The organism is Kitasatospora sp. NPDC058478, assembly GCF_042720345.1.
Taxonomy (GTDB): Bacteria; Actinomycetota; Actinomycetes; order Streptomycetales; family Streptomycetaceae; genus Kitasatospora.
The window spans coordinates 57,672-113,314 of the sequence record NZ_JBHXML010000016.1; the positions used below are offsets into that span (position 1 = coordinate 57,672).

A 55,643-nucleotide genomic window follows, 5' to 3' on the forward strand; every position below is an offset into this window, starting at 1 on the left:
GACGTCACCCGCCGCCCCGGCACCACCCGTCTCACCGTCGACTGGGCCGAACTGTGGGACCGCATGGCCGACATCACCGGGTTCGGCGTGGCCGTCGCGGTGCTCGGCGCCCTACGGGCCTCCGGTGCGCGGACCCCGCAGCGCATCGCGATCCAGGGCTTCGGCACCGTCGGGCGCGCGGTGGCCGGCCACCTGGCCGCCCACGGCCACTCGGTGGTGGCCGTGGCCGACGTCCGGGGCACCATCGAGGACCAGCGCGGACTGCCCGTCGCCGAACTCGCCACGCTCACCAGCAGCGACGGCACGATCGACCGGAACCGGCTGCCCGCCCGGGTCACCGTCCACGGGCCCGGCCAGGCGTGGCTGCACGTCGACGCCGACGTGCTGGTGCTGGCGGCGTCCGCCTCCGCGGTCGACGAGGAGGCGGTGCCGGCGGTCCGGGCCGGCCTGGTGGTCGAGGGCGGAAACCTCAGCTGCACCCCACCCGCCCGCCGGTTGCTGCGCGAGGCCGGCCACACCGTCCTGCCGGACGTGGTCGTCAACGTCGGCGGGGCGGCGGCGACCGGGTGCGTGCTCGCCGGGCTGGCCCCGTCCGACCTGCCGCTCCCGCAGTTGTCCGCGTGGCTGCGCGAGTGGGTCTCCAGCAGGATCGCCCGGAACTGCGAGCTGGTGCAGGAGCTGAGCACCTCGGGCAGCGCCGATCCGGTCGCCCAGCTCCTCGGTTCGCGCGGAGCCCCGGTCGGCGCCTCCGAACCGGAGGTACCGGCCGAGCGGTGACCCGCCGGGAGGACGCCCCCTCGCGGCTTCACTCGAACGTGGCTCCACTCGAACGTGGCTTCACTCGAAGCGGACCGCGCCCCCTTCGTGGTTGCTAGCCTCCCGGGATGACCGCGACATTCGACGAAGCCGTCCGCGCCCGGCTGCGGGCACCCAACATCTGGTACGTCGGCACCGTGTTCGCCGACGGAGCACCGCAGGTCAGCCCGATGTGGGTGGATCTGGAGGGCGAGGGGGAACTGACGTTCAACACCTCGGTGGGGCGGGTGAAGGAGGAGAACCTCCGTCGCGACCCGCGCGTCTACCTCTCGCACGCGGACGCCACCGATCCCTTCGACCGCGTGCAGATCAGTGGCGTGGTGGCCCGCTTCGTCGAGGGCGAGGAGGCACGCGACCGGATGGACCGGCTGGCCCGCAAGTACCTGGGCGTCGAGCGCTACGAGTGGACCATGCCGGGTGAGCAGCGGGTCGCGGTGATCGTGCGCGCGCTCAAGGTGCGGCACATCGTCGGGGTGGAGCGCTTCCGTCCCGGCGGGCCCGTCCCCGTCCCTGCCCCTGAGTAGTGCTCCTGCCCTCGCCGCCTTCGCCTCATCAGCGACTCATCAGCGACCGAAGCGACCGAAGCGACTCAAGGTTGGCGGTCAGTGCGCGCATGCGCGGCCGGCCGCGCATGAACCCGGCTCCACTCATCAGGCCTCATCAGGCCCCTCGGGATCGATCATCTAGGCTGGCGCGGTGACTGATGAGCAGGAGCGGGTGCAGCCGTCGGGAGTGTGGGCCACGGCGGTGGGGGTGGCCAGGGTGCGGGCGCTGGAGACCGAGCGGGTGGACGCGTTGTTCCGCGACCCACTGGCCCAGGCCTTCGCCACCGCCGGCGGCCTGTGGCCCTCCTCGCCGCCCCCCGCTGACGAGGCCGCGCGCCGCCGTCGGCTGGCCGTGTCGTACTCCATCGTCATCAGGACGAAGTTCCTCGACGACCTGTTGCAGCGGGCCTCCGCGTCCGGGGTCCGGCAGGTCGTGCTGCTCGGCGCCGGCATGGACAGCCGCGCCTTCCGGATGGACTGGCCCGAGGGCACCCGGCTGTTCGAGGTCGACACCGCCGCGCCACTGGACTTCAAGGCCTCGGTGCTGCGCCAGGAGCAGGCCGTCGCACGCTGCGAGCGGATCACCGTCGCGGCGGATCTGCGGGAGGACTGGCCGGGCGCGCTGGCCGCGGCAGGGCACGACCCGGCCGCGCCGACCGTGTGGATCGCCGAAGGACTGCTGATCTATCTGCCCGAGGACGCGGTGGAGCTGCTGCTGGCCCGGATCAGCGCGCAGTCGGCGGCAGGCAGCCGGATGGGGCTGACCTTGGGCTCGCGCGGCGTGATCGAGCGCTTCGGCGCGGACTCCGTACCGGGCTCGGCGGCGTCCATGTGGGTCTCGGAGATGCCCGACGACCCGGTGGACTGGCTGGCCGGGCACGGCTGGGAGGCCGACACTCACACCCTGCGCGAGCGCGCTGCCGCCTACGGCCGCCCGGTCAACACCCCGCCGCAGCGCGAGGAGCAGCCCGGCGGACTGGTCTCGGCGGTCCGCCGGTAGAGCGCCTCCCGGTTCCCCGGATCATCGATTCCAAGGGGGCCCGATCCACCCAACAGCCGCCCGAACGCTGCCACTTCACGTATGTGCGGGCCCGTGGCCGCCACGTCCAGCGCGTTCCGGCAAAGGGTTCGTCAACGGTCATTCCTTCGCTGCCGAATCCCGCAGGTGGCATGCCCACCGGGTCCGGCCGGACCGGCATTCGCCGTGGTCGGGAGGTGGAGGGGAGTTGGCGAAATCGTGTCCATGGTCGGTCCGGCCCCGTTGACCGCCGGTACGGCCGGGCGGTTGGCTCGCCCCGAGCCGGCCGACGGGGGCGGGAGGCGGCACGGCCCGAGGCAAGGGGAGGACGGTTCAGGTGGAACGGACGAACGCGAGGACCCGCGGCCGGTGGGCGGTACGGGCCGGCAGCGTGCTGGCGGCCGCACTCCTGGCCGCCACCACGGCCCAGGTCCGGGCCCAGGCCGCGCCGCTCCCGGGGGGCACCGTCACGGTGAACGTCGCCCCCGACGGCACCCCGGCCGACGACTGGTCGGAGCCGCTCGGCCTGAGCGCCGACGGCCGCTACGCCCTCTTCACCTCGCTGGCCGCCAACCTGGTGCCCGGCGACACCAACCGCCTGTACGACGTGTTCGTCCGCGACCTGTGGACCGGGCGCACCGAGCGGGTGAGCCTGGCCGACGACGGCAGCCAGCTCGACGGCTCGACCAACCAGGCGGCGATCAGCGCCGACGGCCGGTACGTGGCCTTCAGCACGAACGCCACCGACGTCATCCCGGGGCGGCACGGCGACGGCCGGTTCGACGTCTACGTCCGCGACCGCTGGACCGGCCGCACCGAACCGCTCACCGCGGGCACCGGCGCCGGCAACTCGCTCGACCCGGCGATCAGCGCCGACGGCCGGTACGTCGCGTACACCTCGGACCGCGCCGACCTCGCCCCCGGCACCCGGCCCGGCGTCCAGAACATCCACCTGACCGACCGCCGCACCGGCACCACCCGCCTGGTCAGCACCGGCCGCGACGGCACCGCCGCCGACGGCGGCTCGGTCGAGCCCTCACTCAGCGCGGACGGCCTGACCGTCGCCTTCCGCTCCAAGGCGACCAACCTGCTGCCGACCGCGCCCACGACGGCCGCAACAGCCACGGCCACGGCCGCCACCAAGCCCCCACCCGCACGGCAGCTCTTCCCGCTCTACACCTACGACGCGCGCACCGGCCGGATCCAGGGCGCCAGCATCGACGCCACCGGCACCCTGCGCGACGCCGCCAAGGCCGGACGCCTCAGCCCCGACGGCCGCTTCGCCCTCTTCCGCGTCTTCGAGCGCGAGCAGGACACCGTCCAAGTCCGCCTCTACGCCCGCGACCTGCGGACGGGCACGGTGACCACGGTCTCCGCCGTCGACTCCCAGCCCGCCGTCATGACCGCCGACGACCGCTGGGTCTACTTCGCCTCCGACTCCGCCGCTCTCGTCCCCGGCGACACCAACGGCGTCGCGGACGTCTTCCGCCGCGACCTGTGGACCGGCCGGATCGAACGCGTCAGCACGGCGGCCGACGGCAGCCAACGGCCCGGCGCCTCCACCACCCCCAGCGTGGACGCCCTCGGCACGACGGTCCTGTTCAGCACCCTGAACGGAACCGGCGCGGAGCTCCTGGCCCGCCGCCTGCCGCCACTCTGACTTCGATCGAACTCCCCTCTCCGACACTTCCGATGACGGCGACGGTGCAACGCGCCGGAGAGGGTCCAATTCGGTTGAGCGGCCGACACGATCCTGGTAGCAATGTGACATGATACAAGGACTCAAGGTCGCCCTTCGCGCGCGCCACGAAAGCGACGTCGCCGTTCTGCAAACCGAGCTGTACGACGACGTCGCCACCCGCTCCCGGGCCGACACCCGCCCCTGGCGGCCCATCTCGCCGGGCACGGCAGACTCCCCCTACGCGCCGACCCCGCCCTCGGAGGACGCGGCCTGCTTCTCCGTACTGGAGCTGGCCTCAGGGGAGTTGGCCGGGGAGGCCGTGCTCTGGGGCATCGACACCCACAACCGCACAGCCCACCTCGGGATCGCCCTACGCCCCGGCCTGCGCGGCCGGGGCCTGGGCACGGATGTGGTCAGGGTGCTCTGCCAGTACGGCTTTGCGATACGCGGCCTGCACCGGCTTCAACTGGAGACCCTCGCCGACAACACCCCGATGATCGCGGCCGCCCGCAGGGCCGGCCTCACCCTGGAGGGAACCCTCCGCCGATCCGCCTGGGTGTGCGGCGAGTTCGCGGACGAGGCCGTCCTCGGGCTCCTCGCCGACGAGTGGAGGCCATGAGGCTCGCCGCAGCACCGCCCTACCAGTCGCGGACGGATTCGCAGCCCTCGATCAGGCCGTCGCCGGCCCAGGCCAGATCGGCTTCCGACTCGGCTGCAGCCTCGGTGATGATGGCGCCGAGCGCGTCGTAGAGCTCTTCGCGCTCAACGGTCTCGATGAATCCGGCGCGCGCGTCGAGCTCGTTGAAGGCTTCGCCGAACTGCTCCCCGAGCTCGACGAGCCTCGGCGTCAGGACGTCCGCCGAATCCCCCGAAGCCCCCGAAGCCAGCACAGCCAGCACCGCGCGCCGCGTCGCCCTGTACTGCGCCAGCGCCTTCTTGTAGACCGCGGCGCTGATCTGCTCGCGGCCGTCCCAGTTCCGGAGCGGATTGTTGAGGTTCTCGGCGAGCCACTGGGGCTTGCGGGGCTTGGCGACCGTGAGGTAGACGCCCTGGCGCTCCTCGGGCCGCCAGAGCCTCCTCATCGCCGTCGCATACTCCGCGGGGACACTGACCAGTTCCAACTCCTCCAGCGCCGGAACACGCCCCGGCAGGAGGCAGTCCGCCTCGACCATCCCGAAGACGTCGGAGAGCCTGAGGTGCTTCAGCGAAGTCAACTCGTTGAGGCTCGATGCCGATGACAAGGTCACCGGCCCGCTGAGCGTCAGGCCGGTCAGCGCGGGATACCGCTCGACGAGCCGCGCACAGTCCAGCGATTCCACAGCCCGAACGTTCAGCCGACGCGTCTCCTCGTCAGGATCTGCGGGCCCCGCGGGAGAGTCGTTCAACTCAGCGCCGGTGATGCTCTTCGCCCACGGGTCACGCCACTGCGACTCGTCGCCCTGCCGTCGGCGCCGCGCCAGGGCCAGATCGAGCCCCATGCCCCACCCGAACGCGTAACTGTTCGGCGGCTGGCCGTGCAGCAGCGGCAGCGTCCCGATGACCTTGCAGCTCCGAGGGAGCACCCACTCGTAGGAGCAATGCGCCGGACCGAAAGGACCCCAAAGCGGCACGACTTCGCCGAGCTCCGCCACGGACATCGGCTCCGGGCCGGACCAGTCGAGGTGCAGGACGCCCGCGCGCTGGTGGTCCGGGTCCAGATCGGTGATCTGTGCCGCTGTCCACTCGCCGAGGTACTCGGAGAACGCCGCGACGACATCGCCCGGGACGATGGGCCTGGGAGGTGCTGGTTCCTTGACAGTAGCCATGCCCCGCACACTATTCGGCACCACCCACAACGACGTCCGCATCGTTTCGCGGGGGCCTTGCCAGACACTACGGTCGCCGTACTATGGTGTGGGACGTGAAGAACAAACGCTCCATGCAGGAGCCGACCTTCCTGCTCCTCACCGCTCTGGCCGACCGGCCCCGGCACGGCTACGCGCTCGGGGACGAGGTCGCCGCGATCTCCGAAGGCCGGGTACGGCTCGGCGCCGGCAGCCTGTACGGCACCCTCGACCGGCTCCTGGCCGAGGGACTGATCCGCGTCGAGCGCGAGGAGACGGTGGACGGGCGCCCCCGGCGCGTGTTCGCCCTCACCCCGGACGGTGAACAGTCGCTCAGGAACGAGGCCGAACGCCTGCGCTCCGCACTGCGCGAGGCCGACCGGCGCCTGACCCAGACCTGGACCCGTCCCGCAGGAGGCACGGCATGACCTCGAAGCACCCCTTGAACACGCGCCTGCTGCAACGGGCCCTCCGGCTGTACCCGGCCTCCTACGGCGCCGGTGCACTCGCGGAGGTCGCCGACCTCGCCCAGCACCGGATCGCCGGCTCCGGCCCCGCGACGGGACTGCGCGAGGTGGCCGACGTCGCCGGGCACGGGGCCCGGCTCCGACTGGGCATGGTCTCCCACCGGCCGCCGGGCCGGGCGTTCGCCACCGCGGCGCCGCTCGCCGCGATGCTGGCCGGAACGTACGCGGCGACCTACCTGTGGCGGAACCTGCGGCTCGCCATCAGCCCCGAGTCCCCTGGCTTCCCCGCCGGAGCCCCGGCGGGAGGCGCGATCCTGGCGGCGACGTCGCTGCTCGTCCCCGCTGTGCTGACGGCGTGCGCGGTCGTGGCCGGCCGCTGGTCGGCCGCACGGGCCCTGGCCCTGGTGTCGCTGGTACTGGCACCGCTGTTCTACGCCATGTGCCGCCTCGGGCTGCTCGACCTGGACTTCCGCACCGCGGCCGAACTCGGCCTCGGCCCCCGGGGGTTCGGGCTGATCGCGCTCAACACCCTCGTCCTCCTGGTCGCCCCGCCGGACCGGACCCGCAGGACCGGTGCCGGGCTCTGGCTGGTCGCCGCCATGGTCACGGCCCTGGGCATCGGCGCCACGATCACCGGCGAGTCCGCCGAGCGGCTCCTCACCTCCGGCTTCGGCACCTGGGCCCCGCTCGCCACCGGCGCCGCCCTGGCCTTCACCGCCCGGACGGCCGGGAACGCGGCCCTGGCCGCGACCGTCCTGGCGGCACCGCCCGTACTCACCCCCGTACTCCTCGGCGGCCACGCGTCGGTCGCGGCGATGGTGCCTCAGCTCCTCATCCCGTCCGCCTTCGGCTACCTGACGGCCCGAAGCGCGATCCTCCTCATCGGCCGCCTCCCCCGACGGGGCCGCCTCTCCCGCCCCTGACCGGCTCCGCCCCCCCCGGGGTGAGCCCAGCCGGCCGGAACTCGGCGAAGGCCCGCGAGCCGAGGTGCTGCAACGATGCCGGTAGGTCCGGACATCGGCCTGTCGGAACAGCCGTTGTGATGTCGAGGCGCTCGCCCTGGAACTGACGGCCACCGAGGTACCACCACCCGACTCCATCCGCGACCGGGGCGACCGGACGTGACGGCGAGTTCCGCGGGCGGCGCCGGCCGCCACCGGGTGGACTCGGCGAGCATCGAGCCCGACCACCTCACGTGCTTTCGCGTCCACCGATTCGTCGAGCTGACCTGACCAGTCGCCGGCGCGGAGAAGGTCTGCGAGGTACGGCTCGGCGAGTCGGATGGACACGGCCGCAGCGCCTGGGCCCGGCCGGGTGTCAGGGGTGGTAGTCGGTGAGGGTGTGGGTGGGGGTCCAGCCCTGGGTGCGGGCGCGGGTGAGGTCGAGGACGACGCTGCGGGTGAGGAGGTCGACGGTGTAGGGGGTGAGGCCGGGGATGCGGGTGGTGCGGGCGGCGAGGCGGGCGAGGGGTGCGGGGAGGTGGGTGATGCGGGCGGGGAGGCGGTGGGCGGTGAGGACGTGGCGCAGCGCGTCGTCGCGGCGGTAGGGGGTCGCGTCGGCGATGTTGTAGGCGCCGGGCGGCCAGGGCGGGGCGCCGGTGAGGCCGAGGGCGGACAGGCAGGCGTCGGTGAGGTTGGCGACGGCGGTGAGGCTGAGCGGGATGTCGCGGCCGGGCAGCGGGAGCAGGCCGTGCCGGGCGCGGGCGAGCAGTTGGGGGACGAGGTGGGGGTCGCCGGGGCCGTAGACGGCGCGGGGGCGCAGGACGACGGCGCCGGCCGCGAGGGCGAGGCGTTCGGCGGCGGCCTTGGTGCGGCCGTAGGCGTTGAGGTGGCCGGCGGCGGTGGGGTGGTCCTCGGTGACGGCGGTGGCAGCGAGGGTGGCGGCGGTGCGCGGGTCGTAGACGCTGGCGCTGCTCACGTGGACGAGGGGCCGGCCGGCGGCCGCGCGCAGGACGCGTTCGGTGCCGGTGACGTTGACGGCGTGCTGGTGGGCTTCGGCGGGATCGCCCGGGGGCAGGTCGGCGACGGCGGCGGCGCAGTGGACGACGAGGTCGGCGCCGGTGAAGTCGGGCGCGCCCTCGGTGGCGTCCCAGGGGCGGTGGTGGCCGACCGGGCCGGGGCGGCGGCCGTGACAGGAGACTTCGAGGCCCAGGGCGGCGGCGGTGCGGGCGAGGTGGGCGCCGCAGAAGCCGGTGGCGCCGGTGATGGCGAGGTGCATCAGGATCTTCCCCGTCGGACGGTGAGTTCGGCGTAGCCGGGCAGGGCGCTGCGGCGGTCGACCCGGGCGCGGGTGACGACCGGGTGGTGGGGGGCGAGCGCCAGGAGGAGGTCGGCGAGCAGGGCGCGGGCCAGGCCGGCTCCGGGGCAGGCGTGCGGGCCGGCGCCGAAGACGGCCTGGGTGGCGGCGGGATCGTCGGCCGGGCCGCGGCGGTGGGCCCGGGCGGCGTGCCGGGCGACCAGGACCAGCCGGTCGCCGGCCCGTACGGGGTGCCCGGCGAGGGTGGTGTCGGCGGCGGCGACCCGGGGCAGCAGCGGGGACGGGGCGGTCAGGCGCAGGAGTTCGGCGGCGAGGCGGGGTGCGGTCGTCTCGCTCACGGTCGGCCAGAGCCCGGCGTCGGCGCACCAGGCGACGGCCCGGGGCAGGGCGGCGACGGTGGTGTTCACGGCGGCGACGGCCACCATGGCGTCGCGTGCGCCGCGTGCGCCGCGTGCGTCGGGCGCGTCGGGCAGCAGGGCGGCGAGCCGGGCGGCGGCGTCGACCGTGGCGGCGGCCGCGTCCGGGCCGCGGCGGCGGGGGCCGGGGAGGTGGTCGCGGGCGGCGTGGGCGGCGACTTCGGCCGCGGCGTGGGCGAGGTGGTGCGGGCAGGACTGCGCGCCGGTCAGGGCGGCGGCCGTGACACCGGCCAACTCACGTGCCAGTGCCACGAGTTCGATCTCGCCCGCGGCCAGGCCCGGGATCCGCTTCGCGAGCACGGCCTGCCAGTGCGGACGGATCCGTTGCTGTGCGGCGGTGTCGAGGCCGCCGGCCAGGGCGCGGCGGGCGTTGCGGTGTTCGGCGCCGCTCTGGTCGAACAGCAGTCCGCCGTCGGTGAGTTCGGCCGCCGCGCCGCCGGTGGTGCCGGGTGCGGTGCGGTCCAGCGGGACCTTGGTGAGCGCTTCGCGGTAGGCCTCGGTGCCGTGCACCAGCACGGTGCGGCCGAGCCGGACCACCGGGCGGCGGCGGGTGGCGGCGAGCAGGGCGAAGAGCAGGGGGTGGCTGCACAGGTAGACCCGGCGGTCCCGGCAGCGGGCCCGGCGGGCGGCGGCGGGTGCGGGCGGCGGCGGGGGTGTCCGTACGCTCACCGGTGCGGTCATGGGGTCGGTCACCGGGCCAACTCCCGTGCGCAGTGCGCGGCGGCCGCCGCCCGGTCGGGCTTGCGGGAGCGGCCCGCGAGCGGGACCTCGCCGAACAGGACGGCGTCCGGCCGGGCCGCTGCCATCCGGTCGAGCGGCCCGCGCAGGGCCTCGCGCAGGCGTCGCGGGTCGGTGCCCGGCGCCGGCTGGACGAGGGCGACCAGCCGCTCGTCGCCGTCCCCGGCCGGAACGCCGACCAGGACGGCGAGTTCGACACCCGGCAGGTGCAGCGTCGGTTCGTACAGGCCGGGGTAGATGTTCTCGGCGCGGCGCAGCACCATGTCCTTGAGGCGGCCGGCGAGGACGATCCGTCCGTCGGGGGTGAGGGCGGCGCGGTCGCCGGTGCGCACCCAGGGGTCGGGGTCCTCGCCGAGGTAGCGGTGGCGGGCGCCCGGGCCGGTGAGCAGCAGTTCACCGCCGGTGGCGATCCGGGCGCGGACGCCGGGCAGGGGAGCTCCGACCAGGTCGCCGTCCCCGTCGTGGGCGCTCTTGTCCGCCTCCTCGACGGCGGCGGCCGGGAACAGTTCGGTGAGCGCGTAGACGCTCCAGGCCTGGTGGGCGCCGGACTGTTTGACCCGGCGCAGCAGGGCGGCGTCGGCGGGGGCGGAGCCCGTCCAGACCCGGCCGGTGAAGCGGGCCCCGGCGGCGAGGGCGGCGCGCAGTTGCGGTGGGGTGAGGTAGGTGTGGGCGGGGTCGAGCCGGGCGAGTTGGCGGCCGAGCGCGGCGGGGCGGCGGGCGGGCAGCACGACGGCGGCGCCCGCGGCGAGGGCCGGGACGAGGACGAAGAACGTCCCGCCGAGGACGACCGTCCCGGGACGCGGGTCGACCAGGTCGGCGACGGTGCGCAGCCCGGCGGCCAGCCCGTCCCGGGTGTGGACGACGGCGCGCGGGCGGGCGGTGGTGCCCGAGGTGAAGACGATCACCGCGTCCGTTTCCGGGCCGCCGTCAGGCCGGGCGGGCGGGGTCGCGCCGGCAGGGCGCAGGTGCGGCGCGCAGCCGGGCAGGCGGCGGCCCAGGGTGGCGACCGGCCCGAGCGCGGTGAGGCGGGGCAGGGCGAGGTCGGCGCGGCGGGCGAGCGGCCCGGCCCAGCCGGCCACCGCCTGGGCGGCGGCGTCGGCGAGGACGAGATCGGGGCGGGCCAGGGTGAGCCGGGCGGCGAGCACGTCGGGCCCTGCGGTCGGGTCGAGGACGGCGATGCGCAGGCCCAGCCGGTGCGCGGCGAGCATGACGGCCAGTGCGCGCGGCCCGGGCCGGACGGCGACGCCGACGGTGGCGCCGGGGCCGAGGCCGTGGGCGTGCAGCGCGGCGGCGTAGCCGTCGGCCAGGTCGGCGAGTTCGCCGCGGCGGATCACCGGGCGGACGGTGCCCAGGCGGGTGTGGCGCAGGACGGCGGGCCGGTCGGGGTGGTCGGTGCGCAGGGCGTGGGTGAGCCGGTCGAGCATGGCGGGGTCCTTCGGCGGGCTGCGGAGCGGAACGGAGCGGGTCCGGTCGGGAAAGGGTCGGCAAGGAGCGAGGCGCGCGCGGCGCCGGGCGCACGGGGCGCGCGCGGGCTGTCAGCGCACGTCGACGGCGCGCGGCCCCGCGCCGCGCTCCAGGTACCAGCGCGCGGTGCCCACCACGCCGTACGCGCGGATGCGCCGGGTGGAGTTCTGCACCACCATGTCGCGGCGGCGCACCACCGCCGCGGTGTGCCGGCGGACCCTGTTGAGGAACGCCCGGTCGGTGGGTGAGGGCCGCCGGGGCATGCCGCCGACGGCGAGGTAGAGCTCGGCGGTGATCGCCATGTTGTTGCCCGCGTGCATCCGGTACGGGGTCAGGTAGCCGTGTCGGCGGCGGTGGGCGGGCCGGATCCGGCCGAAGAAGGCGCCGAGCGCGACCAGCGCCAGGAACACCGCGCGCCCGGCCGGGCCGTGCTCGTCGTGGCGGGCGGTGACCCGGCCGCAGACCAGCCCGCCGGAGGCGACCAGCCCGGCGCGGGCCGCGGCCGTCCACCCGGGTTCGGGCAGGCAGTCGGCGTCGGTGCGGGCGAGCAGGGTGGCGCCGTGGGCGATGGCGTGCCGGAAGGCGGTGTCCACCGCGGAGCCGACGCCCTTCTCCGACTCGACCACCACCTCGACCGGGAACGGCGCGTGGGCGGCGAAGGCGCGCGCCAGGGCGACGGTGCCGTCGGTGGAGCCGTTGTCGGCGACGAGCAGGGTGAAGTCGCGGTCGCGCTGGGCGGCGAGGGCGCGCAGCACGCCCTCGATCCGGGCCTCCTCGTGGTAGGCGGGGACCACCACCCACAGGTCGGTCCTCACGCTGCCTCCCAGACCATGGTCATGAGGCTGACGCCGCCGCCGAGCCCGATCAGCAGCACCTTGTCGCCGGGCGCCAACGTGTCGCGTATTCGGTCGAGTTGCACGCCCAGCGTGGCACTGGCGACGTTGCCGAGTTCCGGCACCGTCAGGACCAGCTTCCCGGCCGGCACCCCGGTCAGCTCGACGAAGCGTTCCAGGTAGGGGATCGTCACCTGGTGCACCAGCACCCGGGCGTAGTCGTCCCAGCCGAGGCCGGTGCGGGCGGCGAGCCGGGCCAGGGCGGCGGGGCCGATCTCCTCGAAGATGCCGCGCAGTTCCTTGCCGCCGCCCCGGAAGTAGCTGTACTCGTCGCCGCGCGGGTGGCGGGAGCCGCCGCCGGGGATGCCGCCGGCCGGCCAGTGCTCGGAGGCCGTCTCCGTCCCGACGTCGAGGATGCCGCCCCGATCCACGGCCTCGACGACGACGGCCGCCCCGGCATCGCCGAAGGTGTAGCCGGCGAAGCCGTCCCGGAACTCCGCCGGGGAGGACGGCGTGCGGAGCATGGCCCGGCTGGGCGTCTCGCCGGTGACGACCAGGGCACGCCGGGCCCGGCCGGCCAGGATCATCGCGCGGGCCAGGTCGATCCCGTTGAGGAAGCTGTTGCAGGCGTTGCTGACGTCCAACGCATGTGCACGGGTGCCGAGTTCGGCCTGCACGATGTGGGCGGTGGCGGGCTCGCACACGTCCCGGGTCGCGGAGGCGAACAGCAGCAGGTCCACGTCCTGCGGGCGCAGCCCGCGGGCGGCGAGGGCGCGCCTGGCGGCGCCGACCGCGAGGGTGGAGGCGTACTCGCCGTCGGCGGCGAAGTGCCGGGTGCGGATGCCGGTCGCCTTCTCGAACATCCGCTCCGGCAGGGCGAGTCGGCCACCGGCGGTGACCTCGTCCTGGAGCTGCTGGGAGGTGAGCCGACGGGCCGGCAGGTGGGAGCCGACGGCGGTGATGCCGATCCTCGGTGTTGCTGCTGGGTGCATGCCCCCATGCTCCGGCGGCACGGCCGGGCCGGCCTGAGTACGGGTACTCAGGCCGGCCCGCCGGGCTACCCGATCACGTCTGTGCAGATGGACGAGGGACGGCTGCCGGGACTCCGGCGCCTGCAGCACCTGCGGTGCCGTCACCGGTCCGGGTGGCTCCTCGCCGCAGGGACCGACCAACTTCGCGTTACAGCCCCGCCGAGACCCCGAGCCCTGCCATGATCGGCACGTTGCGTCTCGTAGATCCTCGATCCTCGGAAAACCAGGAGTGGCTGTGGCAGAGCGGCAGAACGGCACGGTGAAGTGGTTCAACGACGAGAAGGGCTACGGCTTCATCACCCCGGAGTCCGGAGCGGACCTGTTCGTTCACTTCCGGGCGATCCAGGGAAGCGGCTTCAAGTCCCTGGTTGAGGGCCAGAAGGTGACCTTCGTGGCGGTCCAGGGCCAGAAGGGGCTCCAGGCCGACGAGGTCCAGGTGGCGGAGTAGGAGCAGTTCCTCCCCTTCCTCCCCTTCCTCCCCCGGGCCCCGGTCCGAACGGGAGATGCGGGAGATGCGGGAGATCGAGTCCTGGGCGGCCTCCGTTCGATCGGGGCCGCCCAGGCCGTTCTGGACGTTCTGGACGGCTCGCCGGGCGGTCAGCCGCCCGACGTCTCGACGGTCACCGCGACTGAGCGGTCCTGGAGGGCGGCGGCGGTGAACTCCACTTCGACGAGCGTACCCGCCAGACCAGCCGTCTTCAGCTCAACGGCCATCGCCCGTGCCTGCGCCAGTGCCAGCCCGTGGGCCTCGCGCAGGGCTCGCAGCACCGGGACGAGGCTCAGCTCGGGCTGTACGAGGTGAAGGCGCGCCAGTCCGTGCTCCGCCAGTAGCGCCTGGCGGATCTCCTCGGGTGTCGGCCCGCCGTCGTCCTCCTCGCACCAGGCCGCAGGGCAGGTCCGGCAGGAGGCCTCGGTACCCCAGCACAGCCGTCCGCGGTCCAGGAACTGGCCGACATCGCGGACCAGCGCACCGCCGCAGTCCGCGCATCGTGTCGTGATCTTCGCACCCTGAGTGATCATCAGACTCCCCGCCGTCGCTCGTCGTTGCGCGGATCGTCCCGCATCTACGCGTGCCCGTCGACCATCGACTATCGCCCATCGACCGTCGTTCCTCGGCGAGGCCTCAGCCGCGCCGGGTGCCGGCCGGCCGGTTGCGGTGGCGGCCGACGGTGCCGACGCGTTTGAGGGTCCGGACGATCGGGGCGGTCTCGACCGTGTCGACGCCCGGGAGGGCGCCGAGACGGTCGGTCAGGTAGTCGTACAGGTACTCGTCGTCGGGGCAGAGGACGGCGGCGAGGAGGTTGGTCCGCCCCGTGGTGGCTGCGGCGTAGGCGACTTCGGGGTGTTCGGCCAGGGCTTCGCCGACGGCGGCGAGGTGCGAGGGCCGCACCGACATCCAGATGGCGGTGGTGGTCGGGCTGCCCAATAGCCGCTCGTCGACGTCCACGACGAAGAAGAGCGCTCCGGCCGCGCGCAGGTGGGCGATCCGGCGGCGCACCGTCGACTCGTGGCAGCGGCCCTCGGCGGCCAGCGCCGCGTACGTCGTACGGCCGTCGCGGGCCAGGGCGGCGAGCAGCGTGTGGTCGAGGTCGGTGAGCTCCAACGGCGACGGCGACGACGACAGCCGCCCATCGGGGGGCGGGAACGTTGGGGGTGGGACGGCAGGAGGCGGGAACGCGGGGGCGAGCGCGTCCCGCTGGTCCTGGTCCAGCTCGCAGGTCAGGGCGCCCCAGGTGGTCGGGCCGCCCTTGAACAGCCGCAGCACGCGCTGCGCGGTGATCGAGGTGACCCCCGGGAGCCGATCGAGCAGGTGCACCGGCGCGTCCTGGGCGCGGTCCCGGTGCGCCACCAGATGGCAGATGATCTCGGTGGCGCCGGAGGCGAGCTGGACCCACCGCGTGTCCTCCCGCGCGGCCAGGGCCCGGGCCAGGCCGAGCGACGCGCCGGGGGCGGACTGCAACCGCAGCGCCCACACGGTCTGCCCGACCGGCCGGGGGTTGAGCCTGCCGATGACGCGCAGCCCGGCGCTCTCGCACAGCGCGGCGTAGCGGCGGGCGACGACCTGCTCGGAGACGCCCAGCACCGAGGCGATCCGACGCAGGGGGGCGCGCCCGTCGATCTGGAGGGCGTGGATCAGCCGGAGATTGAGGGATTCCACGGATCCAGACCCTACCCGGGGCGGTATCCGGCACGTACGCTCGGACTCGTTGCGCCCGCTCGCGGCCGATCCGGATCATCGGTGCGCAGGCCGACGCGGCACCTGTCCGCGCGGAACTGCGATCCCCGTGGCGGCCGCGCCGCGGCTCGGCCGCCACCCGCGAGGAAGAGGAGGAGGGGAGACCCGGGCACACCACCCGGCTCCCCGACGGCAGATGAGCGCATTCCGTGATCTTCGGCATTACATCGACCACCTGACCGAGGTCCTCGGGAAGGACGAAGTCCTCCAGATCGACGGCGCCGACCGGGACCTGGACATCGGAGGCATCACCGAACTGCTGGCGGAGCGGGAAGGCCCCGCCCTGATGTTCGACAACATTCCGGGATTCCCCACGGGGTACCGGGTGTTCACCAACTTCATGGGGACGCCCGCCCGCACCGCGGTGGCGCTCGGGCTGCCGCACGACACCGCCGAGCTCGACATCGTGCGGGCCTGGAAGGACCTCAGCAAGCGGATCGAGCCCGTTCCCCCGGTGGAGGTCGCCACCGGCCCGGTCCTGGAGAACGTCCTGGTCGGCGAGGACGTGGACCTCGGGATCTTCCCCACCCCGCGCTGGCACGACAGGGACGGCGGCCGCTACATCGGCACCGCCTGCATGGTGATCACCCGTGACCCCGACAGCGGCTGGGTCAACGTCGGCACCTACCGGGCCTGCGTCCAGGGCCGCGACCGGTTGTCGCTGTGGATGCTCGGCAACCGGCACGCCAAGGCGATCGCCGAGAAGTACTGGGCGCGCGGCCGGACCTGCCCGATCGCCGTGGTGGTCGGCCAGGACCCGATCCTGTCGACCGCCGCCGCGATCGCCGCACCGTCCGGGATGTCGGAGTACGACCTGGCGGGCGGGCTGCGCGGGGAGGGCGTCGAGGTCCTGTACGCGCCGGGCAGCGAGCTTCCGATCCCGGCGCACGCCGAGATCGTGATCGAGGGCGAACTGCCGCCGGTCGAGGAGGAGTCCGTCCTGGAGGGCCCCTTCGGGGAGTGGACCGGCTACTACACGCACTCGGGCCAGGAGACCGTCGTCCGGGTCACCCGGATCCTGCACCGCGACGACCCGATCATCCTGGGCGCACCGCCGATGCTGCCGACCATCCCGGCCGGCGACCAGGCCGTTCCGCTCTACTCGGCGTCGCTGACCTGGGACCACCTGGAAGCGTCCGGCGTGCAGAACGTCAAGGGCGTGTGGGCCTACGCCCGGCAGCTCCTGATGGTCGTCTCCATCGAGCAGACCGGCGCGGGGGACGCCATGCACGCGCTGCTGGCGGCGGCCGGGCGCAAGCGCACGGGCGGCATGGAACGGTACTTCGTCGTGGTCGACGAGGACATCGACATCACCGACATCAACCACGTGCTGTGGGCGATGTTCACCCGCGTCCACCCGACCGAGTCCATCCAGGTCCTGCGCGCGCCGACCACCGCCATCGACCCGCGGCTCGCACCCGACAAGCTCGCCGCCGGCGACCTGTCGATGGGCATCGTGCTCATCGACGCGTGCAAGCCGTTCGCGTGGAAGGACCGGTACCCGCCGGCCAACCGCGTCGACCAGGCCACCCGCGAGCAACTGCGCGAACGGTGGGCGGGCGTCCTGGCGCTGTAGCCCGCCGGAGGGGAGGGGGCCCGGTGCGCCCCCTCCCTCACCCTCCCCTCCGGTCCTCCCCCCCCTTCACCCCTACGCCAGGAGCACATTGTGCCCGCCACACCCCCCACCACCCGCCTCGTCATCGGAGTCACCGGCGCCACCGGCGCCCCGATCGCCGCCCGCCTGCTACAGGTCCTGCGCGAGGCACCCCAGGTGGAGACCCACCTCGTCCTGAGCACCTGGGCCCGCTCCACCATCGAGGTGGAGACGCCCTACAGCGCCCGGCACTTCACCGAACTCGCCGACGTGACACACAAGTTCGGCGACCTCGGCGCCACCATCTCCTCCGGCTCCTACCCGGTCGCGGGCATGGCCATCGTCCCGTGCAGCATGAAGACGCTCGCGGCCGTCCGGCACGGCATGGCCGACAACCTCATCACCCGCGCCGCCGACGTCACCCTCAAGGAACGGCGCCCACTGGTCCTCGTGCCCCGGGAGACGCCCCTCAACGAGATCCACCTGGAGAACATGCTCGCGCTCTCCCGGATGGGCGTACGCATCGTCCCCCCGATGCCGGCCTTCTACGACACCCCGAACGGCATCAGCGACCTCGTCGACCACATCGTCATGCGCATCCTCGACCAGTTCGACCTCCCCGCAGGCACCGCCGACATCGCAGAACGCTGGCAGGGCCTGGCCGACACCCGCCACCACCACCCCGCCTCCTAGCGCCGCGCGGCACACCCGCCCGCTACGAAAAACCACAGCGCTGGTCGCAGCCACCCACAATGTGGCCGCGACCAGCGCTTTCCGGAATCAGTCGAGGATGGCGTCGATCTCCACTTCAACGAGCCATTCGGGATCGATGAAGCGTGAGACCTCAACGACGGTGCAGACCGGACGGACCGACGCGAACCGCTCCCCGTGCGCTCGCGCGGCCTCCTTCCAACGCGTCACATCGGTGAGCATGAGACGGGTCCGCACAACGTCCCCCAACGATGCCCCCGCCTCCTTCAGCGCGGCCTCCGCAATGTCCAGACACCTGACAGTCTGGGCGTACACATCGCCCTTCCCCACGGTCGTCCCACCGTCCCCGATGGGAGCAGTCCCCGCGACTGCAACGTGTGACCCCTTGCGGACTGCCCGGGAAAAGCCGATCTGAGGTTCGAGAGGCGAGCCGGAACTGACTATCTGCCGATGATCCATCGCACCATGCTCCCAGAGCACCGCACATCTGAAAACAGGCCCTCCACCGGGCACTTCGCCCCTGAAGCAGCCCATCCCCCGCGCCTGCGGGGATGGCTACTTCCCGCCGATCGGAATCGTGCTCCACCCGGAGCAATCCCCGCGCGTGCGGGGCCGATCCATTGATTTCGGCCGCCACGCCTCCTTCGGGGGAGCAATCCCCGCGCATGCGGGGCCTACGCTTCGTGACCTGCGAGTCTATCGGCGGGAGCGGGCTGAGAGGATCAGTCCGTCGAAGTCGACGGGCTTCCAGCGGTCCTTGCCGGCGGTGCGGACGGTCCAGCCCTGTTCGTTGGTGGCGGGTTCGACGAGGACGGCTTGGCCGTCGCCGATGCGGGTGGCGAGGAGGTCCCAGAGGCGGTCGCGGATGCGGCGGCTGGGGGTGCCGACGAAGACGCCGGCGTTGACTTCGACCATCCAGCGGGTGAGGTGGCCGCGCAGGCCTTCGGGGGCGGCGATGAGGATGATGACGGTCATGGGCTGTCCGTGTCCTGGGTGAACTCCGGGCCGATGATGGCCAGGTGTTCGTCTCCCATTCCTGGGTCGGAGACCGGGGGCGTCGGCGTGCCTTCCGTCCCGGACCAGTTGACGCCGCCCTGGACCGTGCCGACGCGTTCGTCCCAGAGTTCGTTGACCTCGACGTCCGGCATCTCGGTGCCGTCCGGGCTGAGGAGGGCCTTGACGTCGTTCACGATGCGGCCGAGCAGTTTGTCCTCGGCGATGCGGTCGCGCAGGCCGAGCCGGGCGTCGCGCTCCTCGGTGTGGCCCTGCTTGGCGAGGTCGAAGGCGAGGGGGATGGTGTATTCGGCCTTGTAGAGGTCCGCGATGTCGAGGACGAACGAGGTCGCCAGGCCGGTGTGGACGAAGCCGAGGCCGGGGCTGGCGCCCAGGCCGGTGATGACCGCGTGGCAGATCCCGTAGAGCGCGGCGTTGGCGGCCGACAGGAGGCGGTTGAGGTCGTCGCCGGCGGCGTGGGCGTCGCCGGCCTTGTAGACCCGGCCGTTCCAGGGAACACCCGTTCGGCGGGACTCGGCCTGGTAGAGCTTGCGGATGCGGGCGCCCTCGCGACCGCGCAGTTGCTGCATGGTGGCGGCGCTGACGTCCTCGCCGGGGAAGCGCATGCGGTACATGGTCCGGGCGACGGCGAGGCGTTCCTTGGTGCGGCTGACCAGCCAGGCGTGCCGGTTGAGGAGGGCCGCGCCACGGCTGGGGCCGAGTCCTGCGGCGTACATCCGCACGCCCTGCTCGCCGACCCAGCACACGGTGGTGCCGGAGTCGGCGAGCAGGTTGACGGCGCCGTGGGTGATGCGGGTGCCCGGGCCGAGGAGCATCACGGCGACCATGGCGGCCGGGACGCGGACGGTCTCGCGCTTGTTGATGACGACGACGGCGTTCTCGTCGCGGTCGATGTGGCTGCGCTCGACGTAGACGCTGGAGACGCGGTCGGCGAGGCGGTGCAGGTCGTGGGGGTGGGCTTTCCACCAGATGTCGGCCATCGGTCAGTGGTGTCCGGTCGGCAGCGGGGCGAGGGTGAGCAGGCCGCAGCCGTAGGCCTTGGAGGGGCCGATGCCACCGAGGAGGGCGGCCTGGAGGAGCCCTGGGTCGGTGATGCGCAGCCGGCCTTCGAAGGTGGCGGTGGTGAGGGTGACCGGGCTGCGGGTGCCGGGCTTGGTGAAGGTGTTGCGGCTGCGGTCGGTGATCCGGGCCTCCCGGGCGGGCTGCTGCGCCTCTGCGGGGGTGTCCGAGGCCGGCGGTTCGAGGCCCGGGGCCGCGCTGTCGGTGCGCGCTTCGGGGATGGTGAAGCCCCAGCGCTGGGTGCGTTCGAGGAACCAGGTGAGCTGCTGGGCGGCGGTGCGGTGGGCCATGCGGTAGGAGCGGTGGTGGAGTTCGGCGGCGGTCTTGGTGCGGTGCGGGCTCGCCTTGGCGGGCTTGGAGGTGTTCTGGACGGGGCTGGCCTTGAGCCGGAAGGCGAATTCGCGGCCGACGGCGAGCTGGGCGAGCAGCGGGCTGTAGTCGCGGACCGCGTAGTGCTCGCCTTCGGCGTCGGGCCAGCCCGCCTGTTCGACGATGTGGGTCCAGTCGGGTTTGGAGGGGGTGAGGACCAGCAGCGTGGGGCGGCGCGGGTGGTCGGCGTCGAGGCGCCAGAGGATCCGGTCGCCGGCGGCGGGGTCGGGGATGCCTGCGGTGACGGCGCCGTGCAGGGCGCGGGGGTTGGCGAGCAGGGTGCGGCTGGCGGCGCGCAGGGGGTTGATGCGGACGCGGGAAAGGTAGGTCATCTGGTCACCAGCCCAGCAGGGCGAACGGGTCGTGGCCGCCGGCCGCAGTGGCCGGTTGGGCGGTCGTGGTGGGCGCGGCAGACAGGGTAGACGGGGCGAACAGCGCGGACGGGGCGAGGCCGGTGGGGACGTTGAGCCAGGCGTGGCGGATCCGCCGGGTGGTGAAGCCGCGTTCGCGGGGCGCGAAGGAGCGCGGGACGTCCTGCAAGGTGTCGTCGCCGGCCGGGTCGTCGAAGGTCGCGGCCAGGTCGATCCGGTGGGGCGAGAACGGATCCGGACCGCGTTCGGCCCGTCGGCGGTAGGCGGCCTTGGCGGCGGTGCCCGCCTGCCAGGGCTCGTCCGCCAGCACGTCCTCCAGGGCTCCGGTGCGCACGGTGCCGAGGGCGATCGGCTGGGTGGGGACGCAGGAGCGGCGGCCGAGGGCGAGCGGGAAGGCGGGGCGGCGGATCGCCTCGGCGAGCGTCGCGACGAGGCCGGCCGGGCCCTGGACGGCGGCGACGAACACCGCGTCCTGAAGGTAGTAGCGGTGGGTGACGTGGGTGTCCTTGGCCGGGGAGGTCGGCTTCTGGACGCCCTTGGCGTTGACGCCGCTCTGCGGCAGCGGGCGGCCCCGGTAGTCGCTGACGGTGTGGTAGTCGCGCAGCAGCGTGCCGGGCTGGTCGATGCGCACGCCCAGGCGCAGGCCGACCAGGCCGGTGATGTCCGCTTCGCGGGGAAGTCCGGCGGCGGCGGCGAGCAGGCCGACGACCCCGGACTTGGTCGGCTGGGGCGGGGTGTCGCGGCGGTTGAAGGCGCTGCGGTCGCCCCAGGACTGGAGCGGCCCGGCCAGGCGCAGGACGAGGACCGCCTGCGCCTCGCCCTGCGGGGCCGGTACGGGGGTCAGGTCGGCGGGCATCAGTTGTCGTTCACCCCCTCGGTGAGGGCGGTGCGCAGGCCGTCGCGCAGCTCGGTGAAGGTGCGGTTCGCGCCGAAGGCCTCCGCCAGCTGCTGCGCGGACTCGGCGGCGCCGGTGTCCGCACCGAGGGTGTGGCAGATGCCGACGTACAGCGGGCTGTCTCCCCACTGCTCGGTGGCGGTGGCGAACTCCACGGCGAGGCGGCGCGCGGACTCGGCGACGATGCCCCGGCTCGCCGGGACGGGGTTCTCGTACGCGGACACGAGGTTCACGGGCTGGTCGGCGCGCACGACGACGGCCACCAGGCTGGGGCGGGTGCGGTGCGCGAAGGAGTTGCCGTAGCCGGTGGGCATGGACCGGGCGAAGGAGTCGACGAACAGGTCGACGGCGTCGACGGCGGCCTTGTCGTCGCCGAGGTTGCCGCGCAGCTGGTGCAGGCCCACGGTCGCGTAGCGGTAGAGGGTGGCGGAGTTGAAGCCGATGGTGCCGATCATGCCGGCGCCGGTCTCCTCGGCGGTGTTCTCGTCGTCGACGGCCGTGTAGTAGTCGAATTCGAGTTCGGCGGCGTGGGTGGAGATCGCGTGCGCCACCTGGGTGGCGGCGTCGACGTTCAGGCCGGGGATGTCGGCGACCATCCGGCCGAACAGCGCGACGTCGGCCGGGTGGCCGCTCTGCAACTGCTCCTTGACCGGCAGCGCCTTGACGGCCTCCTCCAATGCCTTGGCGTCGAGGGCGGCGAGGTCGGCGGCGGTGTCGGCGACCAGGTCGACGATGCCGTCCAGCTGGCGGCGCCCGTAGAAGAGGAGGTAGGCGGTGTCGCCCTCCTTCTTGCCGGCGGAGATCCCGGTCGACTTGATCAGGGCGTCGGCGATCCGCTGCGCGTCCTCGGCCTCGATGCCGGCGCGCTCGGCGATGCCCTTGGCGAGCTGGGCGGCGATCCGCTTGGTGCGGGTGGCGAGGTCCTGCCGGTCGCGGCTCTCGGCGAAGTGGATGCGGGTGGCGCGCTTCCAGGCCTGGGAGGAGACGCGCGAGCGGCGCTTGCCGCCGAAGTACGCCTCCTTGGGGTTGCCGTTGTCGTCCCGGTTGAGGTTGGCCGGCGGGACGGTCTGCAGGATGTGGACGTCGATGTAGAGGCGGGCGGTCATGCGCTTCTCCTCGGGGGTGGTGGTCCGGGTGTGTCGGGCGCTCAGTCGGCGGGCGTCTTGTCCTTCCACGCCTGGTAGCCGATCGCCCACTTGAGGCGGACCTGCGGGCGCCGGTCGGTGCTGTGCCAGGCCTGGATGTCGGCCATCAGGTGGCTGTAGTCCAACGGCTGCGTGATGGAACGCAGTTGGGTGATCAGCCCACGCAGGTGGACCAGCAGCGCGGACACGCTGGTGGCGCCCGCGAGTTGCGCGACCCGGGTGTCGAGCGCCTCCTCGCTGACCTTGCCGCTGCGGCGCAGCACTCGCAGCGCCTCCCCGAGCTTGACGCCACGGCGGTGCATCGGCTTGGACTGGCTCTGCTGGTGCAGGCCGTAGAGAGCCAGCGCGGCGTGCTCGGCCTTCTGCTCGTCGGACACCTCGTCGCGCAGCGCGAGGACGTCGTTGACCTCGCAGCTGTAGAGCGGCCACATCTTGGGGCTGTCCATGACCGGGCGCCCGAGGCCGGAGCGCAGGGCCGCCAGGTCCTCGCCGGGCGGCCGGCGTGGTTGCTTGGTGCGGGGGTCGTACCGCCAGTTGTGGTCGGGGCCGGTGAACTCGTCCCAGTACCGGCGCCTTCGGGCGGCGGCGATGCGCTCAGCGGCAGTGGCGTGCTCAGCGGCGGCGCCGGCGGTGTGCTCAGTCGTCAAAGTCCGCTCCGGGGTCGTGGTCGAGGGCGGGGCCGGTCTCGGCCGCCCGCGCGGCGGCCGCTTCCCGTACGGCGGCCGCTTCCCGGACGGCGTCGGCGTACCGGGGAAGGATCTCGTCGAGCCGGCGCCGGAAGTTGGCGCCCGCGGTACCGAGCCGGTAGGTCTGCGTCTTGCCCGCCTTGCCGCCCAGGCTGATCGTGCGGCCGCCGAAGGTGGTGGCGGGTGCGGCCAGCAGGAGCGTGTTCGCCACGTCCCACGCCTGGCGGTGGGCGAGTTGTTCCCAGGCGAGCCGGCCCCGCTCCAGGGCCTCGTCGTCCGCGCCGGCGGTGCAGACGCCGGCGAGCAGGCGGCGCACCAGGGGGTCGAGGGTGTGCAGGAGGAGCTCGCCCGGTCGCTGGCCCTTGTCCCAGGGGATGGGGTCCGTTCCGGCGGCCCGGCGCAGGTCGGCGGAGAGGTTGCTGACGGCCTGGGCGAGCCGTTCCGCCTGCTCGGCGACGTCCAGGAGGAGCAGCTGGGCTTCGCTGTCCTGCTGGAGGGCGAGCAGCGGCAGGGGGATGACGTCGTGGATGACGTCCTCGACGATCGCGGACTGGGTGCCGTAGACCATGCCGAAGGTCTCGACCTGCAGCGGGTAGTCGGCGGGGAGTCGGTCGTCCTCTTGCAGGGCGCTGATCTGGTCGAGCAGGATGCTGGTCTCGAAGCCGCCGTCGGGGCCCTGGCGAGTGGGCGTGAGAAGGGCCTCCAGACCGCGCCAGGCGGCCTTGCCCTGGGTGTGGCGGCGCGGCCTGCGCTCGGACAGGGCGGAGGCGGACTTCTTGGCGGGGGCGGTGAAGGTCCAGGCGGTGTGGGGCTCCTGCTCGGGCATGGGCGTCAGCCGGTCCCCCGCGCTGATGACGACCCGGGCCACCTTCAGCTGCCCGGCCTCGTCCTGGTGCGGGATGAGGCGGATCCGCCGGGCCTGCCAGGTCCACAGGTCGAGGAGGCCTTCGGCCGCGCGGGGCTGCCAGGCGGGGCCGTGCGGGCCGCGTTTCCACTGCGGGAGGCCGAGGTTGTCGGGCGGGGTGAGCGGAAGGTTCAGCAGGAGGGTCTCGTACAGGGTGCGCCCGGTGGGGATGATGACGCCGAGCTGGCCGAGCGGGCCGGTGGGGTTCCCGGTCGTCTTGCCCGCCTTGACCTGGTCGTCGCCGACGACGCCGGTCTTGATCGCCGCGGTGTCCCAGCAGTGGGCGTGCACGAGCCAGTGGGCGGCCTGGGCCGGCGTCAGGTCGAGCGGGTCCGCGTCGGTACGGGTGCCGAACAGCGGGACGTTGTTGCCGCTCGCCGCGGTCGCCACCAGGGCGGCGGAGCCCTTCGTCTCGTCCTTGGCGGTGCGCAGCCCGGCGACCTGCCCGAACGGGGCGGCGGGGTCGAAGAGGTCGAACTTCGCGTGGTGATCGGCGAGGTAGGTCTCCAGGCTGCCCAGCTCGTCCTTCGTGAATCCGCCGCGGGTGAGCCGCTCACCCTTCTCCCCGGGGTTCTGGGGCGCGCCGGTCGCATCGGCGACGACGGGCAGCAGGACCTGGCGCAGGACAGCCGGGAACTGCGTGGAGAACTCGACGACGAGGCCCTCGAACTCGTGGGCCCGGGCCAGGGCCCCAGCGATCCCCACCTGCACGGGGGGCCCGCCACCGACGGGTCGTACCGTCAGCCACGGTTCGTCGACAAGGTTGTACCCAGGCACGCGCTGATCTCCCAACTAGCCATGTTTAGCTTGTTGCTGGTTCATCGTGGCACCGGCGGATGCCTGTTGTGGGGTGAATGCTTGAATTGCCCCCGGCCCCGCCTGCCTTGGTGCGCGGGGATGGCCCGTGGCCGTGTTTTCCGGCCCTGGTCGGCTGCAAGTCGGCCCCGCGGTCGCGGGGTTGAGGGGGTGGGGCGACGCCTGTTCGACTCACCCCCTCGCCTTTATCGGTACCGGGGCACGCTGGGGCCCTCCGCTCACCACGAGGCCGAGCAGGTCGTCGTAGCGCAGTTGGAAGTCACCGAGGGCGGCGTCCCCGCGCTCGTCGAGTTCGAGGGCCAGGCTGTATCGCAGCCATGGATGGTCGCGCCAGCCCGACAGCGGACCGAGCGCCTGCTCGGCAGCCTTTGTCAGCTTGGTGGGCAGGCGCACCGTCCCGGAGAGCACGTCGTCCACCATCTCGGCCGCGACCGTCCCGTTGGGGCCGAACTTACGGCCCGTCATCGCGTGGAAGTCTTCCCCGGTGCGGCGCACCAGCACGACCTCCACGCTCCGGTCCCCGTCCCGGACGAGTGCCTCGAACTGCCCCTCCGCCAGCGTGCCGTGGGCTCCGTAGTGCAGACCGGCCAGAGTCTGCGAACCGTGCTCCCCGGCGCGGGTCAGGACGTACTGGGCGGCTTCCTCACGGCGTTTGGCCTGCCGCTTCTCCCAGTCCTGTCGCGCCTGTGCCTCGACCTCGGCCCACTCCGCCGGGACGACGGGATCGGTGCCGTAGACCCGGGCGACCAGGTCCGGCACCTGGCCGGGGATGCTCCACGCGCCTGCGTCGGCCTTCGCCGCCCGTTCGACCTCGGCGGCCGTGCGCAGCAGGAGGTAGCGGCCGTAGATCCCCTCGGAGTCGCGCAGGATCTGCGGCACGCCGTCGTCGTCGAGGCGGATACCGGTGATGACAACGGTGGGCCGGGACAGCCGGCGGGGGCGCTGCACGCCGTCGTGGCGGTGGAGGCGTCCGATGCGCTGGAGGAGCAGGTCCATCGGAGCGAGGTCGGTGATCAGCAGATCGGCGTCGACGTCGAAGGACTGCTCCGCGAGCTGGGTCGCGACGACGATCATCCTGCCGGGACGCCCGGATCCCTCGGCCGGTGGTCCGAGGAGCTTCAGCACCTCCTGCGTACGGTCCGCCCGGTGGCCGGCGTGCAGGCGCCCGTGCAGGAGCCGGACATCAGCGCCGAACTCCTTGCGGAGGGCCTCGAACGTGGACTGGGCGCGGGCCACGGTGTTCCGGATGACCAGCACGCATCCGCCGTCGACCAGCCGCTCCTTCAGATAGTCGACCACGGCGGCATCCTGCGCGACTTGGGCGTCGGTCCGCGTCGGCTGTTCATCGAGCACCTCGACCCGCACCTGAAGATCCTCACGCCAGGATGCGGTGCTCTCCACCAACAACTCCGGCCGCCCGTCCGGCCCCGCCCAGGCCGCCGTGACGCTCGGATAGCCCTCCGGCTCGGGCAGCTCCAGGGCCGCCGAGGCCTCCGCCGACCGTGCACCGGCCAGGTAGGCGGCGACCAGGCGGCGCCGCTGCTCCGGCGGCAGCGTCGCCGACAGCAGCACCACCGGCACGCCGGCCTGCCCGAGCCACCACAGGCCCTCCAGCAGGAACTGCGACATGTAGACGTCGGCGGCGTGGACCTCGTCGAGGATCACGACCTTGCCCACCAGGCCGGCCATCCGCAGCATCACGTGCTTGGTACGGGTCGCGGCGTACAGGAGCTGGTCGATGGTGCCGACCGCGAACGGGCTCAGCAACCCGCGGCGGCGGCCGAGGAACCACTCGGCGGGGGCCCGGCGCTCCCCGTCCGCGCAGCCGTCGAAGCAGTCGGTCTGCATGCCGAACTCGTCTTCCCCCACCGAAGCGAAGGGGTCGTCGGCGTCCTGCCCCCACTCCCCCGCGCCCTCCAGCAGGCCGCGCCACTCCTTGTTGAACATCCGCTTGCCGTGCAGCAGCGCGACCTGGCCCTCCAGCCCATCGCCGACCTCGCGCAGCCACGACCGGACCTGGGTGAACATCGGATCCGCCGTCGCCTGGGTCGGCATGCCCAGGAACGCCCCGTCCGCACCGTGACGCGCTGCCATCAGCTCGGCCGCCGCCAGCGCCGCCTTCGTCTTCCCCTCCCCCATCGGCGCCTCGACGATCACCAGACCGGACCCGCCCATCCGACGCACCACGTCGAGGACCAACTCCTGCGAAGGCCTGGTCCCGTGGCCGAACCGGTCCCGGAACGTCTCCGGGCCGGGCGCCGCCAACGCTCCCCATCCACCGCGCAGTTCGAGCCTCGACCACGCCGCCACAGCCCGCTGCCGCGCCTGAGGCATCGCCACCTTCGCCAGGTCGGACACACCCGTGAAGTGCCGCTCGTCGCTGGCGATCCAGTCCGCCATCACCACGAAGCCGGACAGCTGAAGCTGCGCCGCCCGGCTCGGCACCAGCACCGGCTCCACCGCGGCCAGCGGCGACTCCCCCTCATAGCCGAGCTCCCGCGAGAACACCTCCACCAGCGCCGACTGCGCGAGCTTCCAGGGCCGGCCGATTCCCTGCAGCTTTTCGTTCTTCTTCGGCGGGCTCAGCTGCCCCAACGTCGGGATCAGCCCGTGGTGGCCGGCGACCAGCGGCCAGACCCAACCGACCTGCTCCTGCGACCACTTCGCGTCAGCGAGCAGCGCCCTCAGCACCCGGCCACCGGCCTTTTCATGCCGCCAAGACGAGCCCTTCACCGCGTACTTGTCCCAGGTGAGCCCCGCTTGACGGACCGCGGTCTCGCCGGCGGCATCGAGATGCTGAAACGCCGGGGTGGCCTTGCCACAGTCATGGATCCCACACAACCAGGCGAACAAACGCCGCCCCTTACCCGCACCCCCCGCCAGAGCGTCCAGACGCCACCGCGTCACCGGTGGCAGGTAACGGTCCCAGACAATCTCTGCCACCGCCGCAGTGTCCAGCATGTGCGACAGCAGAAGGTTGGCCGTCCCCCCAGCCCGCCCGGCGGACTTACCCCACAGCGCACCCAGCCACCCCCTGACCTCGGGCGGGTACCACTGCCAACGATCCTCAACCATCGTCTCAACCTCCACGTGCAGGTACGCTTCGAGAGCGTAGGACACGGCACTGACAACTCGCCTCGGAGCAAAGAAATATGACGGTCATACATCGACTCCCCTCCGGTCTGCCATCCGATCGAACTGAATCAATCAGGCCCCTCGCCCGCTAATCACCGCAGGTCAGAAAGCATCGGCCCCGCGCTCGCGGGGATTGCTCCTGACGCCCGTCGACACCGCCCGTGACCGCGGGATCGGCCCCGCGCTCGCGGGGATTGCTCTCGGTTGCGGTCGGGAATCCCGTACCACTCAAGATCGGCCCCGCGCTCGCGGGGATTGCTCCCACGTCTTCACCTCGCGGGAGTGGTGCTTCCAATCGGCCCCGCGCTCGCGGGGATTGCTCCGCAGAGGTCCTGACCGCACTTGCCGCCGCCTGATCGGCCCCGCGCTCGCGGGGATTGCTCCCGGGCCCGGCCGCGTCGGCCGTCGGTCACCTGATCGGCCCCGCGCTCGCGGGGATTGCTCCGCCTCGATCTCGTGGGGCTTGGGCCGGGCGTAATCGGCCCCGCGCTCGCGGGGATTGCTCCATCGCCATCGCCACCGCGGCAGCCGCCGCCGGATCGGCCCCGCGCTCGCGGGGATTGCTCCGCCTATGGCATGGTGCACGGTGTACAGCTGCTATCGGCCCCGCGCTCGCGGGGATTGCTCCGTGGCGACGGGTGCGGTCCCCACTGCCGGCACATCGGCCCCGCGCTCGCGGGGATTGCTCCTGGTGCCCTGTGACCGAATCCCACGCCGAGCAATCGGCCCCGCGCTCGCGGGGATTGCTCCCCCCTCTGTCTGCTCCTTCTCCTGGTCTTTGGGTCGGCCTCGCGGGGATTGCTCCTGCCGGGAGCACTGGGGGCTGGCCTGACGGACGTCGGCCCCGCGCTCGCGGGGATTGCTCGGCGAGGTGGACGTTGCCGAGCCCCGCCTGCTGGTCGGCCCCGTGCTCGCGGGGGTTTCTCCACGTACGACAGCGTCGCCACGATGCTGGATCAATCGGCCCCGCGCTCGCGGGGGTTGCTCTCGGACGTGGTGGAAATGGTGGCCGCTCAGGGCATCGGCCCCGCGCTCGCGGGGGTTGCTCCATCTTCGCGTCCGACCCCGAGCTGGCCGAGCGATCGGCCCCGCGCTCGTGGGGGTTGCTCCAGTCCCCAGCTGCCGACGAGGAAGGTCGCGGCATCGGCCCCGCGCTCGCGGGGTTTGCTCGGCCGAAGCAGTCGAGGCGCAGCTCAAGGCGTTGTCGGCCCCGCGCTCGCGGGGGTTGCTCCCGGGGGACCGAGCGAATTTCAGGGTTCTCGCGGTCGGCCCCGCGCTCGCGGGGGTTGCTCGTCGGCGCGGGTCCAGCCGGGGGCCGGGGTGTGGTCGGCCCCGCGCTCGCGGGGGTTGCTCCGCATACAGGCACCACTGCCGGTACCCGGCGCCGTCGGCCCCGCGCTCGCGGGGGTTGCTCCACTGGACCTGTCGGCCCGCCAGGAAAGGAGAGCTCGGCCCCGCGCTCGCGGGGGTTGCTCCACAGCCACGCGGGCGAGGCGTACGTCGAGCAGCGTCGGCCCCGCGCTCGCGGGGGTTGCTCCACAGCCACGCGGGCGAGGCGTACGTCGAGCAGCGTCGGCCCCGCGCTCGCGGGGGTTGCCCTTACACGGCACACTCGCGAAACCCGCGCGCATAGTCGCCCCGCGCTCACGACGGGGATTGCTCCCCGACAGGGCTCTGCCGCCAAGCACGCTGGCGAGGACGACCGGAAGATCAGGGTCGCAGTGCTCGGAGACGTCGCGGCCGGCTACCTCACGGCGGGCGCCGTCGACCAGGCCGTCGAGATCGGCCGCCGCGCCCTCGCCGCCACGCTCGAAACCGAGACGACCATGGGTCGAGTACGGCTGTCCGCACGGGCCGACCGGCTCCCGGCATCGTCGGCGGCCCAGGCCTTTCGAGACGAGATCCGGGCCTCCTTCGAGTAACTACTGATCAGCTTCGCGTCTCTGCGGCCACCCAGTCCAGGTACGCCTGCGATCCAGTGATCACCGGCACCCCAACGACCTCCGGCGTGTCGTAGGAGTGCAGCTCAACGATGCGCGCGCACAGCCGATCAGCCAGGCTCACCCGGGACTTGAAGTCGATCCGCCACTCGGCGGAGTCCTGCACCGCGCCGTCCCACCAGTAGACGGACTGGACACGGTAGACCTGCGCACACGCGGCCAAGCGGTCACGGATCACCGCCGAAGCGAGTCCACGGGCCTTTGCCTCGTCATCATGGGTCGTCGTCACCACAACGAAGTCACTGATCGTCATACCGTGACGGTACCCGGCATCAACCGCCGCCCACGCTCTGCCCTGCAGACCTACCCCACGGTACGCCCAGCCAGCCCCCGGCTCCGGGCGGATACCACTGCCAACGACCCTCAACCATCGTCTCAACCTCCACGCGCGAGTACGCTTCGAGAACGTAGGCCACGACAATGACAACCAGCCCTGGGGCAAGGAGAGATGGCAACAACGCATCGGCTGTTCGACGGCGCCTCTACCAATCGAACTGGATCAATCAGGCCCCTCGCCCGCTAATCACTGCAGGTCAGGAAGTATCGGCCCCGCGCTCGCGGGGATTGCTCCGGCAGCGACGACAGTGTCCGTGGCGGGCCGGAATCGGCCCCGCGCTCGCGGGGATTGCTCCTGGCCCGGCTCTACTACGAGCGGCATGGCAAGATCGGCCCCGCGCTCGCGGGGGTTGCTCCGCCGCGGAGGTAGCGCAGTACGACCCGCTCGCATCGGCCCCGCGCTCGCGGGGGTTGCTCGACTTCGTTGCGCCCGCCGCCGGACGTCGCCTTATCGGCCCCGCGCTCGCGGGGGTTGCTCCCAGAGGAAGGCCTGCTGTTCCAGGTCCATGACATCGGCCCCGCGCTCGCGGGGGTTGCTCCCAGAGGAAGGCCTGCTGTTCCAGGTCCATGACATCGGCCCCGCGCTCGCGGGGGTTGCTCCCGCCCTTCGGGGAGTTGGTGTCGCTGGCGGCCATCGGCCCCGCGCTCGCGGGGGTTGCTCGGTCTGGCGGCTCTACGACGAGGTAGCCATTAAATCGGCCCCGCGCTCGCGGGGGTTGCTCAGCGTCAAGGAGATCATGGGGAAGCTCAACCGCATCGGCCCCGCGCTCGCGGGGGTTGCTCCTCCTGGGACCCCAGCGAGAACTCGGTAGCCCAATCGGCCCCGCGCTCGCGGGGGTTGCTCCCGCTGGTAGTCGGCGCGCTTGCGCATTTCGGCGTCGGCCCCGCGCTCGCGGGGATTGCTCCTTGCGCTTGGCGTCGATGCGCTCTTCCGCGCCGCCGACCCCGCGCTCGCGGGGATTGCTCCTCGTCGGCGAGGACCTGGTCGGGGAAGTACTCGTCGGCCCCGCACTCGTGGGGGGTACTCGTGGTGCGGGCGGGTCGAGGTGACCGGCGCCGGGTCGGTCCCACGCTCGCGGGGATTGCTCTGACGGCGAACCCTCACTCACACCTGGCGCAACGTCGGCCCCGCGCTCGCGGGGGTTGCTCCGACCGCCTGGCCAAGCTGACGGCGCAGAACGGCTCGGCCCCGCGCTCGCGCGGATTACTCCGGCCTCGTCCCGCCCACGCTCGACCAGCTCAGCGCGATCGCCCGCGCGATCGGAATCCCGCTCTGGCGTCTGTTCCTCGACGAGTAGCACTGGCCGGCCGCACCGCCGTACGGCCGGCCGGCCGGGGAGTCACTTCTCGGGGTTCGGCAGCGGGTCGGCCGGCGGCGGCGGGGTCTTCGGTGCCGCCGGCGGTGCCTTCGGGCCACCGATTCCGCCCGAACCGCCGCTGGGGTCCTTCTGCGGGGTCATGTCGTCCTCCTCGATCTCCTCGTCCGCCGGGATCGGGATCTCGCCCGGCGGCGGCATCAGGGGATGCCGCCCGCGGTTTGGGCCCCCGGTCTCACGGCGGCCCCGACTCCAAGCGCCCTGGCGTTTAGGGGGGATGGTCGCGCTCATGGCGTCCTCTCTGTGACTGTCCTGCCGGGTCACCCATGATGGGGCCTCAGCCCCACCCGTTGCCGAACGTCCCCACCAGATGGCCGAGGTCCGCACACGACGCACAGATGACCCGCGAGTACAACACCACGGGACCGCGCACGATCGACTCGACACCGACTGGGCAGCGCGAGTCTGCCGCAGGCCGACGATCAAGGCAGCGGGCACCCCGAGGATCGCGGCCCCTGATGCTGCAAGCGCTGATATCGCTTCAACTTGCATGCAGTCATGATGCCCCGGCTGGCGAGCGGTTGGGCTGAGACCGGCGAACCGGGGGATGCGAAGCGGCTGTTCTTGGGGTCGGCCAGCATCTCTCACATGGTGTGCGGTCGGCGTCCTCTCAGCTGTCGGCCGCAGGTGGTGCATCGGCCTTCGGCCGATGCGGCGGTGCCTCGCCCGTTTCGCTGCGTCTGGCCGAACGGCGGCGCGAGTGTCCTTCCATCGGAGGTGTTGGGCTTCCGGCCGCGCGGGAGCCCCGGTGGGGGCTCCTCCGGCGCCCGCCCCCACCGGATCCGGGTCGGTCAGCTGGCGAGAGCTTCGCCGAGTCGGTCGTGGGCGAGGCCGGCGAGGGTGCGGTGAAGGGCCTCGGCGCGGGACCGGACCAGCCCGTCCCGGAACGCTGCTGGCAGCTGCTGCCAGACCCCAACGGCCATGTCAGCGGCGGCGGCCGGGTCGCCGTCCATGCTCAGGCAGGTCGCGGCGTCCATGGTCAGCAGGGCCCGGGTCATGACGGACGGCGATTTGGTGAGGGCGAGGGCTGCATCCTGTTCGGCGTTCGCCTCGCGGGTGCGGCCCATCAGCGTGAACGCCTGGGACAGGTGGACGTGATGCTTCTGGAGCGGGTAGCCGAACCAGGTGTCGGCGGCCTGCGCGGAGTTCAGGTGTTCGGCGATGTTACGGGCGTCCGCGACCGCGCGAAGGGCCCCTCGGTGGTCACCGATGGAGGCCAGGGCGCGCGCGGTGACGGCGGCGGCCAGAGCTGCGGCGGCCGTGGGGGTTCGGCCTGCCTCGCGACGAGCGCAGATAGCCAGGTTCGCGGCAGCGTTCGGGGCGCCGTAGTTCAGCGGGACCATCGCGTGCCGGGCCAGGACCCAGGCCAGCATGTGCCGATCACCGGACTCGCGGGCGGCCTTCTCGGCGGTGGCGAACCAGCCGTGGGAGTCGCGCTGGTCACCCCGGTCGTGCTGGATGATCGCAACCAGTCCGGTGATCCCAGCCGCGGTGCGGGCCAGGTCGGTACGGGTGCCGGCGGGGTGCGGGCGGCTGAGGACGTCTTGCAGGAGACCGAGGTCCTGGCGCATCTGTGTCAGCACGACCCCGGGCGCCCGACCGTGGTAGCCGCCGCGGTGGCGTTCGAACGCCCCGTCGAGGTAGGCGAGGTCGCCAGCGTCGGAGCCGGACAGTCCGGCGTCGATCCCCTCTCGCGCCTCCGCGATGCCGGGCAGCGCGGCGACACCTGTCGCCAGTGCCGCCGCGCCGAGAAACTGTCGTCGATTCACCGCCGTACCCTCCTCTCCTTCGTCTTCGACCGGCTGCTGGTGGAGCCTGCGCCAGCGCCGCGAGGTGGCCACTGCTCGGGCGACCTCCTCCACCGAGAGCCCGTACCCGTCGGCCAGCAGCTGGTGCCACCTCGGGGTGGGCAGACGTCGCTCGGTCTCCCAGCGTTTCAGGTTCTCCGGGTCGAACCACGTGCCGCCTTGAGCGTCCTGTAAGAGCAGGGCCTGCTCGTCGCGGGTGAGTTCGGCGGTCTCCCGGATCCGCCTCAGCACGGCGCCGATGCCGTCTGGTGCCATCATGCCCGTCCCCCAAGCCTTTGACTGACTGGTGCCCAATCCTGGCCCCCCAAAGCGGCCCCCGTGCGAGAAATGCACCCCCTGCTGGCACCACCGGCACCACTACGGGCTGTAGTTGACTGTGTACCAGCCGAGTAGAGATCGGGCGAGATCAGGCCCTTCCCTCCGCACGGCACCCCCAAGCCCCCAGCTCCGGCCTGACGCCCCGAAGGGTTCCTTCGACATGCGCGTGTGCAACAGCAGCTTCTTCCTGGTCCGCGATCCCGTCTCCGTCCCCATGAGCCGCCAGCGGCTCGGCCGGCTGATCAAACAGTGGGGGGTCCGCACGGACAACGACAGCCGCCTGGCCCTGGACACCGTGATCTCGGAACTCGTCACCAACGCGGTGCGGCACACCAGCGGAGCGATGCTCACCGTCGGGGTGCACGCCAACCTCGACCTGCGTCGCCTGATCATCGAGGTCTACGACGGCTCGCGGGCCCTGCCCCGCCACCAGGTCTCGGGCCCGGACGCGGAGGCCGGCCGGGGCATCTTCCTGGTCGAGCGCCTGGCCCTCGCCCACGGGGCCGAGCACACCGTACGGGGCAAGAAGGTCTGGGCCGAGGTGGCCCTGCCCGAGCAGCCGCTCACCCGCCGCCAGCTCCTCGTCCACCCCCGCAGGGCGGCCCGCGCAGTGGCCCGCCGCTTGTCGGGCCACCGCCGCCCGCCGATACACCCGCCCGCCCTGGCCGCCACCGCCGCCCGCCGATACACCCGCCCGCCCTGGCCGCCACCGGCACCGGCACCGGCACCGGCACCCGCTGACGCCCTTGCCCACAGCCATGATCGAGAGGACGACATGACCACCACCCAGCACAGCACAGCGATCACGGACCCCGCCCGGTTGCACGGCCGGGCGGCCGTCCGCAGCTTCCTGGAGGGCCCCTCGCTCACGGCGGCCGACCTGTCGATGGTCCTACTGGTCCGCGAGGACAGCGAGGACGCCGACCGGCCGATGCCGACCGTCACGGTCGCCGAGATCCCGCAGACGGTGCGTGACCTGGCCTCCCTGGGCGTCCGCTCGGTGAAGGTGTTCGCCAACAGCCTGCATCGCGACGCCGAGGCGTCCGGCGCCGTCGCACCCGACAGCCTGATGGTGCGGGCCATCCACGCCGCAAAGGACGCCGAGCCGGGCATCGCGGTGATGACCGAGAACTGCCTGTGCGGCCACACCGACACCGGCGAATGCCACCTGACCAGCGCTGGCCGGATCGACCTGGACCGCACAGCAGCGATGATCGCCGCCCAGGCCGTCATCCAGGCCGAGGCCGGCGCCGACATCGTGGGACCGGCCGCGATGGTCCGGGGCACCACCTCCTGCGTGCGCCAAGCCCTGGACGAGAACGGCCACCGCGACGTGGCGACCATGCCCCATCTGATCTTCGACTCCGCCCTCTACGAGGGCTACCGGGCCACCATGCGGGCCACCCCGGCCTCCGGTGCCCACCGACCGTTCCAGATCAGCCCGCGCCAGCCGGAAACCGCGGTGGACACCGGTCTGGCTTTCGTCGGCGAGGGGGCCGACATGCTGCTGCTGGAACCAGGGATGCTCTCGGTGGATGTGCTCACCACCCTCAAGCAGAAGACCGCGGCGCCGCTGATGCCGTTCTCCGTCTCCGGCGAGTACACCCGGCTCGCCCCGTTCGATCCGGGCACCGGGCGGCGGGACTTCCGCCCGCTGCTGGAGCTGTTCATGATGCTCAAGCGCTCGGGTGCCGAGCGGATCATCACCTATGCCGCTGCTGACCTCGCGCGGCTGCTGGCCGGCTGAGCGGCCGGGCGGATCTCCGACAGGATCGCCTCGGCGCCCTGGTCCAGGAGAAGGCCGGCCACCTGAATGCCCAGCTTCTCCGGCTCCGAGACGGGGCCGGAGAAGCTGGCCTCGACCTGGTTCGTCCCGTCCAGGGAGGTGACCTGCGCGTGCAGCGACAGCGTGTCGCCGGCGGCCTTCGCGTAGGCGCCGACCGGAACCGAGCACCCGCCGTGCAGTTCGCCGAGCATTGCCCGCTCGGCCCGAACCTCCGCGTCCACTACCAGGTCGCCGGTGTCGGCCAGAATTTCGCGGGCCAGCTCGTTGTCCTCGCGGATCTGGATCCCGAGCGCCCCCTGACCGGGGCTCGGGGGGAACTGGCCAAGCGGCAGCAACTCGCCGATCGCGCCGTCCAAGCCGAGTCGCACCAACCCGGCCGCCGCCAGAACGACGCCGTCGAGGTTCATCGTCTTGAGCTTGTTCAGCCGGGGCGGCACGTTTCCGCGGATCGGCACGAAGACCAGGTCCGGGCGGACGTGCAGCAGCTGGGCGATCCGGCGGGCCGCCGACGTGCCGACCCGGCCACCCTGCGGCAGGTCGGCCAGCGTCGAGCCGCACAACGCATCCCGCACGTCCTCGCGGCCGGGCGGGGGCAGCAGCACCAGGCCGGGCGGGTTGCTGGTCGGCAGGTCTTTCAACGAGTGGACGATCACGTCCACCTCACCCCGCACCAGCGCGGCTTCCTGCTCGGTGGAGAACGCGGAGCCGCCCGAGTGGGCCGACACCTGCGACAGGGCCGTCTTCCGGTCCCGGTCACCGCCTTCAAGGATCACCTGGTGCCGGAACTCGACGTCGGGGAAGCGGTCCCGCAACGGCGCCAGGAACTCCCTGACCTGCGCTCGCGCGAGGTGACTGGCCCGCGATCCGACAATCAGCGTCCGCATTCCCGAACTCCCGGCACCTGAAGAGATGTTGACCGCATTCTACTCGAACACGGGCCTACCTTTTTCCGACGGTTTGTCGGAGTCGTGATTGGAGAGATCGAATGCCGTCCACCCGCCGCACGATCCGCATCGGCGCCCGCGCCTCGGCCATGTCGCTAGCCCAGGTTGCAAGCGTCCGGGCCGACCTGGCCGCACTCCACCCCGACGTGACCACCAAGCTGGTGGCGTTCGTCGCGGCCGGCGACCGCGAGCCCGGCGAACAGGCCGAACTGCACGACAAGGGCGCCTTCACCGGCGACATCGAGGAAGCCCTGCTGAGCGGGGTGTGCGACCTTGCGGTGCACTGTATGAAGGACGTGGCAGGCGACCCGCTGGTCACCCCGGGCACCGTCTTCGCGGCCCACCCCGAGCGGGCGAACATTCGTGACGCCCTGATCCACCCGGGCGGCCTCACCCTCGACCAGCTGCCGCCCGGCACCCGGGTCGCCACCTCGGCGGTGCGGCGTGTCGCCCAGCTCACCCGCAGCCACCCCCACCTGGACCTGGTGCCGATCAGGGGGACGGCGAACCTGCGGCTGGCGGTCCTGGAAGCCGGGGAGGTCGATGCTCTGGTGCTGGCCGCCTCCGGGCTGGAGCGCATCGGTGAACAACACCGGATCAGCCAGGTCCTGACCGTCGAGCAGATGTGCCCGCCGCTGGGGGCAGCCGTGCTCGGCTTGCAGTGCCGCGAGGATGACGCCGACCTGATCGACCTCCTCACCCCACTCGGCGACCGCGCCACGACGCGGGAGATCACCGCCGAGCGGGCCCTGCTCAACGCCCTGCGCGGGCACTGCAACAGCCCGATCGCCGGGTTCGCCCGCGCCTTCGAGGACGGGCACCTGGGCCTTCGCGCGATGGTCTTCTCCCCGGACGGCGCCACCGTGCTGGAAGCCCGCCAATCGGCCGGCCAGCTCAGCCCGGAAGCGCTCGGCGTGGGGGTCGCCGCCACCTTGATCCGCGACGGCGCCCGCGAGCTGATCGACTCGATCGACCACTGACCTCGCCCCTCGGAGGCGCCGGGGCCCTGCCCGGCGGCCTCCGGGAGGCCGTCGCAGGGCGATGCCGTTTGGCTCCCCGAGGGGGCTACCGCGAGCCGGTCGGCTGTCGCGGTTCTGTTTTCGCATCATCTTCCCTTGCCAACAATCCTCAGCCATCGTCTTGACCTCCACGTGCGAGTACGCTTCGAGAGCGTAGGCAACGACACTGACAACCAGCCCTGGGGCAAGGAGAGATGGCAGCGACGCATCGGCTGTTCGACGGCGCCTCTACCGATCGAACTGAATCAATCAGGCCCCTCGCCCGCTAATCACTGCAGGTCAGGAAGTATCGGCCCCGCGCTCGCGGGGGTTGCTCCACCGTGAAGTCGACTACGGCGCCGTACCCGTGATCGGCCCCGCGCTCGCGGGGGTTGCTCCACGGTGATCACCACCCCGCACATCACGGCGTCATCGGCCCCGCGCTCGCGGGGGTTGCTCCTGGGACACGTGGGCGCTGCCCGGTCTCTACTGATCGGCCCCGCGCTCGCGGGGGTTGCTCGGGTGGTCCCGGTCCGGCCCGACCACCCGCCAGATCGGCCCCGCGCTCGCGGGGGTTGCTCCCACCGCCGATCCCAGGCGAGGCCTTCCACGTAATCGGCCCCGCGCTCGCGGGGGTTGCTCCGCCGCCGCCTGCGATTGCAACAGCAGCAGGAAATCGGCCCCGCGCTCGCGGGGGTTGCTCCCGGTGGGAGGAGTACTCACCGGTCCGCGGCGAATCGGCCCCGCGCTCGCGGGGGTTGCTCCCGTGCGGACACGGTTCGAGCCCGCGATCCGCTATCGGCCCCGCGCTCGCGGGGGTTGCTCGGTGTCGGTCAGCTCCCGGCGGATGCGGGCGTTATCGGCCCCGCGCTCGCGGGGGTTGCTCCGCCTGCGGCTTCCGGGACCAGCGGACGTAGTCATCGGCCCCGCGCTCGCGGGGGTTGCTCTACATGTACACGAAAGCCGAGTTGACCCGCGCGGTCGGCCCCGCGCTCGCGGGGATTGCTCCTGCGCGAGCAGCAGAAGCACGTCATCACCGTCATCGGCCCCGGGCTCTCGGGGGTTGCTCCGGCTGGGTACGCCTGGACTGGGTGCTGCCCATGTCGGCCCCGCGCTCGCGGGGTTGCTCCACTCTGTATTCACGGTCGACGTCCATGTGGGGTCCTCAGCCTCCCGGTGATGTCCCTTGCTGTCGCCGAGGGCGGTGGCTGGTGAGTTCCTGCCGCCGGTCGGGGGAGGGCTTCAAGCCGTTGCGCGCCTTCGAGGTCCGCTTGGTGCTCTTGGCCTTGCGCGGGCGCTTGTGGCCTGCGTCCGCCTGGCCGTGTCGGTGCTGGCTGCTCGGAGGATCGCGGGCGGTTCGGGGAAGACCGCGAGCTCCGCCGCGCCCCGCGTAGCAGAGGCCGGGGCGGCGCCGTTACCGCGGGCCCGGGACCGCGGCGCTTGCCCGGCCTACGCCTGGGGAGCGCCAGCGCCCCAGGCGTGCCGCGCCCGGCCGACGGCGGCCTGGCGGAGGAGGGTGAGGGCCTGTTCGGAGGGGGAGTTGGCGGGGGTGGTGCACACGATGAGCGCCTGGTCTGGTGAGCGGGCGATGGACAGGGTCTGCTGGGTCACCGTGACCGTGCCGACGACGGGGTGGTGCAGCTCGTAGGACGAGGCGTCGCACGGCACTACGCGGTGGTCTGCCCACAGGGTGACGAACTCCGGGCTTTTCATGGTCAGTTCGCCGATCAGACCCGCGAGCAGCGCGTCCTCCGGATGTCTGCCGACGGCGATGCGCAGGTTGCCGACCACCGCGCGTGCCTTGCGTTCCCAGTCCGCGTACAGGTCTCGGCAGTGCAGGTCGAGGAAGAGCATCCGGCTCATGTTCGGTCGTCGTGCCGGGTCGTCCGGGCTGAGGACGTCGAGGTGGCCGGCCAGCAGGGCGTGTCCGAGGGTGTTCCAGGCCAGGACGTCGGTGCGGCGGCCGAGCACGATCGCGGGGACGCCGTCGACGGCGCGGAGGAGGTCCCGGGTTTCGTCGGCGAGCTTCTCGGGCCGTGGGCGGCGTGGCCGGGGCGTGTGGCGGGCGGTGTCGGCGAGCCGGTCGAGGTGGGCGCGCTCGTGGGTGTCGAGCAGGAGTGCGCCGGCGATGGCGTCGAGTACCTCGGCGGAGGCCCCGCGGGACAGGCCCTGTTCGAGCCGGGTGTAGTAGGAGACGCTGACGCCCGCGAGTTGGGCCAGTTCTTCGCGCCGGAGCCCGGCCACCCGTCTGCGGGGCCCGAGGTCGCGCAGGCCGACGTCCTCGGGCCGCAGCTGCGCCCGTCGGGCTTGGAGGAAGGCGCCGAGTGGGCCTGGTCCGTTCATCGCCCCAGTATTCGGTGGCGGCCCGGTCCCTGCCACACCCTGCGAGGGGTAGGACAAGCCGGGAGTGGTTGGTGCCCGTCCGGGTGTCCAGGATCGGTCTCATTCGGCCGCCCGTTCGGCCGCGTACCCCGGACCCGAGGACGGACCGCATGGATCAGAACATGAACGAGAGCATGGATCACGGCATGGATCAGGACCCCGACCAGATCACCCTGGGCGACGTCACCGTCACCCGCGTCAAGGAGTTCTACGGCTCGACCGGGCTGGCGCCGGGCCAGTTCTTCCCGGGCAGCCCCGACGGTTCGTGGGACGAGCACCGCGACTGGCTGGTGCCCGACTTCTGGGACCCGGAGGCGGACGAGTGCCGTACGGCGATCCAGTCCTGGCTGCTGCGCAGCGAGGGGCGCACGATCCTCGTGGACACCGGCGTGGGCAACCACAAGGACCGTCCTTACGCGCCGGTGTGGAGCCGCCTGGACACGGGCTACCTCGACAACCTCGCCGCTGCCGGCGTGCGGCCCGAGGACGTCGACGTCGTGGTCAACACCCATCTGCACGTCGATCACGTGGGCTGGAACACCCGCCTGGACGGCCGGGACTGGGTGCCGACCTTCCCGAACGCCACGTATCTGATGCCCCGGCGGGACTTCGAGTTCTGGGACCCGGCCAACGGGCACAGGAGCGTACTGGGCCGGGGGAACCAGAACGTGTTCGAGGACAGCGTCGCGCCGGTCCACGCGGCGGGGCTGACACACCTGTGGGAGGGGACGTACCGGATCGACGGGAATCTGCGGCTCGATCTCGCTCCCGGGCACACTCCCGGCTCGTCCGTGCTCACCCTGGAGTCCGGCGGCGACCAGGCCCTGTTCGTCGGGGATCTGGTGCACACCGCGTTGCAGATCGCGGAGCCGGAGACCAATTCCTGTTTCTGCGAGGACCCGGCGGAGTCCCGCGCGACCCGGCGCAGGCTGCTCGGCCGCGCCGCCGAGAACAACGCGCTCGTCCTCCCTGCGCACTTCGGCGGCCGAGGGGCGATGGAGGTCGCGCGCAGCGGGTCGAAGTTCGCGATCAAGGAGTGGGCGGGTTTCTCCCGGATCTCCTGACGTCCTGATCTCCTGACGTCCCGTCCGGAGATCCCTCAAACCATGTCCCTTTCCAGAGAGGAAGTCATCCCGTGTCCCGACAGGCAGATCCGGTCGCCGAAACCCCGGCGGGCGCCGTGCGCGGCGTCCGTGACGAGTCCGGCGAGCGCTTCCGCGCCCTTCCGTACGCGGCGGCGCCGGTCGGTGCCGGCCGGTTCGCCGCGCCCGCGCCGCACCCGGGCTGGTCGGGTGTCCGTGACGGCAGCAGGCCCTCGCCGACCGCTCCCCAGCCGGCCCGGGACTTCGGCCGGCTCGACATGAGCCCCTACTTCGGGCCGGGCTGGGTGCCCGGCGAGGAGTACCTGACCGTCGACGTCCACACGCCGGCCGCCGACGGGGGCGGGCGCCCTGTCATGGTCTTCGTGCACGGCGGCGGGTTCGTCACCGGTTCGAGCCGTGCGGCGCTCTACGGCGGCGGCGCGTTCGCCCGCGACGGCGTCGTCCTGGTGACGGTGAACTACCGCCTCGGCGTGCCGGGGTTCCTGGAGCTGGCGGGTGCTCCGGCCAACCGCGGGCTGCTCGACGTGCTCGCCGCGCTCAGGTGGGTGCGGGGCTCGGTGGCGGCCTTCGGTGGCGACCCGGGGAACGTCACGGTCTTCGGCCAGTCCGCGGGCGCCACGCTCGTCGGTGCGCTGCTCGCGACTCCGGCGGCCGCCGGTCTGTTCCGGCGGGCGATCGTCCAGAGCGGCAACGGCTGCGGCGCGTTCACGCCGGAGCAGGCGCAGCGGGTCACCGCCGCGGTGGCGGCCGCGCTGGGCGTCGAGCCGACCGTGGAGGCGTTCGCCCTGGTCCCGGACGAGCGTTTCGTGGCGGTCCTGCCCGCGCTGGCCGGCCTGGATCTGCGGACCGGCACCGCTTCGGACCCGCTGGCCGGGCTCAGCCCGTTCAGCCTGGTCCTGCCGGCGCAGCCCGCCGCCGCCCTCGCCGACGGCCCGGCCGCCGACGTCGATCTGCTCATCGGCACCACCACCGAGGAGGGGCACCTCTACGTCGTCCCGCAGGGCGGTCTGGAGTCCACCACGGACGCCGACGTGCTCGCCGTCGCCGCCCGGGTGCACCCGGACCCGGAGGCCGCCCTCGCCGCGCACCGCGCGGCCCGGCCGGGCGCGACACCGGGCGAGCTGCGCTCCGCTGTGCTCGGGCAGGCCCTGTTCGAGGCCGGTACGGCGCGTCTGGCGCAGGCCCACGCGCGGGTCTCGGGCGGCCGTACGCACCGTTACTCGTTCGGGTACCGCTCGACGGCCCTGGGCGGGCGGCTCGGCGCCGCCCACACCGTCGAACTGCCCTTCGTGTTCGACGTCGCCGACGAACCGTGGCTGCACGGGGACACCGGGCTGCTCGGGCCCGACCCCGCCCCGGCGGGGCTCGCAGCCCGGGTCCACGGTGCCTGGGTCGCGTTCGCCGGCACCGGGGACCCGGGCTGGGCCGCCTACGACCTGCGGCGGCCCGTGGTGGAGGCCTTCGGCGGCTGAGCGCCGCCAGCAACCGCCAGGGGCTGCCAGTGGCCGCCCGAGACATGGCTCCCCCGAGGCCGGACGGGGGACGCGGACCTGGCTACTTCGGGTCCACGGTCCACCGTTCGGGCCTCGCCTCACCCAACGCCGAAGAGGTCACTCGGCCCTCAGCGGTTTGACGATCGTGTGGGTGATGATCTGTCCCTGGATGGTCTTGTTCCCTAGAGTCTGCTGACCGACCTGCTTGGCGGCGGGCTTGGCAACGGGCTTGGCGGCGACAGGCTGGGCGGGGGCCTCGGCGGTGGTGGTCTCGTCGGGCTGGTCGTCGGACATGGGCAGTCTCCTTCTGTTGTGCTCCGATCAGGCGTAGTCGATCTTGCCGTCCGAAGTCCTGGAACAGCCAGTCGATTACGAGCCATGGTCATCAGCAGCCGTAGCCGACCAGGCACACCAGCCCGGTGATCTTCAACTACGGGGTGCGAACAGCTCATTGGCTCTCCCCCAGCTGTCCGTCCACCCGGGTCGCCGGGTCGCCGGTGGTCGCGGGCCCGGTCAGGCGACCAGGCGCAGCCAGGCTGCCGCGAGTGCGGCGTGGCCGGCGGGCGTCGGGTGGACGCCGTCCTCGGACCAGTGTTCCGGGCCGGCCGCGGCGGCGAGTTCGGCGAACATGCCGTCAGCGGCGAGCAGGTGCGCGCCGTAGGTGCGGGCGAGCTTGCGCACGGCCTGGATCTTGGGGTCCAGGTCGGTGCGCCATTGCTGCCGCTGATGCTCTCCGATGAAGGCGGCGCCGGCCTCGATGACGCCGTGGATGGGCAGGAGGAACGGCTCGATGAGCATCAGCTGCGCGCCCGCCTCGGCGAGGGGCGCGAGCAGGCGGTCGTAGCCCGCTTCGAACTCCTCTGCGGGGATCACGCGCCCCGCCGGGTCCAGCGTGTGCCAGCCCATGTCGTTGACTCCGACGAGGATCGACACCACGTCCGGGCGGGCGTCGAGCACGTCGGTCTGCCAGCGGGCTTCGAGGTTCATCACCTTGTCGCCCGCGTTCCCGGTGTTCAGCCAGGTCACGGGCCGGTCCGGGTGCCGGAAGCCCCACTCGCCCGCGATGCGCAGCGGGTAGCCGTACCCGAGGCCGTCTTCGCTCTGCTGCCGTTGGCAGTCGGTGATCGAGTCGCCGGTGAACATCACGGTGCTTCCCGGTCGGATGGTGATCGTCATGTGCGCTCCTTGAACGTGAATATGGAGGCGGGCGTGGACGTGGACGTGAATTCGGTTGACGTGGAAGTGAATTCGGGCGAGGAGAGGCAAGGCCGGACCTCTCGAAGGTGCCGGACCTCGCCGTCATCGGGCTGACAAGCGCCGCCATGTCACCGCCATGCCCCCGTCATCGCGCTGACGGCCCCCGAGGCCGGTGGGCCGCCGCCACCCGGGCCGGTGGCTTTTCTGCTTCAGTCGAGGATTCAGAGGATTCGACAGCCCCGCGGATCCGACAGCAGAAGCCGCGAGACCGAGGTGCGGATGACGTCCAGCCCAGTTCCCAGTCCGTCCGCCAGCCCCTCTCCCAACCCTCCGGAGCGTGCGTCGGGCCGCTCGGCCGGCCGTCCGCTCGTGCCCGGTGCGGTCGCGTTGTCCGGGGTCAGCAAGGCGTTCGGCGTGGTCAGCGCCGTGGACGGGATCGATCTGGAGATCAGGCCGGGCGAGTTCTTCTCGATGCTCGGGCCGTCCGGGTCGGGAAAGACCACGGTGCTGCGCATGATCGCGGGCTTCGAGGCGCCGAGCGCCGGCCGGGTGCTGCTGGGCGGGGTCGACGTCACCGGCTTGCCCGCGTTCGACCGCGACGTCAACACGGTGTTCCAGGATTACGCCCTCTTTCCGCATCTGTCGGTGTGGCAGAACGTCGAGTACGGGCTGAAGGTCAAGCGGGTGCCGCGGGCGGAGCGGGCCGCACGGGTGGCCGAGGCGCTGGCGAGCGTGCAGTTGCCCTCCTTCGGTGACCGGCGCCCGGCCGAACTGTCCGGCGGGCAGCGCCAGCGGGTCGCGCTGGCCCGCGCGCTGGTCAACCGCCCGTCCGTGCTGCTGCTCGACGAGCCGCTCGGCGCCCTCGACCTGAAGCTCCGGCTGGAGATGCAGCTCGAACTCCAGCAGATCCAGCGCGAGGCCGGGATCACCTTCGTCCTCGTGACCCACGACCAGGACGAGGCGCTCACGATGAGCGACCGGATCGCGGTCCTCAACGCCGGCCGGATCGAGCAGGTCGGCACTCCCGCCGAGGTGTACGAGCGGCCGGCCACCGCGTTCGTGGCGGGCTTCGTCGGCACCTCGAACCTGCTCCGGGGCGCCTGCGCCGAGCAGGTCTTCGGCCGGCCCGGGACGTACTCGGTGCGCCCCGAGAAGATCCGCATCGCCCGTGCGGAGGACCCGCCGGGGCCCGACGAGTACGGCGTCACCGGGACGATCGGCGAGGTCGTCTACGCCGGCGCGCAGACCCGCTTCCTGGTCGACCTGGCGGCGGGCGGCCGGCTGGTGGCCGTCCGGCAGAACCTCGACGGCTCCGGTCTCGACGGCTCCGGTGCCGACGCCTCCCGCCGCCGGGGGGCGAGCGTCCTCCTGGCCTGGCGGCGACACCACACCGTCCGTATCGACAACTCCTGACCCTCAACCCTTGACGAAAGCGATCGAGTTCATGAGCACAACGCGCCCCCTACGCCGCCGGACCCTGCTTCGCCGCCCCCGCCGCCCCCGCCTCCACCGCCGCCCCCTGAGCGCCCTGGCGGCCGCGGCCGCCCTGCTGCTTCCCGTGGCGTGCGCGTCGAACTCCGGTGGCGGCGGCGGCGGCACGGGCACCGGGTTCACCGCACCGGACATCCCCGCGCAGAAGTCCCTCGGCCCGGGCGAGGGCACCGTCAACATCGTCGCCTGGGCCGGCTACGTCGAGTACGGGCAGGACAACAAGGCCGTCGACTGGGTCACCCCGTTCATCCGGCAGACCGGCTGCAAGGTGAGCCTCAAGGTGGCGGGCACCTCGGACGAGATGGTCGCGCTGATGAAGACCGGCCAGTACGACACCGTCTCGGCTTCCGGTGACGCGACGCTGCGCCTGATCGCGGGCGGCGACGTCGCGCCCGTCAACACCGCGCTCGTCCCCAACTATGCCGATATCTACCCCGGGTTGAAGAACCGCCCGTGGAACTCGGTCAAGGACGTACCGTACGGAATCCCGCACGGGCGCGGCGCCAACCTGCTGATGTACAACACCGACAAGGTCACCCCCGCGCCGACCTCCTGGGGTGCGGTCTTCACCCCGGACTCGCCCTACGCCGGGCACCTCACCGCGTACGACAGTCCGATCTACATCGCGGATGCCGCGCTGTACCTGATGAGGACCAGGCCCGAGCTCGGCATCAGGAACCCCTACGCCCTGACCTCCTCCCAACTGGACGCCGCGGTGGCACTGCTCAAGGTCCAGAAGAAGCAGGTCGGCTCCTACTGGAGCGACTACACCAAGGAGCAGGCGGCGTTCGACTCCGGCGACGCCCTGATCGGCACCACCTGGGAGGTGATCCAGCAGGCGGTCGCCGCCGACGGCAGGGTGCGGACGCAGGCGGTCCTGCCCGTCGAGGGTTCCACCGGCTGGTCCGACACCTGGATGGTCTCGGCGCACGCCCAGCACCCCAACTGCGCCTACGCGTGGATGGACTACATCGTCTCGCCGTCGGCCAACGCGCAGGTCGCCGAGTACTTCGGCGAGGCCCCGGCCAACTCCAAGGCCTGCGCGCAGATCACCGACAACCCGGGCTTCTGCGCCGACTACCACGCCACCGACGAGAACTGGTGGAAGGACGTCTACTACTGGACCACGCCCACCGCGCAGTGCGCCGACGGCAGCGGCCGCGACGACTGCACCGCGTACGCCCAGTGGGTCACCGCCTGGAACGGGATCAAGAGCTCTTGAGCGCCCCTGCCCCGGCGCACACCCCCGCGCGCACCCCGACACGCACCCCGATGCGCCGGCTGGCCGGGCTGCTCGACCGGCGCCCCGGTCTGCGGCTCGCGGCGCTGCTGGCGGCGCCGATGACCTGGCTGGTGCTGGCGTACCTCGGCTCGCTGGCGGTCCTCCTGCTGTCCGCGTTCTGGACCACCAACGCGTTCACCTCCGCCGTCGAGCAGCGCTGGACCGTCGACAACTTCCGGTCGCTGCTGACCGATCCCCAGTACCGGACGGTCGCCGTGCGTACGCTGGGCATCGCGGTGTCGGTGACGGTGATCGACGCGGTGGTCGCCCTCCCGATGGCCTTCTTCATCGCCCGCGTCGCTCGGCCCGGGAGCCGGCGCCTGCTGCTGGTGGCGGTGCTGACGCCGCTGTGGGCCGGCTACCTGGTCAAGGCCTACGCCTGGTGGGTGATGCTCAGCCACGGCGGTGTCCTGGACTGGGTCGCCGCCCCCTTCGGCGGGCACTCCCCCGGTTTCGGCGTGCCGGCGGTGGTCATGGTGCTCGCGTACCTGTGGCTGCCCTACATGGTGCTGCCGCTGTGCACCGCGTTCGGGCAGCTGCCGGACAGCCTGCTCGCCGCGGCGGCGGACCTCGGCGCCGGCCCCTGGCGGACCCTGCGCACGGTGGTGCTGCCGCTGGCCAGGCCGGCGCTCATCGCCGGGTCGGTCTTCACCTTCTCGCTGAGCCTGGGCGACTACCTGACGGTGCAGATCGTCGGCGGCACCACGTCCATGCTCGGCAACGTCATCGCGTCCAACGTGACGCTGAACCTGCCCCTGGCGGCCGCGGTGTCCTGCGTCCCGGTGCTGCTGATCGTGGGCTACCTGCTCGCCGTGCGCCGCACCGGCGCGTTGGACAGTCTGTGAGGCCGAGGCCCTGATGCAACTCTCCCGCGGTGCCCGGATCCTGCTCCGGACGGCGACGGCCCTGGGGTTCGCCGTCATCTACGCCCCGCTGCTGCTGGTCCTGGTGAACTCCTTCAACGCCTCGCGCTCCTTCGCCTGGCCGCCGTCCGGCTTCAGCACCCGCTGGTGGACGGCCGCCTGGCAGGAGACCGGGCTGCGCGAGGCGCTGGCCACGTCGCTGAAGGCCGGGCTCGGAGCCACCGGGGTGGCGCTGGTCCTGGGCACCATGGCGGCCTTCGCCGCGACCCGGTACCGGTTCTTCGGCCGGCAGTCGGTCTCCTTCCTGCTGATCCTGCCGATCGCCCTGCCCGGCATCGTCACCGGCATCGCGCTCAACGCCGCGTTCCGCACCGTGCTGACCCCGCTCGGGGTGGGCTTCGGCCTGTTCACCGTGGTCGTCGGGCACGCCACCTTCTGCATCGTGGTGGTGTTCAACAACGTGTCGGCTCGGCTGCGGCGCATCGCGCCGTCGGTCGAGGAGGCGTCGGCGGACCTCGGGGCGGACACCTTCCAGACCTTCTGGCACGTCACGCTGCCGGCCGTGCGCGGCGCGCTGCTCGCCGGGGCGCTGCTGGCCTTCGCGCTCTCCTTCGACGAGATCGTGGTGACCACCTTCACCGCGGGCCCCGGCACCCGGACGCTGCCGCTGTGGATCTTCGAGAACCTGGCCCGGCCCAACCAGGGCCCGGTGGTGGATGTCGTGGCCTCGGTGCTGATCGTCCTGGCCGTCCTGCCGGTCTACCTGGCGCAGCGCCTGTCCGGCGAGCCGCTGGAGGGACACGGCCTCTGAGCGGCCCCCGGCCGCAGGCGCTCGCGGGGGGGCGCCGGGCGCCGGGACCGCGCCGGGCACCAGGGCCGCGCCGGATTCCGTCGGCGCGGCCCCGCTCAGGACGAGCACGCCCAGAACGAGCCCGCTCGGGACGAGCCCGCTAAGGCAGCTGTACCGGGGTGAAGGTGCCCGCCGGGGTGTCGGCGAGGGCGCCGTTCATGGCGTCGCGCCAGATCGGGCCGGCCAGGGTGCCGCCGAAGGCCTGGCCCACGACGGTGCCGCCGATGCGCTGGCCGTCCAGGGGCTTGGGGTTGTCGGTGTCGCTGACGACGGTGGCGCCGGCCATCTCGGGGGTGTAGCCGACGAACCAGACCTGGCGACTCGCGTCGGTGGTGCCGGTCTTGCCGGCGCTGTCGCGGCTGCTGAGGCCGGCGGTCTGGCCGGTGCCGTCCTCGACGACGCCCTTGAGCATCGCGGTGACGGTGTCGGCGGTGGTGGTCGACATCACGGCGGAGCAGTTCGCCTGCGGCACCGCGAGCTGCTTGCCGTCGGGGCCGGTCACCGAGGCGATGGCGGTCGGCGCGCAGTAGGTGCCGTGGGCGGCGAAGGCCGCGTAGACGCCGGCCATCTCCAGCGGGGTCAGGTCGTTGCTGCCGAGCGTCATCGACGGGACGACCTGGAGCTTCTCGCCGCCCGCCTGCTGGGTGATGCCGAGCTTGTTGGTCATCTGGGCGACGTTGCACAGCCCGGCGTCGCCCTCCAGCTTGGCGAAGTAGGTGTTGACGGACTGCGCCATGGCCGTCTTCATGTCGAACTGGCCGGTGAGGCTCTGGCTGTCGTTGTGCACCTGCCCGGCGGAGGGGAACCGGCCGCCGGAGCAGTCCGTCATCGCCGGCCACGGGATGCTGTAGTCGGTGGTGTAGCTCTGGCTCGGCGAGATGCCGTTCTCCAGGGCCGCCGCGGCGACGATCGGTTTGAACGTCGAGCCGGTCGGGAAGCCGAGCCCGCCGCCCATGGCCTTGCCGACGTTGTAGTTGATCTGGGTCTGGTGCTGCTTGCCGTCGACGCCGTACGGGCGGCTCTGGCCCATCGCGAGGATCTTGCCGGTGCCCGGCTCGACGATGCTCATCGCGGTCGCGGCCTGGTCGCCGGCGTTCACGTGGGCGGTGACGGAGGCGTAGAGCGAGGCCTGGGCCTTGGGGTCGAGGGTGGTGTGGATCTGGAGGCCGCCGCGCTTCCACACCGCCTGCCGTTCGGCCGCCGACTTGCCGAAGGCCGGGTCGGTGAGCACCGTCTGGCGCACGTAGTCGCAGAAGAAGCCCTCGCCCTGCTTGGCCAGGATGCAGCCCTGCTGCGGCGCCTGGACGTTGAGCCCGAGCGGGGTCGCGATGGCCTGCTGGGCCTGGTCCTTGGTGATGTGCCCGTACTCGGCCATCTTGCGCAGCACGGTGTCGCGCCGGTCCTTCGCCGCGGTCGGGTTGACCGTCGGGTCGTAGCCGGTGGGCGACTGCACCAGGCCGGCGAGCAGCGCGGCCTGCGGCAGGGTGAGGTCCTTGGCGTGCACGCCGAAGTAGCGCCGCGCTGCCGACTCGATGCCGTAGGCCTTCTCGCCGAAGAAGGTGATGTTCAGGTAGTTGGTGAGGATCTGGTCCTTGCTCAGGGTCTCCTCGACCTTGATCGCGTACTTCAGTTCCTGGATCTTGCGGCCGACGGTCTGGCGCTGCGCCTCGGCCACCTTCTGCGGGTCGTCGCCCGCCTCGTCGACGAAGACGTTCTTCACGTACTGCTGGGTCAGGGTGGACGCGCCCTGCGCGGTGCCGCCGGAGGTGGCGTTCTTGTCCAGGGCGCGCAGCACGCCCTTGAGGTCGATCGCGCCGTGCTCGTAGAAGCGGTTGTCCTCGACGTCGACGAGTGCGGTCTTCACCAGCGGGGATATCTGGTCCGCCGGGACGACGGTGCGGTCGCGGTCGTACACGGTGGCGATCGTGCCGCCCTGCGCGTCGAGGATCGTCGAGGCCTGTGAGAGCGCCGGGGTCTTGAAGTCGTCGGGCAGGCTCTGGAAGTCGTCGGCCGCCGACCGGGCGCCGAGCCCGGCGGCCGCCACCGCGGGCAGGGCTATGCCCGCCGCCACGATCCCGGCGATCACGCTCACCCCGATCAGCCGCGTTCCGTGCCCCAGTTTCCGCATCTCCATCGCCTCCCGCTTCTCCGCCATGTCGTGCGCGACGTTACGTGCGCGTCATGAGGAACTCCTTGGGAGGCGGACCCCGCCGTGTCACAGCCCTGTGACAGTCCGCCGCTCGCCTCGGGTTCTGGCGGTTGTCGCGACACCCCGTCCAGCCCAGCTCCGGCGAACTCCGCGAAGTCCGTCATCCGAGGCGGCGGAATTGACACTTCCTGCCGTTGGCGCCGGAGAGGGCAAGGGCGGTCTTTCCGAATCCGGCAGCCCCGGGGGGAGGCTCCCGCGAAACCCGGGGCGACAAATTCGCCCGTGGCGGGCCCGAGCCTGCTAGAGTCGTACGAGTTGCAGTAGTGGTTCCCATGGACTTTGTGTGCGCCTGCTGATGTTTTGCAGGCGCATTTTTGTTTCCCGGCTCTTCCCCGGGTGGGTGCTCATCGCGGCGACTCGGAGCCTGCATGGTGCGGGCTTCGGACAGCCCTTGAAGGAGATTATTTTTATGGCTAATGGCACCGTGAAGTGGTTCAACGCGGAAAAGGGCTTCGGCTTCATCGAGCAGGAGGGTGGCGGCCCGGACGTCTTCGCCCACTACTCGAACATCAACGCCAACGGCTTCCGTGAGCTGCTCGAGGGCCAGAAGGTCGAGTTCGACGTCACGCAGGGCCAGAAGGGCCCGCAGGCCGAGAACATTCGCCCGCTGTAGTTTTTCTGCCACGGCACCCGCCTAGCAGCGAGGGGCCCGCACCGCGTACATGTTGCCCGGTGCGGGCCCCTCGGCATTGCGTCACGGACGCATTCCCGGCCGCTCAGGCCCCCTGGCTCCGCCACCGGCGGCCATCCCCACGCGAGACCCACAGCTCCGCGTCCGGATCGGCGCCCTGCCGTGACAGCTCACGGTTCGAGGTCGTTCGCTCCCGCCCCTCCCGGGTGAGCGCCGACCGTAGGTGACGTGCCGCACGGTTCTACCGTCCACGCTCCGCCCGTCACACTTCCGGCCCGTTCCCTTGCGGTCTCCGTCGGCGCCCCGCGCCACGGGGCCTTCCTCGTGACGCGCCGCCTTGAGGAAGGTTTCCACGTGAACCGCTCCAGTCGCTCCTCGTACCAGAACGCCAACTCCCGCTCCGGCGCAGGCTCCCGATCCGCCGCAGGCTCCCGCTCCGGCGGCAGTTCCTTCTACGGCTCCCGTCCGGCCGGCGGCCGGCGCTCCTCCGACCGGGGCCGCCGCCAGGACTCCTCCCCGCAGGGCGAGTTCGCGATGCCGGTGAGCACCACTCCCGCCCTGCCGGCCGTCGAGTCCTTCGCCGAACTGGACATGCCCGCAGCCCTGTTGAAGACGCTGACCCGCCAGGGCGTCACCTCGCCGTTCCCCATCCAGGCCGCGACGCTGCCGAACTCCCTGGCCGGCCGCGACGTGCTCGGCCGGGGCCGCACCGGCTCCGGCAAGACCATCGCCTTCGGTCTCGCCGTCCTGGCCCGCACCGCGGGGCAGCGGGCCGAACCCCGCCGCCCGTTGGCCCTGGTGCTGGTCCCCACCCGCGAGCTCGCGCAGCAGGTCACCGAGGCGCTCACCCCCTACGCCCACTCCGTGCGCCTGCGGATGGCGACCGTGGTCGGCGGGATGTCGATCGGCCGCCAGGCGCAGGTGCTGAACCGCGGGGCGGAGGTCGTGGTGGCCACCCCCGGCCGGCTCAAGGACCTGATCCAGCGCGGCGACTGCCAGCTGGACGGGGTCGGCGTCACCGTCCTCGACGAGGCCGACCAGATGGCCGACATGGGCTTCCTGCCCCAGGTCACCGAGCTCCTCGAACAGGTCGCCGAAGGCTGCCAGACCATGCTGTTCTCCGCCACCCTGGACCGCAACGTCGACCGCCTCGTGCGGCACTTCCTGAACGACCCGGTCACCCACTCGGTGGACCCGTCCGCAGCAGCGGTCAGCACCATGGAGCACCACGTGCTGCACGTGCAGAACCACGACAAGAACGCCACGATCGCCCACATCGCCTCCCGCGACGGCGGGGTGATCATGTTCACCGACACCCGGGACCGCGCCGACGCGCTGGTCGAGGACCTGCTCGCCAACGGGGTCAAGGCCGCGGCCCTGCACGGCGGCAAGTCCCAGCCCCAGCGCAACCGCACCCTGGAGCAGTTCCGCACCGGCCAGGTCACCGCGCTGATCGCCACCAACGTCGCCGCCCGGGGCATCCACATCGACGGCCTCGACCTGGTCGTCAACCTCGACCCGCCGAGCGACCACAAGGACTACCTCCACCGGGGCGGCCGCACCGCCCGGGCCGGCGAGTCCGGCACCGTCGTCACCCTCGTCCTGCCCAGCCAGCGCCGCCAGATGGCCCGGATGATGACCACCGCCGGCATCACCCCCGTCACCACCAGGGTCCTCGCCGGCGACGAGGACCTGACCCGCATCACCGGCGCCCGCGTCCCCACCGGTGTGCCCGTGGTCATCGCCGACCCCGTCGTCGAGCGTCCGCGCCGCAGCGCGGCCACGAACCGCGGCCGCCGCGGACGCCCCGCCCCCACCGGAGGCGACACCCGCGCGGCCTCCGGGCGCGACAACCAGGGCTCCTCGGGCCGTCGCCGGGCGCCCAGGCGCGTCACCCTCGCCGCGTAGCACCCCGGAGCGGGCCCGGTTCACCATGCGGACCGGGCCCGCTCAGCCGCTCCCAGGCCTCCCCAGTCCCTCCCAGCCCTCCGCGGCACCCCGGCAGCAGCGACACGAAGGAGCCCGCCCATGACCATCGCCCCCGGACACCCCGCAAGCACCGCCACGGTCGGCGACCTCATGAAACGCCCGGAACTGCAGATCAGCGACGACGTCATGGTCGACACCGCGATGGACGTCCTGCAGAGCTCCGGAAGCGACCACCTGCTCGTCCGCGACGACGACGGCCGCTGCGCCGGGCTGCTGACCCGCCTGCACCTCGCGCCGTTCCAGGCCCGGTCCTGGTACACCGAGCGCACTCCGGTGCGCGACATCGTCCTCGACCGCGCCCCGTTCGCCACCGCCGACATGCCCGCCACCACGGCGGCCACCACCATGCGCGCCCGCGGCCTGGACGCGTGGCCGGTGGTGGACCACGACGGCCACGCCATCGGCCTGCTCAGCTTCTAGACACGATCCCCTCGACGATCCTCATCAGGCGCTCCCCCGCCTGGTCGACGCTGCCGTTCTGCGCGCAGACCTGCGCCCCTTCGAGCACGAAGGTGATCTCGGCTGCGGCCTGCGCCGGGTCGGGCAGCCGCGCCTCGGCGCACATGGCGACCAGCCTGCGCAGTTGGTGGGCCTTGTGCTCCTCGATGACCTGCCGCGCCGGGTCGGAGCGGTCGGGCAGTTCGGCGATGGAGTTGATGAACGGACAGCCCCGGTGCGAGATGGCCGGCAGCCCCTCGGCGATGAAGCGGGCCAGGCCCAGGATCTGCTCCCCGGGCCGGCCGGGGTGCTCGGCCTCGACCCGGTCGAAGGCCGCCTGGTAGTCGGCGGCGACGATCCGCAGCCACTCCGCGACCAGTGCGTCCTTGGTCTCGAAGTGCCGGTAGATCGCCATCTTGGTGGTCTCGGCCTTCTCGGCGATCGCCTGGACGCCCACCCGCCGGATCCCCTCGCTCTGGAAGAGCTCTTCCGCCGCGTCGAGGATGCGCTCACGCGGCGGCAGCTTGGCCACCCTGCTCGGCCTTCTGGTGCTCGATGTCATGACTGCTCCGTGACGTCCGGTCGGCGGTTCCGAGGGGCCTTCCCACTCGCCTTCCCGCTTCCGCCACGATACCAAGCAGCACCATACGATACCGTTCGGTATCGTCAGATGCTGACCGGTATCGCTCTTTCCGCTGGGAGTGACAAGTGAGGATTGCCGAATACACGAGCTTCGACGCGGTCGGGCTCGCCGAGCTGGTGGCCGACGGCGAGGTGACCCCCGCCGAACTGGAAGCCGTCGCCCGAGGGGCCGCGCAGGCAGTCGATCCGCAGCTCAACGCCATCGTGGAGACCTGGCCCACCGACGACGCGCCCAGCCCGGGCAGCGCGCCGCTGGCCGGGGTCCCCTTCCTGATCAAGGACATCGGAGTCGCCATGGCCGGGCGGCGCATGGAGCTGGGCAGCCGTCTCGCGGCCGCACCAGCTACCACTACGGGCAGCAGGTCAGCGGCGCCCAGTTCGTCGCCGCGTTCGAGGTCCGCAACCGGGTCGCCCGCAGCCTGGCACGGCACTTCGACGCGTACGACACCCTGCTCACCCCGACCCTGCCGGAGCTCCCCCCGCTCCTGAACACCTACACCGAGGGCGGGGAGACGCTGGACGGCCTCGGCTGGATCGACCGCCTCCTCGACCGCTCGCCGTTCACCGCGGCGTTCAACGTGGCCGGCACGCCCGCCATGTCCGTACCACTGACGGCCGACACCGGGACGGGACTCCCGATCGGCATGCAGTTCGCCGCCGGGTACGGCCGCGAAGGCCGCCTCTTCCGCCTCGCCGGGCAACTCGAACAAGCGAGCCCGTGGTCGCACCGCACGCCCCCCGTCTGGGCGGGAAACACCCCGGGCCGCTGACGAACGCCCTGGGGAACCGGGTCGTGTGACCGCACAGAAAGCGGCTCAGACGAGCACGACCCGGCGCCCCCGCGTGTGGCCGGCGTGGCTGTCGATGTGCGCCGCCGCAACATCAGCACGCGACCTTCGCGGACCACGATCGCGGCGGCGATGCCCGGGGGCTCGTGAGTGGTCGGGTTCACGTCGGCTCCTCAAGGGGCGGATAGAACGGGTGACTGATCGTGGAGGCGTCTCCGAAGCAACTCGGCGATGTCCGAGGACGCTGCTCGGCGAGACCAGCACCGTGACCGCCCTCGCTGAGTCAGTGACGCAGAGGGCGGCCCTGGAATTCATGTGCGACGCAGGAACCTGCGGGGGCCGCGATGACGTCCCGCACGCCGGCCTTCCGCTGTTTCCAAATCTGTCGCTGGACCGGGCTGGCCTGGTTCGTCGTTGAGAACGATCGACTGCCAGACCCGCTCTTGGAGTTCCTGGATGCAGGGCCCGCAGGCGTACATCGCCGCCTGGGCGCCGGCCAAGCTCGCCGGGCCGATCCACAGCACGCGTGTCCGCTGCTGACCGCAGTAGAGCCAGCAGACGCCGTCGACCCAGTGGTTGCCGTCGTCCATGGCGGCCGGAGCGGGCAGGCCGCCACGGACGAAGTCGGCGATCCCGGGTATCACCTGGTGGGGCACTGCCGGGTCCGTAAGCACACGTTCCCCCAAGGTCAGCTTC

General features: G+C 72.4%; 50 protein-coding genes, 2 pseudogenes and 3 CRISPR repeat arrays (2 of these 55 cut by a window edge). Of the genes and pseudogenes, 23 read left to right on the forward strand and 29 right to left on the reverse strand.

The window, feature by feature from the left end; genetic code table 11:
* From ACFWPT_RS11455 to ACFWPT_RS11475, 5 genes are all read left to right on the forward strand, one after another.
* A protein-coding gene (locus ACFWPT_RS11455) for a Glu/Leu/Phe/Val dehydrogenase dimerization domain-containing protein (protein ID WP_380481318.1) crosses the window boundary here: on the forward strand, positions 1-777 show its 3' portion. 366 nt of this gene lie to the left of the window's left edge; only the last 777 of its 1,143 coding nucleotides appear in the window; its start codon lies off the left edge, out of view; its stop codon occupies positions 775-777.
* Positions 778-884: 107 nt separating this feature from the next.
* Positions 885-1,340, forward strand: coding sequence for a TIGR03618 family F420-dependent PPOX class oxidoreductase (locus ACFWPT_RS11460; RefSeq protein ID WP_380481321.1), 456 nt, complete (start codon positions 885-887; stop codon positions 1,338-1,340).
* 172 nt (positions 1,341-1,512) lie between these two features.
* A complete protein-coding gene (locus tag ACFWPT_RS11465; RefSeq protein ID WP_380481324.1) occupies positions 1,513-2,361 on the forward strand; it encodes a class I SAM-dependent methyltransferase in 849 nt (282 codons plus the stop codon).
* 355 nt (positions 2,362-2,716) lie between these two features.
* The gene (locus ACFWPT_RS11470; RefSeq protein WP_380481326.1) at positions 2,717-4,039 is read left to right on the forward strand and encodes a hypothetical protein; all 1,323 of its coding nucleotides are present in this window, start codon (positions 2,717-2,719) and stop codon (positions 4,037-4,039) included.
* Positions 4,040-4,148: 109 nt separating this feature from the next.
* A complete protein-coding gene (locus ACFWPT_RS11475) occupies positions 4,149-4,679 on the forward strand; it encodes a GNAT family N-acetyltransferase (RefSeq protein WP_380481329.1) in 531 nt (176 codons plus the stop codon).
* 19 nt (positions 4,680-4,698) lie between these two features.
* Here the strand turns inward: ACFWPT_RS11475 and ACFWPT_RS11480 are convergent, their stop codons facing one another.
* Positions 4,699-5,865, reverse strand: coding sequence for a hypothetical protein (locus ACFWPT_RS11480; protein ID WP_380481331.1), 1,167 nt, complete (start codon positions 5,863-5,865; stop codon positions 4,699-4,701).
* A 113-nt stretch (positions 5,866-5,978) separates the two neighbouring features.
* On the opposite strand from ACFWPT_RS11480, the gene ACFWPT_RS11485 reads away from it, so the two are divergent.
* Positions 5,979-6,311, forward strand: coding sequence for a PadR family transcriptional regulator (locus ACFWPT_RS11485; RefSeq protein WP_079136622.1), 333 nt, complete (start codon positions 5,979-5,981; stop codon positions 6,309-6,311).
* Positions 6,308-7,273, forward strand: a complete 966-nt coding sequence (locus ACFWPT_RS11490; protein ID WP_380481333.1) for a hypothetical protein — start codon at positions 6,308-6,310, stop codon at positions 7,271-7,273. Before ACFWPT_RS11485 ends, ACFWPT_RS11490 begins: the two co-directional genes overlap by 4 nt.
* A gap of 394 nt (positions 7,274-7,667) precedes the next feature.
* Here the strand turns inward: ACFWPT_RS11490 and ACFWPT_RS11495 are convergent, their stop codons facing one another.
* The 5 genes from ACFWPT_RS11495 to ACFWPT_RS11515 all read right to left on the reverse strand — a co-directional run bounded on the left by ACFWPT_RS11495 (position 7,668) and on the right by ACFWPT_RS11515 (position 13,049).
* Positions 7,668-8,567, reverse strand: a complete 900-nt coding sequence (locus ACFWPT_RS11495) for an NAD-dependent epimerase/dehydratase family protein (RefSeq protein WP_380368588.1) — start codon at positions 8,565-8,567, stop codon at positions 7,668-7,670.
* The gene (locus ACFWPT_RS11500; protein WP_380481336.1) at positions 8,567-9,715 is read right to left on the reverse strand and encodes a cytochrome P450; all 1,149 of its coding nucleotides are present in this window, start codon (positions 9,713-9,715) and stop codon (positions 8,567-8,569) included. The genes ACFWPT_RS11495 and ACFWPT_RS11500 overlap by 1 nt, the downstream gene beginning before the upstream one ends.
* Positions 9,712-11,184 (reverse strand): class I adenylate-forming enzyme family protein, encoded by a 1,473-nt coding sequence (locus tag ACFWPT_RS11505; protein WP_380481338.1) that lies wholly within the window; start codon positions 11,182-11,184, stop codon positions 9,712-9,714. Before ACFWPT_RS11505 ends, ACFWPT_RS11500 begins: the two co-directional genes overlap by 4 nt.
* Positions 11,185-11,295: 111 nt before the next feature.
* Positions 11,296-12,039 (reverse strand): glycosyltransferase, encoded by a 744-nt coding sequence (locus ACFWPT_RS11510; protein WP_380368595.1) that lies wholly within the window; start codon positions 12,037-12,039, stop codon positions 11,296-11,298.
* Entirely contained in the window at positions 12,036-13,049 is a 1,014-nt protein-coding gene (locus tag ACFWPT_RS11515; RefSeq protein WP_380368597.1) for a 3-oxoacyl-ACP synthase III family protein, read from the reverse strand. Before ACFWPT_RS11515 ends, ACFWPT_RS11510 begins: the two co-directional genes overlap by 4 nt.
* A gap of 274 nt (positions 13,050-13,323) precedes the next feature.
* Between ACFWPT_RS11515 and ACFWPT_RS11520 the strand changes: the two genes are divergently transcribed.
* Complete coding sequence (locus tag ACFWPT_RS11520) at positions 13,324-13,536, forward strand: cold-shock protein (protein WP_063352293.1); 213 nt, start codon at positions 13,324-13,326, stop codon at positions 13,534-13,536.
* 149 nt (positions 13,537-13,685) lie between these two features.
* On the opposite strand, the gene ACFWPT_RS11525 is transcribed toward ACFWPT_RS11520, so the two are convergent.
* Both ACFWPT_RS11525 and ACFWPT_RS11530 read right to left on the reverse strand, forming a co-directional pair.
* A complete protein-coding gene (locus ACFWPT_RS11525; protein WP_380481341.1) occupies positions 13,686-14,108 on the reverse strand; it encodes a hypothetical protein in 423 nt (140 codons plus the stop codon).
* A gap of 103 nt (positions 14,109-14,211) precedes the next feature.
* Entirely contained in the window at positions 14,212-15,246 is a 1,035-nt protein-coding gene (locus tag ACFWPT_RS11530; RefSeq protein ID WP_380481344.1) for an Lrp/AsnC family transcriptional regulator, read from the reverse strand.
* A 214-nt stretch (positions 15,247-15,460) separates the two neighbouring features.
* Between ACFWPT_RS11530 and ACFWPT_RS11535 the strand changes: the two genes are divergently transcribed.
* Together ACFWPT_RS11535 and ACFWPT_RS11540 are read left to right on the forward strand one after the other, a co-directional pair.
* On the forward strand, positions 15,461-16,900 hold the full coding sequence (locus ACFWPT_RS11535; RefSeq protein ID WP_380481346.1) for a UbiD family decarboxylase: 1,440 nt from the start codon (positions 15,461-15,463) through the stop codon (positions 16,898-16,900).
* A gap of 90 nt (positions 16,901-16,990) precedes the next feature.
* The gene (locus ACFWPT_RS11540; RefSeq protein WP_380481348.1) at positions 16,991-17,611 is read left to right on the forward strand and encodes a UbiX family flavin prenyltransferase; all 621 of its coding nucleotides are present in this window, start codon (positions 16,991-16,993) and stop codon (positions 17,609-17,611) included.
* A gap of 87 nt (positions 17,612-17,698) precedes the next feature.
* Here the strand turns inward: ACFWPT_RS11540 and ACFWPT_RS11545 are convergent, their stop codons facing one another.
* The 9 genes from ACFWPT_RS11545 to cas3 form a co-directional block, all read right to left on the reverse strand.
* Entirely contained in the window at positions 17,699-18,088 is a 390-nt protein-coding gene (locus tag ACFWPT_RS11545; protein WP_363378571.1) for a RidA family protein, read from the reverse strand.
* A 237-nt stretch (positions 18,089-18,325) separates the two neighbouring features.
* Positions 18,326-18,604 carry a type I-E CRISPR-associated endoribonuclease Cas2e gene (cas2e, locus tag ACFWPT_RS11550; RefSeq protein WP_331744407.1) on the reverse strand — a complete coding sequence of 93 codons (279 nt, stop codon included), beginning with the start codon at positions 18,602-18,604 and terminating at the stop codon, positions 18,326-18,328.
* Entirely contained in the window at positions 18,601-19,623 is a 1,023-nt protein-coding gene (cas1e, locus tag ACFWPT_RS11555) for a type I-E CRISPR-associated endonuclease Cas1e (protein WP_380481350.1), read from the reverse strand. The genes cas2e and cas1e overlap by 4 nt, the downstream gene beginning before the upstream one ends.
* A 3-nt stretch (positions 19,624-19,626) precedes the next feature.
* The gene (gene cas6e / locus ACFWPT_RS11560) at positions 19,627-20,403 is read right to left on the reverse strand and encodes a type I-E CRISPR-associated protein Cas6/Cse3/CasE (RefSeq protein ID WP_380481352.1); all 777 of its coding nucleotides are present in this window, start codon (positions 20,401-20,403) and stop codon (positions 19,627-19,629) included.
* A 4-nt stretch (positions 20,404-20,407) separates the two neighbouring features.
* Positions 20,408-21,298 carry a type I-E CRISPR-associated protein Cas5/CasD gene (gene cas5e / locus ACFWPT_RS11565; RefSeq protein WP_380481354.1) on the reverse strand — a complete coding sequence of 297 codons (891 nt, stop codon included), beginning with the start codon at positions 21,296-21,298 and terminating at the stop codon, positions 20,408-20,410.
* Positions 21,298-22,443: a type I-E CRISPR-associated protein Cas7/Cse4/CasC gene (gene cas7e / locus ACFWPT_RS11570; protein ID WP_380481416.1), complete on the reverse strand. Its 1,146-nt coding sequence runs from the start codon at positions 22,441-22,443 to the stop codon at positions 21,298-21,300. The genes cas5e and cas7e overlap by 1 nt, the downstream gene beginning before the upstream one ends.
* Before the next feature lie 41 nt (positions 22,444-22,484).
* Positions 22,485-23,129 (reverse strand): type I-E CRISPR-associated protein Cse2/CasB, encoded by a 645-nt coding sequence (casB, locus tag ACFWPT_RS11575; RefSeq protein WP_380481356.1) that lies wholly within the window; start codon positions 23,127-23,129, stop codon positions 22,485-22,487.
* Positions 23,119-24,849, reverse strand: coding sequence for a type I-E CRISPR-associated protein Cse1/CasA (gene casA, locus ACFWPT_RS11580; RefSeq protein ID WP_380481358.1), 1,731 nt, complete (start codon positions 24,847-24,849; stop codon positions 23,119-23,121). Before casA ends, casB begins: the two co-directional genes overlap by 11 nt.
* A gap of 210 nt (positions 24,850-25,059) precedes the next feature.
* Complete coding sequence (gene cas3 / locus ACFWPT_RS11585) at positions 25,060-27,963, reverse strand: CRISPR-associated helicase Cas3' (protein ID WP_380481360.1); 2,904 nt, start codon at positions 27,961-27,963, stop codon at positions 25,060-25,062.
* A 171-nt stretch (positions 27,964-28,134) separates the two neighbouring features.
* Positions 28,135-29,623: direct repeats of the CRISPR family, unit length 29 nt; unit sequence ATCGGCCCCGCGCTCGCGGGGATTGCTCC.
* Positions 29,624-29,744: 121 nt separating this feature from the next.
* Between cas3 and ACFWPT_RS11590 the strand changes: the two genes are divergently transcribed.
* Positions 29,745-29,945, forward strand: a complete 201-nt coding sequence (locus ACFWPT_RS11590; RefSeq protein WP_380481363.1) for a hypothetical protein — start codon at positions 29,745-29,747, stop codon at positions 29,943-29,945.
* Positions 29,946-29,952: 7 nt separating this feature from the next.
* Here ACFWPT_RS11590 and cutA read toward each other — a convergent pair whose 3' ends face one another.
* From cutA to ACFWPT_RS11605, 3 genes are all read right to left on the reverse strand, one after another.
* Positions 29,953-30,276, reverse strand: a complete 324-nt coding sequence (cutA, locus tag ACFWPT_RS11595) for a divalent-cation tolerance protein CutA (protein WP_380481365.1) — start codon at positions 30,274-30,276, stop codon at positions 29,953-29,955.
* A 289-nt stretch (positions 30,277-30,565) separates the two neighbouring features.
* A CRISPR array of direct repeats spans positions 30,566-31,569; the repeat unit is 27 nt; unit sequence TCGGCCCCGCGCTCGCGGGGGTTGCTC.
* Positions 31,570-31,699: 130 nt separating this feature from the next.
* On the reverse strand, positions 31,700-31,876 hold the full coding sequence (locus ACFWPT_RS11600; protein WP_380481367.1) for a hypothetical protein: 177 nt from the start codon (positions 31,874-31,876) through the stop codon (positions 31,700-31,702).
* Between the two features lie 650 nt (positions 31,877-32,526).
* Entirely contained in the window at positions 32,527-33,801 is a 1,275-nt protein-coding gene (locus ACFWPT_RS11605) for a helix-turn-helix domain-containing protein (RefSeq protein ID WP_380481369.1), read from the reverse strand.
* A gap of 220 nt (positions 33,802-34,021) precedes the next feature.
* On the opposite strand from ACFWPT_RS11605, the gene ACFWPT_RS11610 reads away from it, so the two are divergent.
* Positions 34,022-35,608 (forward strand): ATP-binding protein, encoded by a 1,587-nt coding sequence (locus ACFWPT_RS11610; protein ID WP_380481371.1) that lies wholly within the window; start codon positions 34,022-34,024, stop codon positions 35,606-35,608.
* Here ACFWPT_RS11610 and hemC (ACFWPT_RS11615) read toward each other — a convergent pair.
* Positions 35,569-36,531, reverse strand: coding sequence for a hydroxymethylbilane synthase (gene hemC / locus ACFWPT_RS11615; RefSeq protein ID WP_363377503.1), 963 nt, complete (start codon positions 36,529-36,531; stop codon positions 35,569-35,571). The genes ACFWPT_RS11610 and hemC (ACFWPT_RS11615) overlap by 40 nt on opposite strands.
* Before the next feature lie 101 nt (positions 36,532-36,632).
* On the opposite strand from hemC (ACFWPT_RS11615), the gene hemC (ACFWPT_RS11620) reads away from it, so the two are divergent.
* Positions 36,633-37,571: a hydroxymethylbilane synthase gene (gene hemC / locus ACFWPT_RS11620; RefSeq protein WP_380481374.1), complete on the forward strand. Its 939-nt coding sequence runs from the start codon at positions 36,633-36,635 to the stop codon at positions 37,569-37,571.
* Between the two features lie 327 nt (positions 37,572-37,898).
* A CRISPR array of direct repeats spans positions 37,899-38,719; the repeat unit is 28 nt; unit sequence ATCGGCCCCGCGCTCGCGGGGGTTGCTC.
* A gap of 319 nt (positions 38,720-39,038) precedes the next feature.
* Here hemC (ACFWPT_RS11620) and ACFWPT_RS11625 read toward each other — a convergent pair.
* Positions 39,039-39,932: a helix-turn-helix domain-containing protein gene (locus ACFWPT_RS11625; RefSeq protein ID WP_380481376.1), complete on the reverse strand. Its 894-nt coding sequence runs from the start codon at positions 39,930-39,932 to the stop codon at positions 39,039-39,041.
* A 185-nt stretch (positions 39,933-40,117) separates the two neighbouring features.
* Here ACFWPT_RS11625 and ACFWPT_RS11630 point away from each other — a divergent pair, with 185 nt between their 5' ends.
* Positions 40,118-41,035, forward strand: coding sequence for an MBL fold metallo-hydrolase (locus ACFWPT_RS11630; protein WP_380481418.1), 918 nt, complete (start codon positions 40,118-40,120; stop codon positions 41,033-41,035).
* Positions 41,036-41,106: 71 nt separating this feature from the next.
* A complete protein-coding gene (locus ACFWPT_RS11635; protein WP_380481378.1) occupies positions 41,107-42,546 on the forward strand; it encodes a carboxylesterase/lipase family protein in 1,440 nt (479 codons plus the stop codon).
* Between the two features lie 138 nt (positions 42,547-42,684).
* Here ACFWPT_RS11635 and ACFWPT_RS11640 read toward each other — a convergent pair whose 3' ends face one another.
* The gene (locus ACFWPT_RS11640; protein ID WP_380368650.1) at positions 42,685-42,861 is read right to left on the reverse strand and encodes a hypothetical protein; all 177 of its coding nucleotides are present in this window, start codon (positions 42,859-42,861) and stop codon (positions 42,685-42,687) included.
* 219 nt (positions 42,862-43,080) lie between these two features.
* Entirely contained in the window at positions 43,081-43,743 is a 663-nt protein-coding gene (locus tag ACFWPT_RS11645; protein ID WP_380481380.1) for a GDSL-type esterase/lipase family protein, read from the reverse strand.
* A 300-nt stretch (positions 43,744-44,043) separates the two neighbouring features.
* On the opposite strand from ACFWPT_RS11645, the gene ACFWPT_RS11650 reads away from it, so the two are divergent.
* The 4 genes from ACFWPT_RS11650 to ACFWPT_RS11665 are packed head-to-tail and all read left to right on the forward strand — an operon-like array spanning position 44,044 to position 48,211.
* Entirely contained in the window at positions 44,044-45,177 is a 1,134-nt protein-coding gene (locus tag ACFWPT_RS11650) for an ABC transporter ATP-binding protein (protein WP_380481382.1), read from the forward strand.
* Positions 45,178-45,208: 31 nt separating this feature from the next.
* Entirely contained in the window at positions 45,209-46,477 is a 1,269-nt protein-coding gene (locus ACFWPT_RS11655; protein ID WP_380481384.1) for an ABC transporter substrate-binding protein, read from the forward strand.
* 50 nt (positions 46,478-46,527) lie between these two features.
* A complete protein-coding gene (locus ACFWPT_RS11660; RefSeq protein ID WP_380368731.1) occupies positions 46,528-47,382 on the forward strand; it encodes an ABC transporter permease in 855 nt (284 codons plus the stop codon).
* A 13-nt stretch (positions 47,383-47,395) separates the two neighbouring features.
* Complete coding sequence (locus ACFWPT_RS11665; protein WP_380481386.1) at positions 47,396-48,211, forward strand: ABC transporter permease; 816 nt, start codon at positions 47,396-47,398, stop codon at positions 48,209-48,211.
* 139 nt (positions 48,212-48,350) lie between these two features.
* Here ACFWPT_RS11665 and ACFWPT_RS11670 read toward each other — a convergent pair whose 3' ends face one another.
* On the reverse strand, positions 48,351-50,405 hold the full coding sequence (locus tag ACFWPT_RS11670) for a transglycosylase domain-containing protein (protein WP_380368661.1): 2,055 nt from the start codon (positions 50,403-50,405) through the stop codon (positions 48,351-48,353).
* Between the two features lie 463 nt (positions 50,406-50,868).
* Here ACFWPT_RS11670 and ACFWPT_RS11675 point away from each other — a divergent pair, with 463 nt between their 5' ends.
* The 3 genes from ACFWPT_RS11675 to ACFWPT_RS11685 all read left to right on the forward strand — a co-directional run bounded on the left by ACFWPT_RS11675 (position 50,869) and on the right by ACFWPT_RS11685 (position 53,499).
* Complete coding sequence (locus tag ACFWPT_RS11675; protein ID WP_030918248.1) at positions 50,869-51,072, forward strand: cold-shock protein; 204 nt, start codon at positions 50,869-50,871, stop codon at positions 51,070-51,072.
* Between the two features lie 372 nt (positions 51,073-51,444).
* On the forward strand, positions 51,445-52,998 hold the full coding sequence (locus ACFWPT_RS11680) for a DEAD/DEAH box helicase (RefSeq protein WP_380368664.1): 1,554 nt from the start codon (positions 51,445-51,447) through the stop codon (positions 52,996-52,998).
* A 120-nt stretch (positions 52,999-53,118) separates the two neighbouring features.
* The gene (locus tag ACFWPT_RS11685; protein ID WP_380481389.1) at positions 53,119-53,499 is read left to right on the forward strand and encodes a CBS domain-containing protein; all 381 of its coding nucleotides are present in this window, start codon (positions 53,119-53,121) and stop codon (positions 53,497-53,499) included.
* On the opposite strand, the gene ACFWPT_RS11690 is transcribed toward ACFWPT_RS11685, so the two are convergent.
* On the reverse strand, positions 53,489-54,079 hold the full coding sequence (locus ACFWPT_RS11690) for a TetR/AcrR family transcriptional regulator (protein ID WP_380481391.1): 591 nt from the start codon (positions 54,077-54,079) through the stop codon (positions 53,489-53,491). The two genes, ACFWPT_RS11685 and ACFWPT_RS11690, sit on opposite strands and share 11 nt — an antisense overlap.
* A gap of 146 nt (positions 54,080-54,225) precedes the next feature.
* Here ACFWPT_RS11690 and ACFWPT_RS11695 point away from each other — a divergent pair.
* Positions 54,226-54,929 (forward strand): annotated as a pseudogene (locus ACFWPT_RS11695) (amidase family protein).
* 92 nt (positions 54,930-55,021) lie between these two features.
* On the opposite strand, the pseudogene ACFWPT_RS11700 reads toward ACFWPT_RS11695, so the two are convergent.
* From ACFWPT_RS11700 to ACFWPT_RS11710, 3 genes and pseudogenes are all read right to left on the reverse strand, one after another.
* Positions 55,022-55,111 (reverse strand): annotated as a pseudogene (locus ACFWPT_RS11700) (NUDIX hydrolase); the annotation flags it as partial.
* Between the two features lie 147 nt (positions 55,112-55,258).
* Entirely contained in the window at positions 55,259-55,603 is a 345-nt protein-coding gene (locus tag ACFWPT_RS11705; protein ID WP_380481393.1) for a hypothetical protein, read from the reverse strand.
* 32 nt (positions 55,604-55,635) lie between these two features.
* A protein-coding gene (locus ACFWPT_RS11710; protein ID WP_380481395.1) for a GNAT family N-acetyltransferase crosses the window boundary here: on the reverse strand, positions 55,636-55,643 show its end. Its footprint extends 568 nt past the window's final position; 8 of the gene's 576 nt are visible here — the last part of the coding sequence; its start codon lies off the right edge, out of view; it ends in the stop codon at positions 55,636-55,638.

Coding starts and splice junctions, on each gene's coding strand:
- ACFWPT_RS11460 (WP_380481321.1), top strand. CDS start 885: ATGACCGCGACATTCGACGAAGCCGTCCGCGCCCGGCTGCGGGCACCC.
- ACFWPT_RS11475 (WP_380481329.1), top strand. CDS start 4,149: ATGATACAAGGACTCAAGGTCGCCCTTCGCGCGCGCCACGAAAGCGAC.
- ACFWPT_RS11480 (WP_380481331.1), bottom strand. CDS start 5,865: ATGGCTACTGTCAAGGAACCAGCACCTCCCAGGCCCATCGTCCCGGGC.
- ACFWPT_RS11485 (WP_079136622.1), top strand. CDS start 5,979: ATGCAGGAGCCGACCTTCCTGCTCCTCACCGCTCTGGCCGACCGGCCC.
- ACFWPT_RS11490 (WP_380481333.1), top strand. CDS start 6,308: ATGACCTCGAAGCACCCCTTGAACACGCGCCTGCTGCAACGGGCCCTC.
- ACFWPT_RS11495 (WP_380368588.1), bottom strand. CDS start 8,567: ATGCACCTCGCCATCACCGGCGCCACCGGCTTCTGCGGCGCCCACCTC.
- ACFWPT_RS11505 (WP_380481338.1), bottom strand. CDS start 11,184: ATGCTCGACCGGCTCACCCACGCCCTGCGCACCGACCACCCCGACCGG.
- ACFWPT_RS11515 (WP_380368597.1), bottom strand. CDS start 13,049: ATGCACCCAGCAGCAACACCGAGGATCGGCATCACCGCCGTCGGCTCC.
- ACFWPT_RS11525 (WP_380481341.1), bottom strand. CDS start 14,108: ATGATCACTCAGGGTGCGAAGATCACGACACGATGCGCGGACTGCGGC.
- ACFWPT_RS11535 (WP_380481346.1), top strand. CDS start 15,461: ATGAGCGCATTCCGTGATCTTCGGCATTACATCGACCACCTGACCGAG.
- ACFWPT_RS11545 (WP_363378571.1), bottom strand. CDS start 18,088: ATGGATCATCGGCAGATAGTCAGTTCCGGCTCGCCTCTCGAACCTCAG.
- cas2e (WP_331744407.1), bottom strand. CDS start 18,604: ATGACCGTCATCATCCTCATCGCCGCCCCCGAAGGCCTGCGCGGCCAC.
- cas1e (WP_380481350.1), bottom strand. CDS start 19,623: ATGGCCGACATCTGGTGGAAAGCCCACCCCCACGACCTGCACCGCCTC.
- cas6e (WP_380481352.1), bottom strand. CDS start 20,403: ATGACCTACCTTTCCCGCGTCCGCATCAACCCCCTGCGCGCCGCCAGC.
- cas5e (WP_380481354.1), bottom strand. CDS start 21,298: ATGCCCGCCGACCTGACCCCCGTACCGGCCCCGCAGGGCGAGGCGCAG.
- cas7e (WP_380481416.1), bottom strand. CDS start 22,443: ATGACCGCCCGCCTCTACATCGACGTCCACATCCTGCAGACCGTCCCG.
- cas3 (WP_380481360.1), bottom strand. CDS start 27,963: ATGGTTGAGGATCGTTGGCAGTGGTACCCGCCCGAGGTCAGGGGGTGG.
- cutA (WP_380481365.1), bottom strand. CDS start 30,276: ATGACGATCAGTGACTTCGTTGTGGTGACGACGACCCATGATGACGAG.
- ACFWPT_RS11600 (WP_380481367.1), bottom strand. CDS start 31,876: ATGCCGCCGCCGGGCGAGATCCCGATCCCGGCGGACGAGGAGATCGAG.
- ACFWPT_RS11605 (WP_380481369.1), bottom strand. CDS start 33,801: ATGATGGCACCAGACGGCATCGGCGCCGTGCTGAGGCGGATCCGGGAG.
- ACFWPT_RS11610 (WP_380481371.1), top strand. CDS start 34,022: ATGCGCGTGTGCAACAGCAGCTTCTTCCTGGTCCGCGATCCCGTCTCC.
- hemC (WP_363377503.1), bottom strand. CDS start 36,531: ATGCGGACGCTGATTGTCGGATCGCGGGCCAGTCACCTCGCGCGAGCG.
- hemC (WP_380481374.1), top strand. CDS start 36,633: ATGCCGTCCACCCGCCGCACGATCCGCATCGGCGCCCGCGCCTCGGCC.
- ACFWPT_RS11625 (WP_380481376.1), bottom strand. CDS start 39,932: ATGAACGGACCAGGCCCACTCGGCGCCTTCCTCCAAGCCCGACGGGCG.
- ACFWPT_RS11630 (WP_380481418.1), top strand. CDS start 40,118: ATGGATCAGGACCCCGACCAGATCACCCTGGGCGACGTCACCGTCACC.
- ACFWPT_RS11640 (WP_380368650.1), bottom strand. CDS start 42,861: ATGTCCGACGACCAGCCCGACGAGACCACCACCGCCGAGGCCCCCGCC.
- ACFWPT_RS11645 (WP_380481380.1), bottom strand. CDS start 43,743: ATGACGATCACCATCCGACCGGGAAGCACCGTGATGTTCACCGGCGAC.
- ACFWPT_RS11650 (WP_380481382.1), top strand. CDS start 44,044: ATGACGTCCAGCCCAGTTCCCAGTCCGTCCGCCAGCCCCTCTCCCAAC.
- ACFWPT_RS11655 (WP_380481384.1), top strand. CDS start 45,209: ATGAGCACAACGCGCCCCCTACGCCGCCGGACCCTGCTTCGCCGCCCC.
- ACFWPT_RS11660 (WP_380368731.1), top strand. CDS start 46,528: ATGCGCCGGCTGGCCGGGCTGCTCGACCGGCGCCCCGGTCTGCGGCTC.
- ACFWPT_RS11665 (WP_380481386.1), top strand. CDS start 47,396: ATGCAACTCTCCCGCGGTGCCCGGATCCTGCTCCGGACGGCGACGGCC.
- ACFWPT_RS11670 (WP_380368661.1), bottom strand. CDS start 50,405: ATGGCGGAGAAGCGGGAGGCGATGGAGATGCGGAAACTGGGGCACGGA.
- ACFWPT_RS11675 (WP_030918248.1), top strand. CDS start 50,869: ATGGCTAATGGCACCGTGAAGTGGTTCAACGCGGAAAAGGGCTTCGGC.
- ACFWPT_RS11685 (WP_380481389.1), top strand. CDS start 53,119: ATGACCATCGCCCCCGGACACCCCGCAAGCACCGCCACGGTCGGCGAC.
- ACFWPT_RS11690 (WP_380481391.1), bottom strand. CDS start 54,079: ATGACATCGAGCACCAGAAGGCCGAGCAGGGTGGCCAAGCTGCCGCCG.